Consider the following 55,096-nt stretch of genomic DNA (forward strand, 5'->3'; position numbering starts at 1 on the left):
GGCCTGTTCGAGGCCAGCGGCGGCAATCCCTTCTTCGTGACGGAGCTGCTGGCCGCGCCGCTGGCCGAGGGCCTGCCGGTGTCGGTGCGGGACGCGCTGCTGGCGCGCGTGGCGCGGCTGTCGCCACCGGCGCGCGAGTTGCTCAATGTGGCCAGCGTCTCGCCCGCGCCGCTGGAGACCGCCGTGCTGGCCCACGCCTGCGGCCTGGAGCCCGAGGCCCTGGCCGAAGTCGTCACCAGCGACCTGCTGCAGGCCGGTGGCGATTGCCTGCGCTTTGCGCACGAGCTGACCCGGCTGACCGTGCTGGAAGCCCTGGGGCCCCGCGCCGCGGCCCTGCATGCCGCCGTGTTCGACGCCTTGAGCGAGCGCGGCGCGGCACCGGCACGGCTGGTGCATCACGCCGAGCACGCCGGCCTGGACCATGCCGTGGCCCGGCTGGCGCCGCGCGCCGCCGAACTGGCGGCCGCCTCGGGCGCGCACCGCCAGGCCGCGGCCCTGTTCGGCCTGGCGCTGCGCCGCGCCGCACAACTGCCTGCCGTGCAGGTCGAGCCGCTGGCGCTCGCCCAGGCGATCGAATGCCTGCTGACCGGTCAGGTCGAGGAGGCCGCGCAGGCCGCAGCCCTGGCGCTGAGCCTGGCCGGCGCGCGGCCRCTGGCCCGGGCCGAACACTTGAGCCTGCTGGCGCGCATCGAATGGACGCGCGGCCGCGCCGGCGCCGGCCTGGCCCATGCCGAGGCCGCGATCGCCCTGCTGCACGAGCACGCCCCCGACAGCCCGGCCCTGGCCCACGCGCTGGCCAACCACGCCCAGCTGCATCTGCTGGACGACGACACCGGCGCGGCGCTGGCGGGTGCCGCCCAGGCCCTGGCCTTGTTCGGCCGCCTCGGCGACCCGGCGGGCGCCCTCGGCGCGCGTATCACGCTGGCCTCGGCGCGGCTGGGCGGGCCGGATGAGGGGCTGGGCACGGTCGAGCTGCACGCCGCGCTCGAACAGGCGCTGGCCGATGGTCGGGAGGAACTGGCCGCGCGCGCCTGGACCAACCTCGCCTCGGCCGCGCTGGTCGCATCGCGCTACGACAAGCTGGACCGGCTGTGCACGTCCGGGCTGGCGTATTGCGAGGCGCGCGACCTGGACCTGTTCGCCGTGCCGCTGCGCGTGCGCCAGGCTTGCGGCGACATCGCGCGCGGCGACTGGGCGGCCGGCGAGGCGGGCCTGCGCCAGCTCCAGGCCCGCCCTGACCTGAACGAGCTGCAACGCGAGCAGGTCGGCCATCTGCTTGCGCTGCAGGCGGCCCGCCGAGGGGAACCGGGTGCGCTGGCCTACTGGCAGGAGCTGGCCAGTGGACGGCGGCAGCTGGCGGTGTCACCCTGGTTCATGTCGGTGGATGTGCAGCAGGTGGAAATCTCGACCTTGTCGGGCCCGGCGGGGCGGGCGCGGCAGCTGGCGGAGGAAGCGTTGGCCAGAGCGACCACGCGGCTGGGGCCGTGGCGGCGGGCGCAGGTCCAGGTGTGGCTTGCGCGCCTGGGCCAGCCGCAGGCCGTCGCCGCCGACGCGCCCGCGGCCTGCGCGCTGGAGGCTAGCGGCCGGCATCGCGCCGCCAGCCAGGCCTGGGGCGAGGTGGGCTGCCCCTACCAGCAGGCCCTGGCGCTGCTGTGGGGCGATGCCGACGCCATCGCCGATGGGCTGCAGCGGCTGCAAGGGCTGGGCGCCGGGCTGGCCGCGCAGTACGCGCGACGGCGCCTGCGGCGCGTGGGCGTGAGCGGCGTGGGGCGTGGCCGCTACGGCCATGCCCGGCAGGACCCGCTGGGCCTGACCGGACGCGAACGCGAGATCCTGGAGCTGCTCGTGCAGGGCCACAGCAACCGCGCCATCGCAGCCACGCTGCACCGCTCCGAGCGCACGGTGGAGAACCATGTCGCCGCCGTGTTCCTGAAGCTCGGGGTGAAGACACGCCAGGACGCCATCCAGCGCGCGAAATCTGAGTAGTGCGCGCCCAAATCCGGGTAACGCCGCCGAGGTGCTCACGCGCCTCGCCCTCTAGCCTTGCATTCAGGGCCACCGGCCCGCACAGCCTTTGCAAGGGAGACCTGTCATGAAGATCCGCACGCTGCTCACCGCTCTCGCCCTGTTCGCCAGCGGCGCCGCCTGGGGCCAGGCTGGCCTTGCCACCGCGAGCGGCACCGCCCGGGGCGATTTCCAGATCGGCTGCAGCACCTGCCCGCATTTCCAGCTCGGCCTCACCGGCAACCCGGTGCAAAGCCAGAGCGGCCCGCTGGCCGCCCAGGTGGACTACCTCGGCCAGCCTGTGGGCGACCCCAACACGGCGGGCTACAGCCTGGGCGGCGGCGTGGAGTACCACGCCAGCGCCGCCTTGCAGGGCGCCCTGGCCACACCGCTGCTGGGCGCCTATGCGCGGGCCGACAACGAGCCCGTCGTCATCCTCGCCGACCCGGCGCAGCTCGAGATCGGCATCGACCTCTATGCCGCCAGCGCCGTCGCGCGCACCCAGCAGACCTACCACTACCTCGGCGCCAGCACGACGACCTACCACTTCGACTTCCATGTAGACGGCACGCTCAGCAGCACCCGGGCCAGCGCCTTCGGGTCGGCGGCCATCTACACCGGCCAGGACCCGTCCTTCGAGGTCGGCCTGATCGACTTCGGCTACAGCAGCCACAGCGGCGTCGGGCTGCTCTACAACCCGCAAGCCTTCGGCGGTGATTTCTCGGTCAGCATCACGGTGGACCCCGGCGCGAGCTTCGTCCTCATCAGCCAGCTCAGCGCCAGCGTGCAGATGACCTACGACACGACCGATGTGCTGGCCGACGCCTCGCACACGCTGCGCCTGACGGCCATCACCGGTGGCGACCCCGGCCTGCTGGTGACCGCCGTGCCGGAGCCGGCGACGGCGCTGCTGCTGTCGCTGGGCTTGACCGCGTTGCTCCGCCTGCGACGCAAGGAGGACTAAGGTGCCGCGCCGATGTCCAGGCCGCGCGGCTGCTTGTAGCGGTGGTAGCCCCACATGTATTGCCCCGGTGCGCGCCGGATCACGCTCTCCATGGCCCCGTTGACGAGCGCTGCGGCAGCCTCGTTGCTCGCCTCGGCAGGGATGGCCGGCGCGGGCAGCACGTGCACGACGAAGCCCTCACCGCCGGGCAGGCGCTCACCCCAGATCAGCAGCAGGGACGCGCCCGTCTGCTGCACCAGGCGGGCGGCCAGCGTCATCGTGTAGGCCGGCTTGCCRAARTAAGGCGCCCACACGCCCAGGCCMTCGGGTGGCACCTGGTCGGGCAGCAGGCCGATGACCTCGCCCTTGCGCAGCGCGCGGATCATCTGGCGCACGCCGGCCAGCGACGCCGGCGCCGTGGCCAGCCCGGGCCGCTCGCGTGAGCCGGCCATCACCTCGCGTAGCGAGGCCTGCCGCGCCGGGCGGTACAGCACGGTGATGGGTGACTCGGGCGTCGTGAAGCGCTCGGCGATGGCCTGGGCGCAGATCTCGAAGCAGCCCATGTGGGGCGTCAGCATGACCAGGCCGCGTTTCTCGGCCAGGGCGGCCGTGATCAGCTCGCCGCCCTCCCATTGCAGCTTGTCGCCCAGCGGCTTGCCGCGGGTAGCCACCCAGAGCCAGGGCAGCTCCGCCGCCATGCGCCCGGCGGCCGCAATCGCGGGCCGCGCCTCGCTCCAGGCGACGCCGGCCTGGGCCACATTGGCTTGGAAACGCCGCCGGTAGGTCCCCGAGGCGAAGTAGACAACCCAACCCAGCAGCGCCCCCAAAGCGTGCAATAGCGCCAGGGGCAGCCGGGACAGCAAGCGAAAGACCCAACCCATATTTCCTATACTTCGCAGATCGCCGAGTTACTGAACTACTTGCGGGGCGATTCACAAATCCCGCTAAAGCGTTCGCCGCACCTCCAGGAGCGACGGCGACGCCGCCAATGAAGCAACCGGAGTTTAAAAGTGGCCAACGATTTCCTCTTCACGTCTGAATCCGTCTCGGAAGGACACCCCGACAAGGTGGCCGACCAGATCTCGGACGCCATTCTGGACGCCATCTTCGAGCAGGACCCGCGCAGCCGCGTGGCCGCCGAGACGCTGTGCAACACCGGCCTGGTGGTTCTCGCCGGCGAGATCACGACCAACGCCCACGTCGACTACATCCAGGTCGCGCGCGACACCATCAAGCGCATCGGCTACGACAACACCGAGTACGGCATCGACTACAAGGGCTGCGCCGTCCTGGTCGCCTACGACAAGCAGTCCAACGACATCGCCCAGGGCGTCGATCATGCGTCCGACGATCACCTCAACACCGGTGCCGGCGACCAGGGCCTGATGTTCGGCTACGCCTGTGACGAGACGCCCGAGCTGATGCCCGCGCCGATCTACTACGCCCACCGCCTCGTCGAGCGCCAGGCCCAGCTGCGCAAGGACGGCCGCCTGCCCTTCCTGCGCCCGGACGCCAAGAGCCAGGTCACGATGCGCTATGTGGACGGCAAGCCGCACAGCATCGACACCGTCGTGCTGTCCACCCAGCACGCGCCCGAGTACTCGCTCGGCGACCGCATGACGGACGAGTTCTACGAAGCCATCCGCGAAGAGCTGATCAAGCCCGTGCTGCCCAAGGAATGGATCAGCGCCGACACCAAGTACCTGATCAAYCCGACCGGCCGCTTCGTYATCGGCGGCCCGCAGGGCGACTGCGGCCTGACCGGCCGCAAGATCATCGTCGACACCTACGGCGGCGCCTGCCCGCACGGYGGCGGCGCCTTCTCGGGCAAGGACCCGTCCAAGGTCGACCGCTCGGCCGCCTATGCCGCCCGCTACGTGGCCAAGAACGTCGTCGCCGCSGGCCTGGCRCGCCAGTGCCAGATCCAGGTSGCYTACGCCATCGGCGTRGCCCGSCCSATGAACGTSACSGTCTACACCGAAGGCACCGGCGTCATCCCCGACGACCAGATCGCCAAGCTCGTCAACGAGCACTTCGACCTGCGTCCCAAGGGCATCATCCAGATGCTGGACCTGCTGCGTCCGATCTATTCCAAGACGGCGGCCTATGGTCACTTCGGCCGTGAGGAGCCGGAGTTCACGTGGGAACGTGTCGACAAAGCCGCTGCCCTGCGGGCTGCGGCCGGCCTGTAAGGGCCGCCGCGCGCAAGCGCGGTTCGACACGTGGGCGAAGCTCATATCGCATAGCGATGTGAGCAAAGACCAAAGGACGGTGACATCACCTCACCAACACCGCCCTCCAGGCGGTGTTTTCCTTTGCGCCGCCACATCCGTCAACATGTAGAGTCAACGCACCGGCAGGGTGCGCGATCACAGCCGCCCGCCGCGCCATCAACCTGGAGGCGGTGATGAACATGCAATCCATGCGAATCGGGACCCGGCTGGGCCTGGGCTTCGGCCTCGTGCTGCTGCTGCTGGCGGTGGCCCTGGGCGTGAGCTACCGGCAGATCGGCGCCGTCGGCCCTCACATCGACCTGCTGGTGGAACTGCAGCATCGCCAGGACTTCGCCCAGGACTGGCGTACGGCGACCCAGCTCAACGTCACGCGCACCGACGCCGTCGCGCGCGCCGGAGGCTCGGGCCCCGTGGCGGAGTTCTTCTCGCCGATCATCAAGACGACGAGTGCCAGGATCACCGAACTGCAGGAGAGCCTCACCAAGGCGGTGGACACCGAGCGCGACAAGGCCCTGCTCACGGAGATCGCCGATGCCCGCAAGGCCTACGTCGATATCCGCAACCAGGTCTTCGCCCAGCTCAAGGCCGGCGAAGCCGACGCTGCGCTGCAGACGCTGGAGGGCAAGATGCGGCCGGCCTCAGAGGCCTATGTCGCGGCCATCAGCCGCATGGCCGACTTCCAGGGCGAGCGCGTGCGCCTCGAGACCCAGCAGGTCATGGAGGAGGCGCGCCGCACCCAGATGATCATGCTCGTCATCGCCATCGCCTGCCTCAGCGTAGGCATCGCGGCGGCCTGGCTGATCACGCGCTCCGTTGTCGGCCCGCTGCGCGAGGCCATCCACGAAGCCGAGGAGGTGGGGCATGGCGACCTGTCGCGCGACATCCGCAGCGTGGGCAGCGACGAGACCGCGCAGTTGACTCAGGCGCTGGCGCAGATGCAGCAGGCGCTGCGCCATCTCGTCGGCTCGGTGCGCGAGAACGCCAGCGGCGTGGCGACGGCCAGCACCGAGATCTCGCATGGCAGCAACGACCTGTCGGCACGCACCGAGCAGCAGGCCAGCGCCATTCAAGAGACGGCGGCGTCGATGGAGGAGCTGTCGGCCACCGTGAAGCTCAATGCCGACAACGCCGGCGAGGCCGACAAGCTCGCGCATGACGCCAGCCAGGTGGCGCGCCAGGGCGGTGAAGTCGTCGGCGAGGCGGTGCAGCGCATGAAAGGCATCGAAGAGAGTTCACGCAAGATCGGCGACATCATCGGCACCATCGACGCCATCGCCTTCCAGACCAACATCCTGGCGCTGAACGCCGCGGTCGAGGCCGCACGGGCCGGCGAGCAGGGGCGCGGCTTTGCCGTCGTCGCCAGCGAGGTGCGCATGCTGGCCCAGCGCAGCGCCGACGCGGCSAAGGAGATCAAGGGCCTGATCGGCGACAGCGTCGAGCGCGTCGAGCAGGGCGCCGTGCTGGTGAACAAGGCCGGCGAGACGATGGCGCAAGTCGTGACTGCCATTGGCCGCGTCGCGCAGATCGTGCGCGAGATCAGCTCGGCCAGCCGCGAGCAGAGCACCGGCGTCAGCCAGGTCGGCCAGGCCATCACGCAGATGGACCAGGCCACGCAGCAAAACGCCGCCTTGGTCGAGGAAAGCGCCGCGGCCGCCGAAAGCCTGAAGCAGCAGGCGGACGAGCTGGTGAAGCTGGTATCGACTTTCCGCGTCTAGAACGAAGACGGCACATCGGCTCGGCGCGCCTTACCGGCAGGACATGCGTGTCGGGCGGCCTTCGGCCATTTGCCGGCACTCATGAGAGACCGGTCTGATGTAGGTGCAGGTCACATCCGAACACGCACTGTGCCCCGCGTGAAGCACGGGGCTCGGGGGTGGGAAGGCCAGGACGTGTTGCCACCCCTTGTGGAGCGAGTCTGATCAGAAGATCTTCGCGAATCGCAGGTTGATGCGAGCCTTCTCTTTGGGACCGCTCTCGACCGAGACGTCCTGCCCCAACTGTGCTTGCAGCTGGGTTGTTTGGTCGATGAAGTGTGTCGCCGTCAAGCGAGCGTAGGTTGTCTTCAACTTATCGCTCTGCGCGACACCGTTGATTTCCGTTTCACCTCCCCAGTAGTGCCCAATCCCAGCAGACAGCGCGGTGGCCGGCGACAGGATGTAGCGCAAATGCCCCTGCACTTCGAATCGCGGGTCTTGTTTCAGGGTGGCCTTGGTGGAACCGAACTTGTCGTTCTTGCCGTGCACCAGCACATCGCCGACGGCATCAAGTGCCCACGTCGACCCGAAGTGACCGACGTACGCAAGCTGCAACAAGGCCTTCCAGCGGTTCTCACCCAGGTTGAGCGGCTTGGCATTGTCATGGTTGCCGGTCGGCAGGTAGACGAAAGTGCCGACGCTGAACGCATCCTTCGTCGTCGGGTCAAGAAGGAACTTGACCGGAGCGCCCACGATGAGATCGGCCATGCCACTTGCTTTGCCCAAGACGCTTGCGTCCCCGCTGCCCTTCAGTTCACCGAACGGCAGAATGACGTTCAGGTCGAGCGTTGCGGTGTCATTGAGCTTGATGGGGCGGATGTAGCGGAGCAGGCCAATGTCAGACTTGAGGTTGAAATTGTTCGACACCTTGGTGCCGGTGGCATACAGATCAGAGCGCTCGGCATGCTGGTAGTAGAGCAATCCAATGTTGACGCCAGCCGGGTAGATTTCGTAGTCGCCTGCGGTCACTTCGAGCGCGTGTGCCGGAGCGGCAAGGGCCAAACCCAAAGCACCTGTGAGGCTCGCCGTGCGGAGGCGAAAAGCCTTGCGAAGAATTTGCTGAGCTGATTTCATGAAGTTGCAGGACTGGAGTTGATGGATTGAATGAGCGCGAACTCGGTCCTGGACCTGCGCGCGGGCTTGGAGATGTGGAAGAGTGAAGTGGTCGAGGTGATGGCCTCAAGCGAGCGGGTCACCCTTCATCACCATCGCACCCCATTCGTCCATGGTGATCAGCCCGCCAACGTCGTCGGCTTTGCCCTGATCGCGCTGAGGCAGCACGCCTTGTATGGCATCGATGCGCTTCCAACCCGGGATCGGCTGGTGGCCGGACTTGGCGTCTGGCACGTAGCGGGACCCTTCCACGCGCTGCATGCGCGGGATGTAGCGAGGGCAGTTCGTGATCAGTGCAGTGATCTCGACCCTGATGCCGAATTGCGCGCCAGGCCACAGGCCCACCACGGCTGGATCGTCGGTGAGGTGAGCATTGCCCTGAACTCGAAGACGGCTCGGCGTTTCGAAGCTCATGAACAGCATGCCGATCTTCGACGTGGAGGCGATGTTGCCCATCGAAAAGTACATGCCGTTGCCATCGAAGCAAGGGAACAGCAAGGTCTTGTCGTCGGGCATGTGCACGAAGCCCGGCGCGCCACCTTTGAAGCTGACTGTGGGGGAGCCCTGAGGGTCCACGGACGACAGCCAGAAGAACTCGGCCTGCGCGATGAAGGCGCGATCGGGTGGCGACAAGCTGGCGTGAACAATTACCTGCAACTCGGCGGCGGCTAGCGCTTCGGTGTCAAAGCGCTTCTGCAGTTCAAGGGCCTTTTGCGTGTAGGCGAATTGGGTCATGGCATCGCTCCTCAAGCTTGGCGGGCCAAGCCGACAACGAGTTCCAACTCAGTTTTTGCGACATCGGCTTCGTTCGATTCGAGCCCTTGAACCGCCGCACGCCGCTGCAGCACCACACGCTCGCGTGGTGTGTTGTCCAGCAGCAGGCGGGTCACGTCGGGCCGCGAATAGTGTCCGGACGGGTCAGCTGCCGCCTTCGAGAGGGAGATCATTCCCAGATCGATGTCGGCGACTACCAAGCCCTCTTCGGTTTCGGGCAGGTTGGTCCCCATCGGCGAGCCATCCGGGCCGTAGATGCGCGCGAAGCCGCCGCCTTCGAGCAAGAGCTGCTTTTGGAGGGGGTCGGTGCACAGCATTTCGTGCATGGCCTTGGACACCGTCGCGCAAGGCGCCACCACGAAGCACTGCCCTTCCACCGCATAGACCTGGCTGACGGCGTTGTTGACCTCGGCGCCGAGCGCGTGCGCAGCACCGCGATAGACCGAGAAGCTCGGCCACGCACCGATGTGGATCTGCTCGTTCTGCGCGTACATGGCGTACTTGCTGAGAGGTTGCAGATGCTCCCAGCAGGCCAGCATGCCGACATTGCCGATGGTGGTTTCCATCACGGCGAGGTCACTGCCGTCGCCCTCTCCGAAGACGGTGCGTTCCACATGCGTGGGCTTGAGCTTGCGGCGGGTCTTGACCACCCGACCCTGATCGTCGAACAGGGCCTGCGCGATGTAGAGGCTGCCCCCGGCGCGCTCGCTGTACCCGGTCGACATCCAGATGCCCAGATCGCCCGCGGCTTGGGCCAAGCGCTTGAATTCGGCCGAGCCGACCACCAGCGAGTTGTCGTTGTAGCGCTGCACGTATTGCATGCCCATGGCCGGCGAGTTCAGCCAGATCCACCACGGGTAGCCCGGGATCCACGTCTCCGGAAATGCCACCAGCTTTGCGCCTTGCTCGGCGGCTTCCTTCATCAGCTTGATCGTCTTGTCGATCGTCGCGTCGAGGTCCAGAAACACGGGCGAAGCCTGGACGGCAGCTACGCGGAGCTTGGGGTGGGCTTGACTTGGCATGGTTTCCTCCTCGGATTTGGTCTGCAATTCGATTTCCGATGAAGAAGACTTCTTGATCGGGCATTCCTATGCTCGGTCTCGACAGCGATTGCGTCTTGCCCGCGACTCGCGGTCCTCTTGTCTGGCCTTCACAACAAGGCAGGAAAGAGCGCTTTGTCGGGCGCATGGGCCATCACCTAGGGCACGCGTACGCCCCGCGCCCGGTTTGGCGTCTTGCTTCTAGCTCGCGGAACTATTGACTTTGCCGCGCTTCTAGGTGTTTTCCGGCACACAGCTTGCTTGAGGACAAAGCGGGCTTGGAGGAGCATTGCATCTGATCGAAATCAACCTGCTTCGCTCTCCTAAACCACAACCCATCCTGAATTCCTTGGGATCGCGATGAGTCAAGTTCTGACCACAGATGCCGTAGCACCCGACCAGCGCCTTGCGTATTGGGTCGACATGATCTGCACGACGTACGTGCAGCTTGAATGCGACGCCAAAGAGAGCGACGACTTCAGAGGCTCGATCCTCAGCCATCAACTGCCGGGGCTGGACCTGTCGGTGGTGACTTCGGGCGCGCAGCGCGTGATGCGAACGCCGCATGTCATCTCCAAGGCGTCGGACGACTACTTCATCGTGAGCCTTCAGACCCAAGGCCATGCCGTCATTTCCCAGGACGGGCGCGATGCGGTGATGTCCCCAGGGGATTTTGCGATCTACGACAGCACACGGCCCTATGTGCTGCACTTTGGAGACGACTTCGAGGAGATCGTGCTGAAGCTGCGTGGTGATCTGCTTCGCTCCCTGGTCCACAACACGGAAGGGCTTACGGCGACAACCGTGTCCGGCCGCACCGGAGCCGGACACCTTCTAATCAACATGATTAGCACCTTGCGAGATGAGGTGGACAGCCTGCTGCCGGCTTCTGCGGCTGCCGTAGCCAGCGGCGTGGTGAATGTGCTCGTGGCGGGTTTGCAATCGCTGCCCGCCTGCAGGAAGGCCGAGTTGTCCTCGATGAGCGCTTATCACGTTGCGCGCATCAGGCAATGCATCGACGACCGACTTCATGACCCAGCGCTGAGCATTGAGTTGATCGCCGCAGAGCTTGCCATGTCAGTCGGGCATCTTCACCGGCTGTTCAAGACCGAACCACTGTCTCCTTCCCAGTACCTCTGGAGTCGGAGGCTCGAGGCTTGTAGCAGAGAGTTGCTCGACTCTCGCCGGGCCAAGGTGTCGGTGGCAGAGATCGCCTTCAGGTGGGGCTTCAACGATGCCGCACATTTCAGCAGGGCCTTCCGTGATCGCTTTAATTGCTCGCCGCGCGAATGGCGCCGGCAGGCGCAGGTCACAGGAACGGCCGCGATAGCAACGGCTCCGAGCAGCTTGTCCTAGCCCGCTATCGGTGGATGACCTCCCCAGCCGGGACGCATCCAATTTGCGAACGTTCCTCCTGCCAGCGGCCGTCGGGGGATGAGAACGACCGTTACAGGAAGCCAAAACCATCTGCTGGCCGACCGCTCAGGGTGACACCCGTCATTGGTTGACCCGCTGCACCCACAGCAAGCTCACTCGAGCATTTACCCGCTCAGCCCCCTCAGCGCGTCATCCAGCACCTCGACCCAATGCCGCACCGGCTGGGTCGTGCCGCTCTGCAGATGCTGGATGCAGCCGATATTGGCCGACACGATCTGCTCGGCCTGCAGCGGCGCCAGCGCTGCCAGCTTGCGGTCGCGCAGCTGCTTGGACAGCTCGGGCTGCAGCACCGAATAGGTACCAGCCGAACCGCAGCAGAGATGGCTGTCATGCGGTGCGCAGTCGATGCGAAAACCCAGCTCACGCAGCGCACCTTCCACGCCACCACTGAGCTTCTGCCCATGCTGCAGCGTGCACGGCGGATGGTAGGCCAGCGAGCCCGGCTTGGCCTTGAGGCGGCTCTTCAGCGCAGGCACCAGCTCGGGCAGCAGCTCGCTGAGGTCCTTGGTCATCTCGCTGACGCGCCGGGCCTTGTCGGCATAGGCCGGGTCATGGGCCAACAGGTGCGCATAGTCCTTGACCATGACGCCGCAGCCCGAGGCATTCATGACCAGGGCCTCGACGCGCTCGCCGAGCCCGGAGACCAGGGGCCACCAGGCGTCGATATTGCGGCGCATCTCGTCCAGCGCCGCCTCGTGGTCGCCGAGGTGCTCGCGGATGGCGCCGCAGCAACCGGCGCCATCGGCCACCACGGTCTGAATGCCGGCCGCGTCCAGCACGCGAGCCGTCGCGCTGTTGATGTTAGGCGCCATGGCCGGCTGCACGCAGCCCAGCAGCAATGCGACCTTGCGGTTGAGCTGGCGCATCGGCCAATCGTGCGCCGTGGCCGGCGGCCGGGCTGGCACCTTGTCCTTCAGCGACGCCGGCACCAGCGGCCGGAACATCTGGCCCAGCTTCATCGCCGGCTTGAACAGCGGCGAGGTCAGCCCCTCCTTCAGCAGCCAGCGCACACGCTTCTCGCCGCTGGGACGCTCGACCTTGGCATCCACCACGCGCCGGCCGATGTCGACCAGGCGGCCGTATTCGACGCCCGACGGACAGGTCGTCTCGCAGTTGCGGCAGGTCAGGCAGCGGTCCAGATGCAACTGCGTCTCGCGCGTGGGTTCAGCGCCTTCGAGCACCTGCTTGATCAGGTAGATGCGGCCGCGCGGGCCGTCGAGCTCGTCGCCCAGCAGCTGGTAGGTCGGGCAGGTGGCCGTGCAGAAGCCGCAGTGCACGCAGCGCCGCAGGATGGCCTCGGCCTCGGCGCCATCGTGGGTGCCGGCGAATTCGGGAGCGAGGGTGGTTTGCATGCCGTCAGTTGCTGGCAAGACGCTCGGCGCACCAGGCCTGCGTCACGTAGGGGAAGGCGATCACCGGCTTGCGCAAGGCCGCAAAACGCGGTTGCAACGCGCGCAATTGCCCAAGCACGGCTTCACGCTCGGCCTGCGGCAATGCCGCGATGAAGCTCACCGAAGCAATCCGGTCGATGACGACCTGCTCGAACGAGCCCTCATGACTGTGCGCAAACTCCGTCAGCTGCAGCGGCGCGAACAGCGCCTGGCCCTCGAAGGGGCGCTTCCATTGCCCGGTGTAGTAGCGCGGCGCGTCCCCTTCATAGGGCGTGATGATCTCGGTGATGGCGGCGACCCAATCGTGGGTTTCGTCCCGCACATTCCAGACCAGGCCGAGCTGACCACCAGGCCGGAGCACACGGTGCATCTCGCGCAGGGCCTGGCTGTTGGCAAACCAGTGAAAGGCCTGGGCGCAGACCAGCACGCCGGCCTCGCCGTCTGCCAAGGGCATGGTCTCGGCGGTACCGGCCAGCGTCCTCACGCCGGGCAGGCTCTGCGACAGCTTCTCGCGCATCGCATCGACCGGCTCCACCGCCGTCACGGCTGCACCGGTGCAAGCCAGCAGCTTGGTGAACTTGCCGGTGCCCGCGCCCAGATCGACGACACGCGCGCCCTTGCGTACGCCGAGCGTCGCGTCCAGCCAGGCGGCGAGGGCCTGCGGGTACTCCGGCCGGCCACGCTGATAGCTGTCGGGGGCGTTGGTGTAGCCGCGCTGGGCGGCGTCATGGATGGGCTGGATCATCAAAGCCCGGCGTAGAGCCGCCCCGGGTTGAACACGCCATGCGGGTCGAAGGAGGCCTTGAGCCGCTTGTGGATGGCCGCCAACGGCGCGCTCAGCGGCGCGAACACGCCCACGCCCTTGTCCTGGGCGCGGAACAGCGTCGCATGCCCGCCCACAGCTGCTGCGGCATCACGCACGCCGGCAGGCGGCATGGGCGTGACGACCCAGCGTTGCGCGCCGCCCCATTCGATGAGCTGCTCGCCATGCAACTTGAGCTCGGGCGTCGCACTCGGCAGGGACAGCCGCCAAAGCCGCGCGCCGCCCGCCACCGCACGCTCGGCGCCGATGAAGAACTCGTCGCTGTGGTCACGCAGGCCGGTCCAGAAGGGCTGGGCCATGTCGCCCGGAATGACATCGCCGCCCAACTTGCGTGCCGCGGCCTCAACGGCCGCGTTCGCGCCGGCCAGTCGCACGAGCAAGGCACCGTCCCACCAGGCACTGGCCTCGATGGGCAGGGGCTCACCGCCCCAGCGGTTGATCGCCATCAAGGCAGCGGACTGGTCGAAATCGAAGCGCAATGTTGCCGTGGCGGCCGGCAGGGGCAGCACCTTCAAGGTCACCTCGGTAATCAACCCCAGCACGCCCAGCGACCCCGCCAGCGCGCGGCTGACATCGAAGCCGGCCACGTTCTTCATGACCGTGCCGCCAAAGCTCAGCAGCTCGCCCCGGCCATTGATCATCACGGCGCCCAGCAGATGGTCCCGCACCGAGCCCAGCGCCGCCCGCGTCGGCCCCGACAGCCCGGCCGCCACCATGCCGCCCACGGTGCCGCGGCCACCGAAGCGCGGCGGCTCGAAGGCCAGGCGCTGCTGCTGGCGGGCCAGCATGGCCTCGACATCGGCCAACGGCGTGCCGGCCAGCGCGCTGATGAAGAGCTCGCTGGGCTCGTAGGCGGTGATGCCATTCATCTCCAGGGTGGACAGCAGCTCGCCGTGCGGCGCCTCGCCATAGAAATCCTTGCTGCCATGGCCCTGGATGCGCAGCGGCTCGCGCGCATTACGCAATCGGGTCTGCAGGTCTGCAAAGCTCAAAACCGCTCCAGTTCCGGGAAGGCCAACAGGCCGCGCTTCACATGCATGCGTCCGTATTCGGCGCAGCGGCTCAGGGACGGGATCTGCTTGCCCGGGTTCAGCGTGCCGGCAGGGTCGAAGGCGCGCTTCAACGCCAGCATCTGCTCGCGCTCCTCGGTGCTGAACTGCACGCACATGGAGTTCAGTTTTTCGACGCCGACACCATGCTCGCCGGTCACCGTGCCGCCCAGGGCCACGCTGCGCTCCAGGATCTCGGCACCGAAAGCTTCGCAGCGGTGCAGCTGGTCGGGGTCGTTGGCGTCGAACAGGATCAGCGGGTGCAGATTGCCGTCGCCGGCATGGAAGACGTTGGCGCAGCGCAGGCCGTATTTCTTTTCCATCTGCTGGATGTCGAGCAGGATGGTGGCCAGGTGCTTGCGCGGGATGGTGGAGTCCATGCACATGTAATCGGGGCTGATGCGGCCCGATGCCGGGAAGGCGTTCTTGCGGCCGCTCCAGAACTTGAGCCGTTGGGCCTCGTCGGCGCTGACCTGGCAGCGCGTCGCGCCGCTGGCCTGCAGCACGGCTTCCATCTTCGCGACCTCCTCGGCCACCTCCTCGGGCGTGCCGTCGCTTTCGCACAGCAGGATGGCCTCGGCATCCAGGTCATAGCCGGCATGCACGAAGTCCTCCACGGCAGCCGTCATCGGCTTGTCCATCATCTCCAGGCCCGCCGGGATGATGCCGGCTGCGATGATGGCCGCGACCGCGTCGCCGGCCTTGCGCACGTCGTCGAAGCTGGCCATGATGCAGCGCGCCAGTTGCGGCTTGGGCACCAGCTTGACGGTGACCTCGGTGATGACGGCCAACATGCCTTCGCTGCCGATGACCAGGGCCAGCAGGTCCAGCCCCGCCGCGTCCAGGGCCTCGCTGCCGAACTCGATGGCCTCGCCCTCGGCGGTGAAGCCGCGCAGGCGCAGCACGTTGTGCAGCGTCAAGCCGTACTTCAGGCAGTGCACGCCACCGCTGTTCTCGGCGATGTTGCCACCGATCGTGCAGGCGATCTGGCTGCTGGGGTCGGGCGCGTAATACAGGCCGTGAGTCGCCGCGGCTTCGCTGATGGCGAGGTTGCGCACGCCGCATTGCACGCGCGCCGTGCGTGACAGCGGGTCCAGCGACAGGATGCGGTTGAACTTGGCCAGGGCCAACGTCAGGCCGGCCTCGTGCGGCATCGCGCCGCCCGACAGGCCCGTGCCCGCGCCGCGCGCGACGACCGGCACACCCAGGCGGTGGCAGGCCTTCAGCACGGCGGCCACCTGGGCTTCGGTCTCGGGCAGGGCCACGGCCAGCGGGCGCTGGCGGTAGGCGGTCAGGCCATCGCATTCATAGGGCGTGGTCTGCTCGGCCTGGTGCAGCAGGGCGTAGGCCGGCAGCAGCGGCGCCAGGGCCGCGATGAGTGCGGCACGGCGGGCGGCGAGGTCCAGCGGGGCGTTCATGACGGGCTCACTTTAGCTTTCGAGGACGAGCCAGTAGGCCGGCTTGTGCAGCGGCGTCTCGGGCGGCAGCAGCGGATTCTTCAGCAGCAGCTGGCGGCGGCGGGGCAGGTGGTGGCGGCGCAGCAGGTCGCCGAAATACTGCTGGAAGAGGCGCGCGAGGCTGCCGTCGCTGGCCGCGGCCTCCATGCCGCGCTGCAACTCGGCCGCCAATCGTGGCCGGTCCGGGCGCACGAAGAGGTAGGAAGCCGCCGGATAGCGCAGCAGCACATGCGGCTCGATGACGAGGTCATGGGCCGCCGGCGTGGTCGCCTCGTCGTCGATCTCGAAGACGGCGCGCGGGAAGTAGTCGATGCGGCGCATGCGCAGCATGTCGAACAGCGCCTCGTAGCGGCTGATGCCCTGCACCGGCAGGCCGTTGGCACGCAGGATGGCGGTGTCGGGCCAGTCCTGGCCCTGGCCGGCGACGTAGCGGGAGAGTTCGTTGAGGTCGTGCAGGTCGCGCCAGCGATCCACGTCCTCGGGGCGGACGAAGGCAACGCGGCAACCGATGAGGCCGCGGTCCATGGGAACGCGCACCGGCAGCAGCCGGGCCTCGCGCTCGATGCTGGTCATGGTCCAGCACAGATCGATCCGCCCGCTGCGGTCGGCCAGTTCGCGCACGACGCGCGCTTGCGTCATCGGCACGGGCGACTCCATCAACTCATAGTCGGCACCGCTGCGCGTGATGGCGAGCTTGATGACGGCCTGCATGTAGTGCCACTGCGGCACGCGGCCGGGTTCGTGCTGGGGATAGACCAGCGGCGCGGGCCGCGCGGGCGCCTCGGTGGCGCAGGCAGCCGCGAGCATGACCAGCAGCGGCCGGCGCCTCATCACCCTCCCGTCGCGCCGGTTCGCCTTCGCCTCAAGGCTTGCGGCGCGCGCTGCTGCGTGGCTTGGCCGCCTTCGCGGCGGCGGTCTTCGCGGCCGGCTTGGGCGCGGCGCCGGACGCCAGGCCCTTGGCGACGCCACCCACCACCGCCCCGGGCACGCTGGCCGCGCGCTTCAGCGTTTCGCTGGCGGCGTCGAAGCTCTGCTTGACGAGGTTGCCGGCGAGGTTCTTGGCCGCATCGGTCGCGGTGTCCTTCATGGCCGAGGTGGCCAGCTGCGTGAACTGCTGGCTCAGCGCCGTCCACCACTGCGTCGGGTCGACGACGGCGGCCGGGTTGTCGGCCACGGCCTTGGCCGCGTCGCCGGCCGTCTTCACGGTCTTGGCGGCGACCTTGCTAGCGGTATTGGCCGTCTTGGTCACCGTCTGAGCCGCAGCCTGGGCCACCGGCGCCGCGGCGGCCAGGATTTCGGGTGGGATGCCGGGCCAGGAGGTGCCGTCGCCACCGGTGGGCAGCTTGAGGCTGTCGCGCAAGTCGGCCAGCGGCACGTTCATCGACTTCAGCGTCGACAGCGTCATGCGCTGCACCTCCAGCGCCTGGATGGTGGCGGCCAGCATGCGCGCGTTCTGCTCCAGCCAGAACTGCACCGTGCGCAGCTCCTCGATGCGCTTGGAGAGCTCCTCGGGATTGAGCGTTGGCGCCACCCATTGGCCGATGCCGGGCAGGGCCGAGCCAGCGTTCTTGACGAGGCCCTGCAGGAACTCGAAACCGGGCACGAACTTGGTGAAGCTGTTGTCGCTCATGTCTTGTCTCCTGTAAGGGCACTTCCATCCTACTTGCTGGGCAGCAGGGCTTCGACAATAAAACCCTGCTCGGCCAGCAGCTTGGGCAGTGCCCGCGGGCCGCTCATGTGCAGCGCGCCCACGGCCACCAGCAAGCGCTGGCCGGCGCCATGCAAGGCCGCGATGCGGGTGGCCAGCGGGCCGTTGCGGTCGTCGTTGACTCGCCTGAGCCAAGCGCGTTCGGCCGGGCTGTCGGCGCAGGCGCACCAGCGCGGATAGTTCGCCAACGTCCCCAGGTCACCGCGCGACCAGGCGCTGCTGAGCCGGCGCAGCGGCTCGCGCATCTGGCCGCCGCGCAACTGGCGCAGGGTGCCGTCGACGATGGCGGGCAGCTCGGCCGCCGCAGGCTCCAGCGCCTGCAGCTGCTCCTCGACGCTCTCCAGCGACTGCACCGGCCGGCCCTCGCTCCTGGCGCGCGCCAGCAGCATGACGTCCTGGCCAAAACCGGCATCAAAGCCATCGCGGCGCGCCTCCATCAGCGACAGCATGCTGAGCTGCAACATGACCGGCAGCGCGCTCAGGGCACCAGGCGACAGGCAGGCGGCGCGGGCCTGGGTGTCCAGGCGCTGGGCCAGAGCCGGCGGCAGGGGTGCGGCTTTGGGCATGGCGGCCAGCACGGCACCGACGTCGGCGGGGTCGAGCTCCACGGCCAGCACCTCGGTCTGCGCCCAGGCCGCGCGCAGGGCCGGCCCGGCATAGGCCCAGTCGGCCTTGCCGACATGCAGGCTGCCGAACAGATAGCTGGTGTGGCCGCCACGGCTGACGCGCCACAGCAGGCCACGGTCCGGCGCCTTGGCGGCCCAGGTGGCGGCCTGCTCGGCACTCGGCAGGGCCGGCGCCGGCGGGCAGGCGGCATGGGCACTGCCGACGAGAAAGGCCAAAAGGAGGGCGCGGATCATGGGCGGGGTTCGATACGGAGTTCACCAGGTTTCTGGCTGAAGTGCAGGCGACCGAGCACGTCCATGCCAAGCAGCGGCGCGCCCAGGTCGGGCAGCACAGTCACCATCAACTTGTCGGCGCGCACGCCGCCTTCCAGCGCAACGTCGGCCCGCACAAGAAAGCCGCGCGTGGCGCCGGCCGCGGTATGGGCGCGCACGGCGCCCAGCGGCTTGAGGCCGGCGCGCTCCGCCAACACTTGCGGCAGGGCCGTCGTGGTGGCGCCGGTGTCGACGAGGAAATCCACCTCGATGCCGTCGACCCGGCCGGGCCAGTGGAAGTGGCCGTCGCCCCCGCGCGTCAGCACGATGACCTCGCCGGCAAGCTGGAAGCGGCTGGCCTCGCGCTCGTGCTCCCACAGCTTGAAACCCAGGAAAATGCCCAAGCCGATCAACAGCCAGATCGTCATCAGCTTGAGGGTGTGCGGCAGATCCTGGTGGGACACGGGGGGCGACTGAGGCGAGGGTTTGCGCGGGACCACACGATACCCGGCCCCACCAGAATGCCTTCATGACGCCGCCGCCCGCCCTGCTCATCGCACTGCTGCTCGCCGGTGGCAGCGATGAGCTGGTGTTGAACCGCTTCAACGACCCCTTCGAGGCCGTGTCGGCCGATATCGCCGATTGCCCGGAGCCCCGCGGCCCGCGCATCACGGCCGCCGAGGCCCGCGTGCAAGCTCACCATCGCGCCGAGCGCGGCACCACCTGCTGGCTCAAGGGCGAATGCAGCGAACCCAATGCCTTCCGCTATGACGCGACCATTGCCGGGGCCTTGCGTGCCAAGCTGAACGGCACGGCCGCCCTGCATCCGAGCAGCCTGTGGCTGACCGTGCAGGGCCGGGTCGTTTACCTCGAGGGCTGCGTCGGGCGTGCCGAGCAGGCGACCGAATTGGAGGCCCAGGCACGCGGGTTGCCGGAGGTGCAGCAAGCCCTGGCCCTGGTGCGGGTCGGCCAGGGCGGCGTCGTGCCCTATCGGCGCATGAATTGACCTGCAAGACCCCAGGCGTGACAACGCCGCCCTGCCTTGTCACGATGGCCCCATGCAACTGCTGAAGCGTTTTGCCACCCTCTTCGCGCTGACGGCCCTGCTGGGCCTGATCGGCTGCTCCAGCCTGACGCTGGCCTATGGGCAGCTGCCACTGCTGGCCGGGCTTTGGGCGGACAGCTATCTCGACCTGGACAGCCCGCAGCGCGGTCAGCTCAAGACGCAGCTGCAGGCCTGGCAGGCCTGGCATCGCCGCGAGGAGCTGCCGCAATGGATTGCGCTGGTGGGCCAGGCCCATGCGGCGCTGGACGACGGCGTCACCCAGGACGAACTGCTGGCCCTGGAGCGCGGCGCGCGCGCCAGCGTCGAGCGTTGCCTGCAGCACGCCGCGCCGCTGGCCGCGCCGGTGCTGGCCAGCCTGCGGCCCGAGCAGTGGCAACACCTGGAAAAGAAGATGGCCGAGAAGACGACCGAGTGGCGGGAGAAGCAATCGGGCAAGCGCGGGCCCGACGAGCGCGCCAAGCGCTACACCAGCAACCTCGAACGCTGGCTGGGCGACCTGGACCGCTCGACCCGCAAGCAGGCCGCAGCCGACGCTCGCGGCTGGCATTTCGACCTGCCCGTCATGGCCCAGGCCCGTGCCGCACGCCAGGTGCGGCTGGTGCAGGCCCTGCGCGCCTGGGCGCACCAGGACCTGGCCGCGGGCACCGCCCTGCTGATGCAGGACTCACAGACCCAGCCCACCGAGCAGCCCTATCGCGAGCAGATCGTCGCCAGCCTGCTGAAGCTGCTCAACAGCCTGGATGCCGAGCAGCGGGCCGCCGTCCGCAAGCATTGGGCCGACTGGGCGGCCGAACTGCGCAGCCTGCAGGCGGCCTGAACCCGGGCTTCAACTCCTCAGGGCGGCCACCGGTGCCAGGCGCGCCGCGCGCCGGGCTGGCACCCACACGGCCAGCTGGCCCAGGGCCCACAGCGCCAGTGCGCCAGCGGGCAGATAGCCCCAGGGCAGGCGCGGCAGTTCGTAGCTCTGCATCAGCAGCTGGCTCAGGGCCCAGGCACCGGCCATACCGATGAGGATGCCGGTCGTCGTCAGCAGCAGGTTCTCGAGCTGGAAGTAGCGCAGGATCTGGCCCTGGGTGGCGCCCAGAGCGCGGCGCGTGCCGATCATGCGGGTGCGCTGCTGCACCCAGAAGCTCGCCAGGCCGACGATGCCCATGGCCGTCACCAGCAGCAGCGACACGCAGACACCGCCCATCAGCCAGGCCATGGCGCGGTCCTGGGCGTAGAAGGACGAACGCATCTCGGTCAGGCGCTGGCTCTGCGTGACGACACGGCCCTGGTCGCCTTCTTCGAGCACCGCGGCCGCGGCCTTGATGCGCGAGTCCAGCTGGCCCGGCTCGGCGCGGATCACGTACGAGCCGCCGCCGCGCAGCGGCAGGATCATGGCGGCACCATCACCGTCGCCACGGGCGCGGTGCAGCTGCGTGTGCGTCAGCGTCTGGACGACGCCGATGATGGTCGACGGCGAGCGGCCGAAGATATAGACCTGCTTGCCCAACGCCGGCTGGCCGGGGAAGAGCTTGTCGGCCATCACCTTGTTGATGATGAGCTGCGGGATCTTGGGATCGGAGACGCTGAAGGTCTGGAAGTTGTCGAGCACCTCGTCGGCCGTGAAGTTGCGGCCCTCCAGCAGCTTGAGCCCGAAGGTCGGGATCATCTGTTCATCGGCCGCGTATTGCGCTGCGCTGATGCGCAGGCCCTTGTTGTCGGGCTCAAGCGAGACGCCGCTGTTGTTGCTGTTGTTGCCGTAGACGATCTGGTTGGGCACCGTGGCCGCCTTGATGCCTGGCAGCGCACGCAGCCGCGTGAGGTCCTCGGACACGATGCCGGCGGTGCGCTCGGGCGGCTGGGGCTTGCTGCCGCGCAGGGTCAGCACGCCGATCTCGGTCTCGGCCATGCCGCTGTCGGTGTTCAGCGCCTCGACGCGGGTCTGGATCAGGTGCAGCGCATTGGTGACGATGGCGCAGGTCAGCGCCACCTCCAGCACGATGAGGCCGGCCGCGATGCGGTGGCGGCGCAGCGTCGACAGGATGGGCGCGAGATCGCTCAGGGCCCGGCCAAACGCCCCGAGGGGGTTGCCGGTGGCGCGGGCTGGCGGGACGATGGACAGCGTGGAGGAGTCAGACATCACTGCACCTTCAGTTGGACGGCGGGGGTGACGAGGGCCGCACGCCAGGCCGGCAGCAGGCCGGCGAGCAGGCTGGCCAGCAGGGCCAGGCCCAGCGTCAGGGCCAGCATGCTGGCGTCGAGCTCGGCCAGCTTGGCGTAGTCGTTCGGGCTCTGGCGCACCAGCCACAGCCCGCCCTGGGCGAACAGCAGGCCCAGCAGCGCGCCTGCCAGGCCGAGCAGGCCGGCCTCGACGACGAACTGCTTGAAGATGTCGCCGCGCGTCGCACCGAGTGCGCGGCGCACGCCGATCTCGCCGCTGCGGCGCAGCGTCTTGGCCAGCAACAGGCCCACCATGTTGACGACGCAGACGGCCAGGAAACCAAAGGCCAGCCAGGTCTGCAGGCGCACATCGGCGGGCAGCACCTTCTGCGCGCCCAGCCAGTCCATCACGTTGCGCAGGCGCACATTCGTCGGTCGCTCGTAGCGGCCGGCCTTGCGCTGAGCCTCGGAGTAGGCGACGAGGTAGTCGCGGTAGGCGGCGGCCTCCTCGGGCTTGGCGAACTCGACCCAGTACTGGATCCACGAGCAGCTCGCGTTCAGGTCCAGCGAGGTGCCGCCGTTGGCGCCCTTGGCCCAGCAGTTCATATTGCCCCAGTGGCCCATCTTCAGCAGCATGGCCGTCGAGAACGGCAGGTAGAAGTCCTCGGTCTCGGTGTAGCTGCCCAGGGTCAGGTCCCAGAAATGGGGCTGCACCTTCCAGGGCTTGAGCACGCCGACGATGCGCAGCGGCTGGCCGCGCACGATGACTTCCTTGCCCAGGCTGTTGCCGCCGCCGAACAGCTTCTCGTTGAGCGACGCCGAGATGACGGCGACACGCGCCTCGCCTTCGTCGTCGGCCGCGCTCCAGCCGCCGCCGTATTGCCACGGCGCGTCGAACATCGCGAAGAAGTCAGCCGACGTCATGCGCACGCTCGAGAAGATCGGCTTGGTCTGCGCATCGGGCAGGCCCACGGCGGTGTTGAAGCCGCTGGACATCGCCTGGCGCAGCGCCTTCTTGTCGCGCAGCAGTGCCGTCGCGTCATAGCGGCTCAGGTCGAAGTTGGGCTCTTCACCGGCCTTCCAGCTGACGATGTCCGACGCGTCGAGCTGCACGTTGAATAGGCGAGCGCTCTTGGCGGGAATGGGGTCGCCGGAGAGCACGTGATAGACGGTCAACGTCGTCATGCAGGCGCCGATGCCCAGGGCGAGCGCCATCACCATCAACGCGGAGAGGCCCTTGGCGGCAAGCGTGTTGCGCCAGGCGAGTTCGAGGTAGTGAAGAAACATCAGCGGTTCTCCAGAAGAGCGTTGACGGTGGCCAGTTCGGCGTCACCGAGAGAGCCGGCCGCCTGGTGCAGGGCGAGCAGGGCCAGCACATGGCGGTGGCGGGCCTGGGTCTGCGCGTTCTGCGCGCCGGCCAGGGTCTGGATGGCGAGGAGCAGATCGGTGGTGCTGCGCGTGCCCAGAGTCAGCCCGGTGCGCGTGGCTTCGAGCGCGCGCTCGGCGGCCTCGACGGCGACCTGCGCGGAGCGCAACTGCACCGCGCCCTGGCCCACGGCGAGGTGCTGCGCCCTCACCTCGCGCAGCACGGCGCGGCGGCCGGCTTCGAGCTGCTCGCGGGCGGCATCCCGCTGAAAGCCGGCGCGGTCGGCCGCGGCGGCCACGGCGCCGCCGGCAAACAGCGGCACGGTCAGGCGCAGGCCGACCAGCGTCGGCGTGCGGCTGGCATCGAAGGCCGACACGCCGCTACCTCCACCGACATTGCGGCGCTGCGTCGTGTCCACGCCCACACTCAGCGTCGGCAGATGACCGGCGCGCGCGGCGGAGATGCGCTGCTCGCTGGCCTGCACGTCCAGCTGCAGCGCGCGCAACTCGGGGTTGGCCTGCAGCGCACGCGCGGTCCAGGCTTCGGCGTCGTCCGGCAAGGCTTGTGCATCCAGCGCACGGCGCAACGGCTGCAGGGTGGTGACGGGCACGCCGGTCAATTGGGCCAGCGCCTCGCGGGCATCGGCCAGGTTCAGTTCGGCGGCCAGCGTGTTGCTGCGCGCCAGTTCGCGGTAGGCGCGCGACTGGTCGGCCTCGACCTGCGCCGACAGGCCGGCCTTGAAACGCGTGTCGGCCTCGCTGACCTGGCGGGCGAAGGCCTCTTCGTTGGCGCGCGCCGTGGCCAGCTGGGCCTGGGCCGACAGCAGGCCGAAATAGGCGTCGGCGACGCGGGCCCGCGCGGCCTGCTCGGCGGCGGCCAGGCGCGCGGACTGGGCCGAGGCCTGGCTGCGGCTGGCGTCCCATTCGCGCAGCGCGGCCAGGTCGAAGAGGGGCTGGCTGATGCTGCTGGTCGTCGTGCGCGAGCGCTCGCCACTGCCGTTCTCGCGCTGCTCGCTGCTCTGCAGGTTCCACTGCGGCAGCAGCGCCGCGCGGGCTTCGCGTGAGGCCGCTTCCTGCGCGCCGTTGAAGGCCGCGGCCTGGCGCAGCAGCGGGTCGGCCGCGCGCGCCTGCGCCCAGACCTGCAGCAGGTCGTCGGCTTGCGCGGTGGCGCAAGCGATCAACAGCAGGAACGCGATGGTTTTCAAGCGGCGAGCTCCGCAGCCAGGTCGACAACCTGACCGTCGATGACGTGGACATTGCGCTGCGCACGTGCGGCCAGCTGCGGGTCATGCGTGACCATGACGATGGTGGCGCCGTCGCGGTGCAGTTCTTCGAGCAGCTCCATGACGCTGCGCGCCATCGCGCTGTCGAGGTTGCCGGTGGGTTCGTCCGCCAGCAGCAGGCGCGGCTCGCCGGCCAGGGCCCGGGCGATGGCCACGCGCTGCTGCTGGCCGCCCGACAGCTCGGCCGGGTAGTGGCGGCCGCGGGCCGACAGGCCGACGCGGGCCAGTGCATCGGCAGCGCGCTTCTTGCGCTCGGCGCCGCCGAAGCCGCGGTAGCGCAGTGGCACCTCGATGTTGTCGAGCACGCTCAGGTCGGGGATCAGGTTGAAGGCCTGAAAGATGAAGCCGATCTTCTGGTTGCGGATGCGCGAACGCTCGGCGTCGCCCATGCGGCTGACGTCGATGCCGTCGAGCTTGTAGCTGCCGCCGCTGAAGGCTTCCAGCAGGCCAGCGATGGTCAGGAAGGTCGTCTTGCCTGAGCCCGACGGCCCGGTCACTGCGACGAACTCGCCCTCGTTGACGGTCAGGTTGAAGTCGCGCAGGGCATAGGTCTCGACCATTTCGGTGCGGTAGACCTTCTGCAGTTTTTCCATTTGGAGCATGGGGGTTGTCCTGTTCACTTGGAGTGGGCGTGGTGGTCTAAGTGGCACTTGCTTGGTGGCAAGGTGCCGGGAGTCCCGCCCGGCGGCGGGGTAACTTTCTTCTGCGGCGCCAGAAGAAAGTCACCAAAGAAGAGGCGCTGAACCGCACACGATCGCGACGACGCCATAAGCGTCGCGCGAAAACTCTCTGCATCGTTTCGGGCAGACGCGACCCGCTGCGCTCTCGCTGCTGTCCCTATGACGAGCACSATYCAYCGCCCCTTCAYGCCGSTTAACGCCGGCTGCACGCCGRGCTCACCAGGGAATACCGCGTCGCTCGGGCGACGCTGCATTTGGTTTTCTCGTGAGCCCGGCGTGCAGCCGCGCGTTAGGCGGGCTGAAACGGCGATGGGTGACGCTGCTGATAAGGACAGCAGCGAGAGCGCAGCGGGTCGCGTCTGCCCAATCACCGAGTGGCTGTTGCACGGCACAGCTCGTGCACGTGGTGCTGGTGTGCGGTTCAGGGCCTCTTCTTTGGTGACTTTCTTCTGGCCCCGCAGAAGAAAGTTACCCGGCTGCCGGGACGGACTCCCGGCAATGCAGCGATCAGCAGCACTCGTCGCAGCACCAACCTGATCAAACATCACGACCAACCCTCAATCCGCAATCAGGACGCGCTCCGCGCCCTTGAAGTTGTCCGACCCGGAGATGACGACGCGGTCCCCGGCCGAGAGGCCCGAGATCACCTCGACCCGTTCCAGCGAACGCGCACCCAGCTTGACGGCGACCTTCTCGGCCACGCCGCCCCGCACCACGTAGGCAAAGCTGCCGCCGCTCTCGTCGACGAAGCTGCCGCGGGCCACGCCCAGCACCTTGTCGCGCTTGTCCAGCAGCACGCGCACCGACAGGCGCTGGTTCTGGCGCAGCTGCTCGGGCTGCTGGCCAGCAAAGCGCAGCCGTGCGCTGACCTCGCCGTTGACGACCTCGGGCGAGACCGAGCTGACCTGGCCGGCCCAGCGCTGCCCGTTGCCGGTGATCTCGCCAGGCATGCCGGGCTGCAGTTCGCGGGCAAAGCTCTCGGCCACCTGCATCTGCACTTCCAGGGCCGACAGGTCGATGACGGACAGCAGCTTGGTGTCGCGGGCGACATTGGTGCGGTCGGGAATGAAGAGCTGGCCGACCTGGCCATCCACCGGTGACCGCACCTGCAGCTCGCTCACCTGGCGCTCCAGGTCGGCGACGAGCAGTTGCTGGCGCGCCAGCGCACTCTGCTTGGCCTGCACGTCGAGCTTGAGGCTGTCGGTCTTGAGGCCGCGCAGATCGCGGGCCTGATCGTGCGCGAGCTTGGCCTTGGCCAGAGCGTCCTGGGCACGCTCGACCTGCATGCGCGCCGTGGCGCCGGCCTCGAAGGCCTGGGTCTGGCGGGCCAGGTCGTTCTGGGCGGTCTGCTGGTCGATGCGGGCGTTCTCGAAGGCGCTCTGCAGCGCGGCCGTCTGTTGGCGGGCCTCGACCTCGGCGCGGGCCAGGTCGGCGCGCAAGGCATCGACATTGCTGCGCTCCTGCGCGAGGCGGTTGGTCAGCTCGGGTGAGTCGACGCGGGCCAGCACCTGGTTGCGCTTGACCGGGTCACCGGCCTGCACGGCGAGCGTGACGGTGCCGGCGCCGGGCGCGAACAGCGTCGGGCTCTGCGCGGCGACGACACGGCCTTCGCCGGCGACGTCGCGCGTCAGCGGTGCCACGTCGACGGTGGCCACGGACAGCCGGGCGATGCTGACGGCCGAGTCGGCGGACAGCATCTGCTTGATTCGGCCGCCGCTCACCAGCACGAGCACGGCCACGACGACCGCGCCGCCGGCCAGCAGCAGCGGCCAGCGCCGGGACTTTTGAGCGAGGGGGCGGTCCTGTTCCGAAGTGTCGCGAAAGCGGGTGTTCATGCCCTGTCTTCCGCAAGGGATGTGCCAGCACGCGCCGCGTGAAAAATCAACGACTTGCAACCGTGACATGTGTCCGCGGACAGGTGGCGGACAGTCCGTACAAGGTCCGCAACGGGCAGCAGCGTTTGCTTACGAAAGCGCACAACTGGTGGCGAGACGACACGACTGGCCGGCTCCAACAATCGCGCCGCTTCGGAGACTGAAATGACTCTCGCCCGACTTTGCCTGCTGGCCGCGCTGACCAGCCTGAGCTGGCCAGCGCTGGCTAACGATCTGCCGCCGTCGGCCATGACGGCGTCGGAGGCGCGCCGCTTCCTCGGCCAGGCCAGCTTCGGGCCGACGGACGCCAGCGTCACCGATGTGATGGCCCGCGGCCGCGCCGCCTGGCTGACGGGTCAGTTCAACCTCGCCAACTCCGACTTCAGCGGCGTGCCGTATGTCGACCCCGACTCGAGCAAGGGCTGCCCCACGGGCGCGCCGGCCACCTGCAAACGCGACAACTACACGCTGTTCCCGGTGCAGGTGCAGTTCTTCGCCAACGCCGTCAACCAGCCCGACCAACTGCGCCAGCGCACGGCCCTGGCGCTGTCGGAGATCCTGGTCGTGTCGGGCAATGTCATCAAGCTGCCCAATGCGATGGCCGACTACCAGCGCATCTTTTTGCGCAACGCCTTCGGCAACTTCCGCGACGTGCTCAAGGAGGTGACGCTGTCCCCGGCCATGGGGCGCTTCCTGAACATGGCCAACAACGACAAGCCCAGCCCGACCAAGGGTATCGAGCCCAACGAGAACTACGCCCGCGAGGTGCTGCAGCTGTTCTCCATCGGCCTGTCCCAGCTCAACCTCGACGGCAGCCTGCAGCTCGATGCCAAGGGCCAGCCCATCCCCAGCTACGACCAGGACACGGTCGAGGGCTTCGCCCACGCCTTCACCGGCTGGACGTATGCGCCGCGGCCGGGCGCGACGAAGAACAAGTTCGGCAACCCGAGCTATTACGACGCGCCCATGGTCGCCTTCGACGACCACCACGACAAGGGCACGAAGAAGCTGCTGAACGGGACCATGCTGCCCGGTGGCCAGACGGTGCAGGCCGACCTCGACGCAGCCGTCGACAACATCTTCAACCACCCCAATGTCGGCCCCTTCATCGGCCGCCAGTTGATCCAGCAGCTCGTCACGGCCAACCCCAGCCCGGCCTATGTGCAGCGCGTGGCCACGGCCTTCAACGGCGGGGCCCTCGTCAACGGCCAGCGCAGCAAGCGCGGCGACATGAAGGCCGTGCTGACGGCCATCCTGACCGACGCCGAGGCCGCCTCCCCACAGGCGCCCGCCAACTTCGGCAAGCTGCGCGAACCCATCCTGCAGCTGACCCACCTGCTGCGCAGCATGGGCGGCGTCAGCGATGGCGTCTGGCTGCGCAGCCAGGCCGCGAGCCTGGGCCAGACGGTCTACAGCCCGGCCAGCGTCTTCAACTTCTTCCCGCCCGACTACGACCTCCCCGACAACCCCAGCCTGGACGGCCCAGCCTTTGGCGTCTTCAACGCCAGCGCCGCCTTCAAGTTGAGCGGCGTGCTGCAGACGGCGCTGAACGGCAAGGGCGTGGCGGCCGACGCTTCCGTCCCCGGCGCCACCGGCACCAAGATCGACCTGACCCGCTGGCAGGCTCTGGCCGCAACGCCGACCAGCCTCGTCGCCGAGATCAACCGCGTGCTCTTCGCCGGCCGCGCCAGCACGGCGCTGCAGACCGCTCTGCTGAAGGCCGCGCAGATCGCGCCGGCCACCAAGCCGCTGGATCGCGCAAAAGCCGCGTTGTTCCTCGCCGCGATGTCCCCCGAATACCTGGTGGAGAACTGAAATGCTGTCCCGTCGCCATCTGCTCTCCCACGCCGCCGCCTTCGCCGGCGCTTCCGCCCTGCCCTCGCTGGCCGCGCCGCTGGCCGGCAGCGACTACCGCGCCCTCGTCTGCGTCTTCCTCTACGGCGGCAACGACGGCAACAACATGGTCGTGCCGATGGACACCGCCGGCTACGCGGCCTACGCCCGGGCACGCGGCACGGCCGGCGCCGGTGGGCTGACGCTGCCGCAATCGGCCCTCGCACCGCTGAACGGCGGCGGCGTCGGCCTGCACCCGGCGCTGACGCCGCTGGCCGACATCTGGAATCAGGGCCACCTGGCCGTGCAGGCCAATGTCGGGCCTCTGGTCAGGCCCATGACCAAGGCCGAGTTCAACGGTTCAGGAGCCCAGCGGCCGAGCAATCTCTTCTCGCACGACGACCAGCAGGACCAGTGGCAGCGCGGCCAGTCCTTCAGCGGCAATGCGGCCACGTCGGTCACCGGCTGGGGCGGCCGGATCGCCGATTTGCAGGCCGCCAATGGCGTCGTCCCCATGGCCCTGTCGGTCAGCGGCAACAACGTCTTCATGAACGGCGCGACCCACGCCGGCCTGACGGTCGGCAGCGGCACCAGCTTCGCGATCAAGGGCTTTGGCAACAACCCCGGCGCCAGCCCGCTCTACCAGCTCTATCAAGGCCTGCTGCAGCAGCCCTATGCCAACGCCGAGGAACGCGCCGCGGCCAGCGTGCTCAACCAGGCCCTCAAGGCCAGCAATGTCCTGAACACGGCGCTGTCGGGCACCGGCAGCATTGCCGGCCTCTTCAGCGGCCTGGGCAGCAACATCGCCCAGCAGCTGCTGACGGTGGCCAAGATGATTGAGGGCCGCTCGGGTCTGGGCGTCACGCGCCAGCTCTTCTTCGTCAGCATGGGCGGCTTCGACACCCACAACGACCAGCTCAACCAGCAGCAGGCCCTGTTCTCGGACCTCGGCCCCGCGCTGAAGGCCTTCTACGACGCGATGCAGCAGCTCGGCGTTGCCAACGCGGTGACCACCTTCACCGCCAGCGATTTCGCGCGCACCTTGCAACCCGCTTCGGGCGGCGGCACCGACCACGCCTGGGGCAACCACCAGTTCGTGCTCGGCGGCGCCGTCAAGGGCGGGCTCTACGGCCGCATGCCCCAGCTCGTGCTCGCCGGGCCGGACGACATGTCCGACGAGGGCCGCTGGCTGCCGACCACGTCGGTCGACCAGATGAGCGCGACGCTGGCCAGTTGGTTCGGTGTCGGCGCGGCCGACCTGGGCGCGGTTTTCCCCCACCTGGCCAACTTCAACGTGAAGAACCTGGGCTACTTCGGCTGATGACAAAACTGGCAGGGGCCGCTGGTACAACCGTCCCATGCCCGACACCTACTCCATCCAGTGCCGCTGCGGCCACCTCCGCGGCCTGCTGCAGCCCACACGCCCGTCCAATCGCTGTGTCTGCTATTGCTCCGACTGCCAGGCCTTTGCCCGATACCTGGGCGCGCAAGACGCGCTGGACAACCAGGGCGGCAGCGACATCGTGCAGGTCCCGGCCTCTCACGTCGTGTTCACGCAGGGCCAGGACCGGCTGACCTGCATCCGCCTGACCGACAAAGGCATGCTGCGCTGGTACGCGAGCTGCTGCCGCACGCCGATCGGCAACACTCTCGCAGACCGGAAGGCCGATTTCGTCGGCCTGATCCATACGGGCCTCGGTCAGGACAAGGCCGCGCTCGCGGCGTCGTTCGGACCGGTCACGATGCGTGTGGGCGTCGACGGCGCCCTGGGCGACAGCAAGCCGAAAGCGGCGGGCATGTTCAGCGGCATCGCCAAGACCCTTGCCATGATCATCATGGGCCGTCTGCGCGGGACCTACCGCGCCAGCCCCTTCTTCGATCCGCAGACCGGCACCCCCGTTGCGAAGCCCCGGGTGCTGTCCACCAAGGAACTTGCGGCGGCCAAGCGCGTCGGCTGAACGCAGCTACTTCGCCTGAAGCTCTTCGCAGGGCTGGATCATCAGGCCGTAGTTGGCCTCCTTGGCATACAGGAAGCGCCCGCTGCTGACTTCGAACAGCAGCTCGGTTGACACGATGCGGCCCCACCAGGCGCGCAGGAAAAGCAGATCCTCGTTCAGCCACTGCACCTCGACGTTCTGGGCCAGCTCGGCGAAGTCCAGCCGCCAGGCGCGCTTGGGGCCCTGCAGCGTGTAGATCTCGATGGTGTTGACGCGGGGCACGCCCTCCTTCGTCGAGTCGATGGTCACCAGACGATGGAAGGCCGCCGTGTCGTGGGGTGAGCGCGGCTTGTACTCGGGATCGCTGTCGTCCAGCTCGCGCTCCGGCCGGGCGACCAGGCGCTTGACCGACACATGACCCGCCAGCGRCACCAGACGCGGCGCGGAATACTCGACGCTGACGGCGTCGCAACGGGGGGCAGCCTGAGCATTGCAGGCAAGGATCAGCAGGGCGAGAGCGGTGTGGCGCATGGGGCGAGACGCTGGAGGTGGCGGGAGGCTGCCAGCCTCCACGCCCCGCGCCGCGGCGGGATGACTTCGTTCGTGGGGGGCGGGCGGCTTTCAGGCGCCGACCGCGACAAGGAAGCAGTAGGCCAGCACCGCGCCCCACAGGCACAGCCCGAACAACGAGGAAGCGCTTCGCATCATGTCGTTCTCCCATCCGTTAGAACGCGGCTGCCGGCGCCTCAGGCACGCAGCAGCTTGTCCGCATAACGCCAAGTTTGCGGGGCTTGGGGAAACACTGTTGCCAGTGCGGTTTCCGACAGGCCGAGATGGCGCTGCAGCAACGGCGTCAGCACCTGGCGGAAGTCAGTGCGCACGGCCAGGTCACGTCCGTCGGCCAGGGCGCTTGCGTCCAGGCCCGGCCATTCGCCCAGCATCTGCCCGCCGGCGACCGGGCCGCCGAGCAGCCAGATGACATTGCCGCGGCCATGGTCGGTGCCGCCGTTGCCGTTCTGGCGCAACGTGCGGCCGAACTCGCTGACGACGACGATGACGGTGTCCCTGTAGGTGTCGCCCAGGCCCACGCTCAGCGCATCCAGGCCCTCGCCCAGGCTGGCCAGGCGGTTGGCGAGCTGGCCGCGGGCGGCACCCTGGTTGACATGGGTGTCCCAGCCGCCCACCGCCGTGAAGGCAAGCTGGGTGTGGGCGTCCTTGCGGATCAAGGTACCCAGGCGCCGCGCATCAGCGGCGAAGCTGCGCGCGGACGGCGCACCGGCGTCGGCGCTCGGATCCATGGACTTTCCCTCGCCCGCCGCCATGCTGCGGCTCATCTCGCCGCGGCCCTGGGTCGTATCACGCAGCGTGCCGCTGAGCTGGGCGTCGTTGGCATAGAGCTTGGCGAGGCCTGCCTGCATCTGCGGGTCGTCGATGGCGCGGCGCTGCATCGCATTGGGCCCCAGGCCGAGGCTGGCGACGCTGGCCGTGCCGGCAAAGATGCGCGGCGGCGTGCTGCCCTGGCTGATCGCGCGCGTTGGCGCCGGCTCACCCGGCAGGGCCGTCAGCAGCCGGTTCATCCAGCCATCGGGCGTGGACTTGCGACCCGGCGTACCGGACTCGAGGTAGTCCTGGGCGTCGAAATGCGAGCGCGTCGGGTCGGGCGAGCCGCTGGCATGCACGAAGGCGAGCTGGCCGCCGTCCCAGTGGCGCTTCAGCGGGCTCAAGGATGGATGCAGGCCGAACAGCGAATCGAGCTTGATGAGGCCATCCTCCGCGCCCGGTGCCGCGAGCGCAATCTGCGGGCGGCTGGTGGCGTACTCGCGCTCGCCATAGGGCGCGACGACCGACAGGCCGTCCACCGCGCCGCGCAGCATGACGACGACGAGCTTCTTCTGGGTGCCCCCCTGGGCCTGCACGAGGGACACCGGCAGGCCACCTAGGGTGAAGGCACCGAAGTGCAGCAATTGACGACGCAGCATGGCGGTCACCTCTTCATGAAATCAGGGCTGGCGAGCAGCAGGGCAACCTGCTGGCCGGCGGGCTCGGCGGCCAACGTGCGGCGCGTAGGTTCACTGACCGACGCACCCAGGGTGCTGGTCAGCTTCTCGGCGCTGATGCCACTGCGCTGGCCCAGCGTCGTCGCCAGTTGCACGCGCTGCGTCAGCGCCTCGGGGTTGCGCCAGGCGGCCGCAGTGTTCTTGTAGCCATCGGGCGTTTGTGCGCCGTAAAGAGGCTGGCCCGCCTGCGCCAGCGCGGCGAGCAGATTGCGCGGGTCGGCCGGCTGCAGGTCCAGCGCGCGCAGGCTGGACAGCAGGTATTGGTAGGGCGTCTTGAACTTGGCCTGGTAGGCCTCGCGGCTCCAGAACTCATCGGCGCGGATCAAGGTGCGCGCGAACTCGCGCAGGTCGCCGCCCGTGGCCTTGAAGTTGTCGGTGAGCTTTTGCACCAGGCTGGCCGGCGGGTCGTCGGCCACAAAGGCCTGAGCGAACTTGGTGGCCAGATGGCGGGCCGTGGCGGGATGGGTGGCCAGCACGTCCAGCGCGTGCTCGCCCTCGGCCTGGCCGGCGCCCTTGACGCTATGGCCCAGCCAGGTCTTGCTGCCGTTGTCATGCTTGCGCGGCTCGAAGGCGAACAGGTCGCCCGTGCCGCCGACCAGCGCCTTGCGCGTGTCCAGGCCCCAGCCGGTCAACATGCGCGCCAGCTCGGTCACGTCACGCTGGGCGTAGCCACCGTCCACGCCCAGCGTGTGCAGTTCCATCAGCTCGCGGGCGTAGTTCTCGTTGAGGCCGCTGGGCACCCGGGCCTTCAGCTCCGGCCGCTCGGCCAGGAAGCGGCGCGCGCGCTGCGGCGGCGCGTAGCCGGCGACGACGCTCTGGGCGTTGTCGAGGTAGATCAGCATGGCCGGGTGCTTGGCGGTGGCGCCCAGCATGTCGCGAAAGCGCCCGAGCACATGGGGCCGGATGGCGCGCTGCTCGTAATCGGCCACGAGCACGCCGACCGCGTTCTTGCCCGCAAAGACGTTGAAGTGGTTGAACCAGAACTCGGTCAGCACCTCTTCGAGCTGGGCCGGGCTCAGCAGCGCACGCGACAGACGGGCCGTCGCGGCCTGGCCGACGAGGGGGCGGATCTTGTCGCGCACTGCATTGATCGCATCGGCATCGGTCTTCATGCCCTGGGCCTGCTCACGCCGGGCCTCGCGAGCGGCCTTCACCGCCTCGCGGTAGCGACCCAGCAGCTCGGCCTGGCCGAGTTGGAGCACCTCCAGGCTGGCCAGGCGGGCGCTCAGGCCTTCAGGCTGCGGCAGGCGGCGCGGTTCCAGTTGCTCGCTGAGGAAGCGCTCCAGCCATTTGTCGGCGCCTTGCGCGGCGATGGCGGCGGCGTCAGCCGGGCGCGGGCCGTAGCCCAGGCGGTTTAGCGCGTGCAGGGCGCGCTCATCGGCGCTCAGGGCCGGAGCTGCAACCGCAACAGCCGCCTGGCTGCGGCGCGCTGCCAGCATGACGCCGCCGGCCAGGGCGGCGGCACTGCTCAGCACAAAGCGGCGGTTTTTCATGGGGACCTCTCCGGTTTCTTGAACCAGAGAATCGCCCGATTCACGCAAGCTCGTATGGCCGATGCGCAAAGATTTGTAGCGAGGAGCCCCTCTCGCCCGAGGCTGGCCGGCTAGGGGACGATCCGGCGCTCGGCCCGCAAATTCATTGGYCGCGAAGCCAATGCTCAAGGCTGCGCAGCGTGGCGGCTAGGTCAAGAGGCTTGTTCCAGTAGCCGTCAAAGCCATGGCGGCGCGCCAGCTGGGAAGCGACGAACTCGGACTCGGCCGTCACCAGCAGGGCCGGCACACCGTCGGGCAGGCCGGCAGCGCGCAGCTGGGTCAGCAATTCGTCGCCACCAATATCGGGCAGGCGCAGATCGCACAACAGCAAATCGACGCGATCCTGCGCCACCAGGCGTCGGGCATCCGCGCCGCTGCGCGCCACCAGCAGGCTACAGCCGGGGCGCAGCTCCAGGATGCCTTGCATCAGCATCACGTTGACGGGATCGTCCTCGACGTAGAGAACCTGGCTTGTCGTCATTCCCGCCCCTTCAAAAGCAGATGGCAGGCTGCAAGCGCCTGGATCGGGCAACACGGCATCGGCAGGGGACAGGCATAGGAACATGACTCGGGATTTTGCGCTGATTATCAAATCTATTAATACGAATGATCAATGCACCCGCCCCTGAACGGGTGGCGTCGCGCTGGATTTGCCAAATATTGCAAGGCGGCCGCGGCGAAAATCGCCTAGGCGCGACGACGCAGTTCGGCCAGCGCCCGCGACAGCGGCAGCCAGCCGTCGGGCAAGGGCCTGCCTGGCGCCCCGTCCGCCGCCGCCATCTCCAGCGCGCGGGCCTGGGCGGCCAGGGCGGGATGGCCCAGCAGCTCCAGCACGGCCTTCAGGCCATGAGCGACGCGGCGCAGTGCGGGCGCATCGCCGCTGGCGACGGCCGCATTGCCCTGCGCGAGATCATCCGCAAAGCGGTCCAGGCAGCCGGCGCGAAAACTCTCGTACAGGGCCCGATCGCCGCCGAAATGCTGCAGCACCGGGTCAACGCCCGTGGCCAAGGCCGCGACCGGTGCGGTGGCCAGGGCGCGCCCCCGCAGCAGCTCGCTGACCGTGTCCAGCAACTCGGTCAGCGGCACGGGTTTGCGCAACGTGCGCACGACGCCGCGGGCGGCCAGCGCCGCATGATGGTCGGGGTGAACGCCAGCGCTGAAAATCACCCACGGTGGCGCACCGGCAGCCTGGGCCAGGCCCTCTGCGAGCAGGGTTTCGGCGGAGCCGTCGGGCAGCATCAGGTCGCTGACGACGAGCTGCCAGCCGCCGCCAGCCAGCGCGTCGCGGGCATCGGCCAGGCGGCGTACGACGCTCAGCTCGACCGCCGGCGCCGCCGGGTCATGGTCCGGCAGCTCCTCGAGAGCCAATTCGACGAAGCGGGCAATCGAGACGTCATCCTCGATCAGCAGCAAGCGCGCGGGCATAGGTATGCGCGCGCTCAGGTCGGCTGGGCCGCTGCGGCCTCGGCCAGCAGCGGTGGCAGCTCGGTGACCAGGGCCGTCTTGTGCACCAGCGGCACGCCCTCCAGCGCAAAGGCATACGGCGCACGCTGCGCCTCGTCCAGCGCGGTCACAACGATGAGGCGGCTGCGCGCGAACTGTGGGTGCGAGCGCAGGCTGGTGATCAGCGCCGCGCCGTCGATGCCCGGCAGCAGGATGTCGATGAGCAGCACGTCCGGTTCCAGGCGGCCGGCCATGGCCAGGCCGGCGATGCCGTCGGAGGCGACGTGCAGCTCGGCCTCGGGCAGTTCGCGCTTGACGACCAGGCTGATGAGGTTCTGGAAGTGCACCGAATCCTCGATGAGCAGCAAGGTCAAGGGGCGTTCGTTCGCTCGGGCGCCAGTGCCTGGCAGCGCTGTCGTCGCACGGCCGGCGCGGGCGGCGAGCCAGGCCTCCAGCGAACTGCGCAGGATGCGGCGGTGGCCGCCTGGCGTTTTCCAGGCCTGCAATTCGCCACGGTCGACCATCAGCTGCACGGAGCGCACAGCCATGCCCAGCTGTTGGGCGGCTTCGGTGGTCGAACAGGTGTCGGGCGTGGAGGGGGTACGGTTCACTTGCGATATTTTGCCGAATTTGCCGGCAATCGCCGAGCTGGAATATTTGATAAAAATGATCGCATCGGAGAATGCGGCACCGATACGGAGCTAGCCATGTTGTTCACCGCCGCCTTCGCCCCATCCACACCCCCGCTGGCGCTGCCCCATCCTGCCCTCGACGAGGGCCATGACCTTGACCGCAGCGCCCATCGCGTGCGGCTCGGGCATCTGGCGGAGGCCCTGGCCGTGCATGTGGGCATGGACACCGACAGCGCCCGCCAACTGCGCCTGGCCGCACCCCTGCACGACATCGGCGAGCTCGACGCCAGGCCTGCCAGCGCCGTACCGCCCTGGCCGTTGACGGCCGAGCAAGAGCGCCACCGCCGGCGCACCCAGCCGCACCGTGGCGCGGCCCTGCTCAGCGGCTCGAGCCTGCCCCTTTTCGCCTTGGCGGCCGAAATCGCCCTGTACCACCGCGAGCGCTGGGACGGCAGCGGTTATCCCGAAGGCCTCAGTGGCGAGACCATTCCGCTGTCTGGGCGTATCGTTGCCGTCGTGGACTATTTCGACGCACTGACCCTGCCCCGCAGCTACCGCCCGGCCCGCGCGGACGACCGCGCGCTGGCGATGCTGGCCGAGCAGGCCGGCAGCGCCTTCGACCCGGCCATCGTCGCCGCCTTTCTGGCCCATGCCCCCGAGCTGATCGCGCTGCGCGACCGCGTCAACGCGACGCGCGCCGGAGAGAGGGCATGACGCGGCTGGCTGCCGCGCTGCTCGGCCTTCTCGGCTTTTTGGCCACCGTCGCCGCCGCACCGGTTTCAGCGGCCCCCAACAACACAACCCCTTCGCAGCGCGTGCAGGACAGCGGCGAGTTGCGGGTGTGCATCTGGCCCGACTACTACGGCATCTCGCTGCGCAACCCGCGCACCGGCCAGCTGTCGGGCATCGACATCGACCTGTCGGCCGCCTTCGCCGCCGACCTCAAGGTCAAGCCCGTCTATGTCGACTCCTCTTTCGCGACCCTCATCGACGACCTGCTGCGCGACCGCTGCGACGTTGCGATGTTCGCCGTCGGCATGACGCCACAACGCGCTCAAGCACTGCGCTTCAGCCGGCCCTATCTGGAAAGCGACATCTATGCGGTGACAACGCGCAGCAGCCGCGTCGTGAAGAGCTGGCAAGACCTGGACCGCCCCGGCGTGCGCATCGCCGTGCAGGCCGGCACCTTCATGGAACCCGTCATGGCGGGTGCCCTCAAACAGGCTAACCTCGTCGTCGTGCGGCCACCCGACACCCGCGAGCGCGAACTCGAGGCCGGCCGCGTGGACGCCTTCATGACCGATTACCCCTACAGCCGCCGCCTGCTGGACAACGCCGACTGGGCCCGCCTCGTCGCGCCGCCCACGCCCTTCTTCGTGCTGCCCTATGCCTATGCCGTCAAGCCCGGCGACGCCGCCTGGCTGACGGCTGTGGATGAATTCGTTGGGCGTATCCAGCGCGACGGCCGGCTGCAGGCCGCCGCCAAGCGCCACGGCTTGAGCGCCATCGTGCGCGAGAGATGAGGCCCCTCGTCCAGTCTCGCCTCGCTGGACGCGGGCAATCCTGGCCGGTCCCCCTTGGGGACGGCGATGCTTGCCGGATTGGCCGACAAGCACATCGCCCAATGGGCCGGCTTGGGAGCGGCCCGGCGCTCGGCCCGCAATGCTGCCCCACACGTCGCGGTCGCTACAAACACGAAAGGGACGGCTGACATGCCCCACCGGAGTCGCTGGCGCCCAAGCATCATCACAGCCAGCGCCGGCGTCCTGCTCGCGGCCACGCTGCTCGCCGGCGCGGGCTACAGCATCTGGCGCGAGAAGCGCGAGCAGACGACCGAGGCCGCCGCCCGCCAGGCGCTGCTCGCGCGCGTGCTCGAGGACCACGCCAGCCGCAGTCTGGACGCCGCCCAGCTGGCCCTGGCCGGCCTGGCCGACGTGGCCGAGCGCGGTGCCCCACCCGAGGTGCTGCAGGCCCTGCTCGGCCAGACCCAGGCCAGCCTGGGTTTCCTGCGCGGCGTCGCCCTGCTCGACGAGGCCGGCCACGTGCTGGCCRCCGCCGACCCCGCCGACCGCGGTGCGCAGATCGCCACGGCCAGGCTTGGCCCGCTGCCGGCCCTGGGCCAGGACTCGCTCGGCGGCTTCGTCGCCGCGCGCAGCCTGGCCAGCCTCGCCGGAGTCGCACCAGGCAGCACGGCCGCCGTCGTGCCGCCGGGGGTGGGCTTCATCCCGCTGCTGCGCGGCATCAGGACCCCCGGCGGGCGGCCGGCCCTGCTCGCCGCCCTGCTCAACCCCGACGCACTGGCCAACTTCCAGGAACTGACGCTGAACGACGCTCGCGCCGCGGCGGCACTCGTCGACCTGGACGGTCGGCTGCTCGCCGTGACCGCCGGTGCCGACCACCTGGCAGGTGAACGCCTGGCCTCGCTGCAACTGCCCACCGGCCCGCTGGCGCGCGTGCGCACCGGCAGCGAATACGGCCGCTGGGACGGCCCGGGCCTGCGCGATGCCGACCAGCTCGGTGCCTTTCGCGCGCTGCGCACCCGCCCCCTCGTCGTCGTCGTTGAACTACCCCAGGACGAGTTGCGCACCCAGTGGCTGTCCACCGCCTGGGACCTCGGCCTGCCCGCCATCGGCATCGCCGCCGCGTTGCTCGTGCTGTCGGCCGTGGGCGCGGCGGCCCTGCGCGCGCGCGAGCGCTCCATGCTGGATCTCGACGAGGCCCAGCGGCAGGTCGCCGAGCGTGAGCGCGAGCTCAGCGCCATCTTCGGCAGCGTGCAGGACCTGCTGTTCCGCACCAACGCAGCCGGCCAGGTGACCTTTATCAACGAAGGCTATGCCCGCCTCAGCGGCCATCCCGTCGCCCAGGTGCTGGGCCGGCCGCTGCAGGAGCTGTTCGGCGGCTCGCCGGCCGTGGCCACGCTGTTCGCGGCCGGCGACGTTCACGAAGCCCGGCCGCACGAACTGCGCGCCGACTGGATCGCGGCCGACGGCAAGGCGCGCAGCTTCGAGATCCACCTGGTGCCGCTGCGCCGCCAGGCCGGTGTCCTCGAATGGGTGGGCAGCGCGGCCGACGTCAGCGGCCTGATGCGCGCCCAGGCCGAACTGCGCGCCCAGCTCGGCCTGGCGCGCTCGCTGCTGTCCAGCAGCCCGCTGCCCACGTCGGTGCTGGACAGCGACAACCGCTACCTCGACGTCAACCGCGCCTGGGAGCAGTTCACCGGCCGGCGCCGCAGCGAGGTGCTGGGCCGCAAGGCCGCCAGCTATCTGCGCCCCGAGGAGGCCGCCCTGCACGACAGCCGCGACGCCGAGCTGCTGGCGCGCGGCGGCGAAATGAACTACGAGGCCGTCTGGCAAGGCGGCGATGGCCGCCGGCGCGACCTCTACATCAGCAAGTCCACCTTTCCCGACGCCCACGGCCGACCCATGGGCATCGTCGTCTGCTTCATGGACATCAGCGAATTCCGCGAGGCCGAGCGCGCCACGCGCGCCGCCCGCGACGCCGCCCTGCACGCTTCGCGGGCCAAGTCCGACTTCATCGCCAACGTCAGCCACGAGCTGCGCACACCGCTGCAGTCCATCCTCGGCTTCTCCGAGATCGGCGCGCGGCGCGCGCGTGCCGAGCCCCGCCTGGCCGAGCTCTTCGGCGACGTGCACCACGCCGGCCAGCGCATGCTCAGCCTCGTCAACGACCTGCTCGACCTCAGCAAGATCGAGCGCGGCGCAGAACCGCTGCATCCCGAGCGCCTGGACCTGAGGCCACTGGCCGTCGAGGTCGGCCGCGAACTCGAGCCCCTGCTGGCCGCACGTCAGCTCAGCCTGGCCATGGCCCTGGGCGACGAGGACCTCGTCGTGCTGGTCGACCCGCGACGCCTGCAGCAACTGCTGCGCAACCTGCTCGCCAATGCCATCCGCTTCTCGCCCGTGGGCGGCCACATCGAGGTGACCGCCTGGCAGGACGATGCGGCCGACGAAGTGCGCGTCGACGTCGCCGACCGCGGCCCCGGCATTCCGCCGGACGAGCTGGAGAGCATCTTCGAGGCCTTCGTGCAGTCCAGCGCGACGAAGAACGCCGCCGGCGGCACGGGCCTGGGCCTGGCGATCTGCCGGCGCATCGCCGAGGCTCACGATGGCCGCGTCTGGGCGGCCAATCGCGCCGGTGGGGGCGCCGTCATCAGTCTGGCACTTCCCGCCACGCGCTTTGGCGACACCACGCCGGCGGCGCTTTGACGGCAACATCGAAGGGAACCTCATGGCTGACAGCGACAAGACGAGCGACAAGCTGTTCGCGGGCTCGATCCCGAGGCTCTACGACACCTTGATGGTCCCGCTGATCTTCGACGGCTATGCCGCCGACACGGCGGCGCTGGTCGCGGCCGGCTCGCCGCGCACCGTGCTCGAAACGGCCGCCGGCAGCGGTGCGGTCACCCGCGCGCTGGCGCCGAGACTCGGCGCCGCCGCGCGCTACGTGGTGACCGACCTGAACCAGCCCATGCTCGACTACGCCGCCAGCCAGCAAGGCGCCGACAGCCGCATCGAATGGCGGCAGGCGGATGCACTGGCCCTGCCCTTCGACGACGGCGCCTTCGACGTCGTCTGCTGCCAGTTCGGTGCGATGTTCTTTCCTGATCGCGCCGCCGGCTACGCGGAGGCACGGCGCGTGCTCAAGCCCGCTGGGCGCTTTGTCTTCACCGTCTGGGACCGCATCGAGGAGAACGCCTTTGCCGACGAGGTCACCCACGCCGTCGCCACGGTGTTCGCGCACGACCCGCCGCGCTTTCTCGCCCGCACACCGCACGGCTATCACGACGTTGCGCTGATCCGTGGAGACCTGAGTCGCGCGGGCTTCACCGAGATCACGATCGACACGCGCGCGAAGCTGAGTCACGCATCCTCGGCTCGCGCCGCCGCCACGGCCTATTGCCAGGGAACACCGCTGCGCAACGAGATCGAGGCACGCGACGCCGGCCTGCTCCAGCTCGCCATCGACCGTGCCACCGAGGCGATCGCCAGCCGCCACGGCGAAGGCGTGGTGGCGGGCAAGATCCAGGCCCATGTGATCGTGGCGGCGGGGTAGTGGTTGCCGCACAGTGCCGCAGGTGACAGCCCCTCACCGCGCCGGCCGCGCAGAATCGCCGCACCGCTTGGAGCCGTCATGACCGCACGCGCCACCTTCACCCGCATGGACGAAAGCAGTCGCGAAGACTGGGGTCTCATCGTGCCCGAGGCGATGAAGATGGCCCGCAGCCTGCCTGACCGCGTGCTCGAGCATCTGCGCCTGCTGGACGGCGACTTCGGCGGCTTCCCGGTCGACCGGCTGACGCACTGCCTGCAGACCGCCACCCTGGCCCATCGCGACGGGCGCGACGAGGAGTACGTTTGCTGCGCGCTGCTGCACGACATCGGCGACACGCTGGGCTCGTTCAACCACCCCGACATCGCCGCCGCCATCCTCAAACCCTTCGTGACGGAAGAGAACCTGTGGATGGTGCAGCAGCACGGCATCTTCCAGGGCCACAACTTCTTCCACCATATCGGCCTGGACCGCGACATGCGCGAGCAGTTCCGCGGCCACCCGCATTTCGGGCGCACGGCCGAGTTCGTCGAGCGCTACGACAACCCGGCTTTCGACCCGCACGCCCAGGCGCTGCCGCTGGCGTTCTTCGAGCCCATGCTCAGAAGGCTGATGGCCCAGCCGCGCCAGTCGGTCTACAAGGCGGCGATGAAGGCTTAGGCCTTTTGGTTGGCTTTCACAGCCGCCTTGATCAAGGCTTTCAGCGCCGCCTTGTCGATCTTGTCGCCTTCCTTGAAGTCGATGGCGCGACGCACATTGCCTTCCAGGCTGGAGTTGAAGAGACCTTTCGGGTCGGCCAACGAAGCGCCCTTGGGAAAGGTCATCTTCACGGCGCTCTTGTAGGCCTCGCCGGTGCAGACGATGCCGTCATGCGACCAGACCGGATTGCTCCATTTCCACTCCTCGACGATGTCGGGGTCGGCCTCGTGGATCAGCGCCCGCAGCGCGGCCAGCATCTCACTGCGCCAGCCGCCCAGGCTCTCGATGCGTTCGTCGATCAATGCCGCGGCCGGCGGCGTGGATTTCGATGTGCTCATGGACCGCAAGCTTAGCCAGCTTCTCTGAAGGTGATGCCGGCATGCTTCTCGTCATAGAAGGCCATGCGGCCCTTCAGTGCGGCGTGCTCGTCATAGGGCGCCTCGTAGGACCAGATCGCGTCCTTGAGGCTGCGACCGTTCTGGGTGACGCTGTAGTAGGTGGCATCGCCCTTGAAGGGGCAGTGGGTCTGGGTGTCGCTGCGTTCCAGCTTGTCGACCTTGACGCTGTCGCGCGGGAAGTACAAGCGCGGCGGCGCGCCGGTCTCGTCGACACGGATGACGTCATCCGATTCGGCGACGACCTGGCCGTCGATGCTGGCCGTGACCCGGTGGGTGACACGGGTCTCGGCAACCGTGTGTTCGGGATGGTCCCGATGCCCAGGGGATTTGCTCATGGCATTCCTTTCATGCGTCAACGGCGATGCCAGGGATGCGGCAATCGCCGTTCCTAGCGCCGCAACATCAGCAAGCCCAGCAGCAGGAAGATGGCGTACAGCGCCCTCTGGAACATCAGGGTCGGCAGGCGCTCGCGCAGGCGCGCGCCGAGCGCCATGCCGGCAAACGCCGCGCCCAACGCCACGCCGCTGGCCCAGGGGTCGGGCGGCGCTGCCGCATCCAGGCCGCCCAGCCGTGCAGCCAGGGCGAGGGAGGCCAGCATGAAACTGATGCCCAGAGCCTGGATCAAGGCGCCCCGCCGCAACTGCAAGGATTGCAGAAAAGGCACCATGGGCAGCACGAAGACGCCGGTGGCCGCGCTGACCGCACCGCCGAGCAAACCGGCCAGCGCACCTAGCCAGCCGGCATGCCGGCCCAGGTCCGGCAGCCGCGGCCGGCACAGACCAAACACGCCATAGGCCACCAGCACTGCGCCCAGCGCCAGCCGCGCGCCGCCATGGCCCGTGCCGAGGCTGGGCACCGGGGCGAACAACGTGCCCAGCACCAGGCCGGTCCACAGCGGCCAGAGCCGCCGCCACAGCCCGGCCGCGTGCGAGCCCAGGCACTGGGCGACATTGGTCAACAGCGCCGGCAGCAGCATCAGCGCGGCGGCCGGTGCCGCCGGCAGGTGCAGGCTCAGCAACGCCATCGCCAGCGTGGGCAGGCCCATGCCCGACACGCCCTTGACGAGGCCGGCGAGCAGAAAAGTCAATGCCACCCAGCCCAGCAGGCCGGCGGAAAGCCAGTCGATGTCATCCATGCCGGCATGGTCCGGGCGGCGGTGGCCTGCGTCCATCGCGCAATGCCGCGCCTATCCTCAGGCATTGCCGAAGGATGAGCCATGACCGCACGCAACCCCCACTACCGCATCGACCCCTTCGACCTGCGCCTGTTCGCTGCCGTGGCTGAAGGCCGCACCATCACGGCCGGTGCACGGGCCGTGCACCTGTCCCTGGCGGCCGCGAGCACACGGCTGCAGGCGCTGGAGCGGGTCGTGGGCGCCGTGCTGATGCAGCGCGCCAAGACCGGCGTCACGCTGACCGACGCCGGCCGCACGCTGCTGCGCCATGCAGGTCGGCTGCAGCGCGAGATGGAGGCCTTGCACGCCGGCATGGCCGCGCATGCCCACGGCGTGCGCAGCACGGTGCGGCTGCTGTGCAATACCGCGGCGATCAGCGAGCATCTGCCGCCGCTGCTCGGCCCCTTTCTCGCAGCCCACGCGGACATCGACGTGGAGCTGCGCGAACTGGACAGCCAGGACGTGCTGTTCGCCATGCGCCAGGAGCGCGCGGACCTCGGCATCGTGGCCGACTACGTCAATACCGAAGGATTGGCGACGCGCCCCTTTCGTCGGGACGAGCTCGTCGCCGTGCTGCCCGCCGCATGGGTGAAGGGCCGGGCACGGGCCATCGCCTTCACCGAGTTGCTGGCCCAACCTTTCGTCGGGCTGCCGGCAGAGGCGGGCCTGAGCCGCTTCCTGCAGGCCCGCGCGCTGCAGCATGGCCGTGGCCTGCACCACCGCGTGCAGGTGCAGGGCTTCGACGCCATGCTGCGCCTCGTCGCCGATGGCGTCGGTGTGGCTGTCGTGCCGGCGCTGACCGCGGCGCGGCTGGCTGGTCCACGTGTCCGTGTCCGCCGGCTGAGTGATGCCTGGGCCGTGCGCCAGTTACTGCTGTGCTTCGGCGAACTCACGCCCGGCGCCGCCGCGCTGCTCGATGCCCTAGTCGTGCAATGAGGACAGGAACTGCTTGAGCTCCGGCGTCTGCGGCGCCCCGAAGAGCGCGGCCGGCGGGCCGATCTCGTGCACGCGGCCCTGGTGCATGAAGATGACGCGGTCCGCCACCTTGCGGGCGAAGCTCATCTCGTGCGTGACCATCAGCAGCGTCATGCCTTCGTCGGCCAGGGTCTCGACGACGCGCAGCACCTCGCCCACCAGCTCCGGGTCCAGCGCCGAGGTGATCTCGTCGCACAGCAAAACCGCCGGCTCCATCGCCAGCGCGCGGGCGATGGCCACGCGCTGCTGCTGGCCGCCGGAGAGCTGGTCGGGCATGGCGTCGAACTTTTCGGCCAGGCCGACACGGCTGAGCAGCTTCGACGCCTGCTCGGCCGCCTCGTGCGCGCTGCGCTTCTTCACCAGCGTCGGCGCCAGCATCACGTTGCGGCCCACGCTCAGGTGCGGGAACAGGTTGAAGCCCTGGAAGATCATGCCCACCTGCTGGCGCAGCGCGCGCATGGCCATCGCGCTCTCGTAGAGCAGCGGCTTGCCATTGACGGTCAGCGAGCCGTCCTGGAACTGCTCCAGCCCGTTGATGCAGCGCAGCAGCGTGCTCTTGCCGGAGCCGCTCTTGCCGATGATGGCAATGACCTCGCCGCGCAAGACGTCGAGGTCGATGCCCTTGAGCACCTCGTTGGCGCCATAGGACTTGCGCAGCGCTGTGATGCGCACGATGGGGGCGCCAGGCACGACGGGCGCGGCCTGCAGGTCTTCAAGTTGGGCGGCCATGGGCTTTGCCTTCCAGATGTTGTGCCAAGAGGCTGACGGGGAAGCACAGCGCGAAGTACAGCAGCGCTACGCAGCCGAAGACGAGGAAGGGCTTGAAGCTGGCGTTGGCGATCATGCTGCCGGCCTTGGTCAGCTCGATGAAGCCGATGACCGATGCCAGCGCCGTGCCCTTGATGACCTGCACCAGGAAGCCCACCGTCGGCGCGATGGCCAGGCGACCGGCCTGCGGCAGGATGACGTGGCGCAGCTGCTCGCCAAAGCTCAGCGCCAGGCTACGTGCCGCCTCCCACTGGCCGCGCGGCACGGCGTCCACGCAGCCGCGCCAGATCTCGACGAGGTAGGCGCTGGTGTAGAGCGTCAGCGCCAGTGCCGCGGCCGTCCAGGCCGACACTTCCAGGCCCAGCAGGGCCAGGCCGAAGTAGGCGAGGAAAAGCTGCATCAGCAGCGGCGTGCCCTGGAACAGCTGGACGTACAGCGCGATGGCGCGCCGGGTGCGGGCGCCCATGCCGATGCGCAGCGTCAGCAGCAGGCCGCCGACCAGGCCGCCGCCGATGAAGGCGATGACCGACAGGGCCACCGTCCAGCGCAGCGCCAGCAGGAGGTTGCGCACGATGTCCCACAGGGTGAACTCGATCATGCCGACCGCCTTCCGAAGATGAAGCGCGGGCCGGCCCAGCTCAGCAGCTTGCGCGCTGCGATGGCCAGGGCCAGATAGGCCAGCGTCGCGATGATGAAAGCCTCGAAGGCGCGGAAGTTGCGGCTCTGGATGAGGTTGGCTGCATAACTCAGCTCCTCGGTGGAGATCTGCCCGCAGACGGCCGAGCCCAGCATGACGATGATGATCTGGCTCGTCAGCGCCGGCCACACGCGCTGCAAGGCCGGCGGCAGCACGACGCGCGTGAACACCTGCACGGGGCTGAGCGCCAGGCTCTGCGCCGCCTCCCACTGCCCACGCGGCGTGGCCTGGATGCCGGCGCGCAGGATCTCGGTGCCATAGGCGCCGAGGTTGAGCGTCATCGCGATCAGCGAGGCGGCCTCGGGCGACAGTTTCACGCCCGCGGCGGGCAGGCCGAAGAAGATGAAGAAGAGCTGCACGATGAAGGGCGTGTTGCGCAGCAGCTCGACGTAGGCACCGAGCAGGCGGCGCAGCCACACCGGGCCGCTGGCGCGCGACCAGGCGCCCAGCGTGGCGATGAGCAGGCCCAGCGGCGTCGCGATGAGGGTGAGCCCCAGCGTCCATGCCAGGCCCTTCAGCAGCAGTGGCCATTCAGCGAGGACGGCCAGAAAGTCGAATGTGATCATGTACCCGTGCTCCCATGCGAATACCGGAACACAGCCACTGAGGCACAGAGACACAGAGAAGAAGACAAAGGAATCTGCATTCCTCCGTGCCTCTGTGCCTCTGTGGCTGTGTTCAGCAGGTCCGTCCGACGGCGCGACTTCACTTCAACGGCTCACAAGGGCAGGTCGCCGGTGCCGCGGCCCAGCCACTTCTTGGACAGCGCCTCCAGCTCGCCGGCCGCCTTGGCCGCCGCGATGATGTCGTTGACCTTGGCCAGCAGCGCATCCTCGCCCTTGGCCACACCGACGAAGCACGGGCTGTCCTTGAGCAGCAGCTTGTATTCGGTGTTCAGCCCCGGGTTGCGCTGCATCAGATTGCCGGCCACGGCGGCGCTGGTGGCCAGCAGCTGGGTCTGGCCGGCGGCAAAGGCGGCGATGGTGGCGTTGTTGTCCTCGAAGCGCTTGTATTCCAGCGTGGCGGGTGCCACCTTGGCCAACTCCTGGTCCTCCATCGCACCGCGTGTGACGGCCACGCTTTTCCCGCCCAGGTCGGCCCACGTCTTGATCGGCAGGCTCTTGGCCGCGAACACGGCCTGGTAGAAGGGCGCGTAGGCGGCGCTGAAGTTGATGACCTTCTCGCGCTCGGGGTTCTTGCCCAGCGTCGAGATGACCAGGTCGGCCTTCTTGGTCTGCAGATAGGCAATGCGGTTGGCGCTGGTCACCGGCACCAGCTCCACCTTGACGCCCAGCTTGGCCGCGATGAGCTGGGCCACCGCCACGTCCAGGCCCTGCGGCGCCATGTCGGGGCCGACGAAGCCGTAGGGCGGGTAGTCCGTCGGGATGGCGATCTTGATCGCCTTGCTCTTCGTGATGGTGTCCAGCGCGGTCTGGGCCTGGGCAGCGGCGGCCAACAGGCTCAGGCCGGCGATCAGCGTCAGGCGGCGGGAAAGCGTCAAGGTCATAGCAGGGCTCCTAGGTAGGCGGGTTCGGCGGTGGAGGAAGTCGTGGAAGGCAGCGGCGCGAGGGCTTCGCGCAGCTGCTGCAGCGGGTCGTCGTCGGCGGGCAGGCGCAGCGCGGCCTGCACGCTGGACAGGTGCTCGGCCATCAGCGCCTCGGCGCGGGCGCTGTCGCCAGCGGCCAGGGCTTCGACGATGGCGACGTGGTCCTGGCAGGACAGCGCCGCGTCGTGCGACGACTGGTAGCGCATCGCAATCAGCGTCGTGCGCGCCGTGACGTCACGCAGCGTGTCGGCCAGCAGGCTGTTGCCCAGGCATTCGGCCAGGCAGACATGGAAGTCACCGAGCAGGAAGCTGCGCGTGCCGACGTCGTCGCCGCGCAGCGCCGCCTGTTCCTGCTGCAGATGCTGGTTGAGCCGCGCGATCGCGTCGGCAGGCAGTTGCGGCTGGCCGCGGATCAGGCCCAGTTCGATGACGCGGCGCGCTTCGAAGGCCTCGCGCACCTCGTCCGGCGTCGGCGCGATCAGATACCAGCCGCGCCGCGCGCTGACGGTGACGATGCCGCGCGCCGCCAACCGCGTCAACGCCTCGCGCACGATGGTGCGGCTGCAGTCGAACAGCATCGCCAGTTGTTGCTCACCCAGCCGCGCGCCAGGCGCGAGCTTCTGCGCAAGCACCGCTTCGATGATGCGCTGGCTGATGTCGGTGGCCGAGATGCCCATGGCGGGGGCTTTGCAGCTTCCATGCCAGCGCTCATCTGGCTTGTATGCAAGTCATGCGCACAAAACTGGGCCGACTGGGCGCCCTGTCGCACCGGCGCGGTGCGGAACAGCCCCAATGCGGATCGGGTCGTTCCGCATCGGCTAGCTTCATTCCTTTTGGAAGGCTTGCCATGGACCTGCAACTGAAGAACCGCCTCGCCCTCGTGTCGGGCAGCACGGCCGGCATCGGCCATGCCATCGCACAGTCCCTGGCCGCCGAGGGCGCGCGCGTCATCGTCAATGGCCGCATGCAGCCCGCGGTCGACGCCGCCGTCACGTCGATCAAGGCCACCACCGGCCAGGAGGTGCTCGGCTTCGCGGGCGACCTCAGCCAGCCCGACATCGCCGAGGCGTTGGTGCGCGCGCACCCCGGCATCGAGATCCTGGTCAACAACCTGGGCATCTTCGAAGCCAAGCCTTTCGAGGACATCCCCGACGCCGACTGGCAGCGCTTCTTCGACGTCAACGTGCTCAGCGGCGTGCGCCTGGCGCGGCTGGTGCTGCCGGCGATGAAGGCGGCCAACTGGGGCCGCATCATCTTCATCTCCAGCGAAAGCGCCGTGCAGATCCCGGCGGAGATGATTCACTACGGCATGACCAAGACGGCCCAGCTCGCCGTCTCGCGTGGCCTGGCCGAGTCCCTTGCCGGCACCGGCATCACTGTCAACAGCGTGCTGCCCGGCCCGACGCGCTCGCGCGGCGTCAATGAATTCGTCGAACAAGTCTCCCACGGCAAATCCTTTGCCGAGTTCGAGACCGAGTTCTTCGAGAAGGTCAGGCCGACCTCGCTGATCAAGCGTTTCGGGACGCCCGAGGAAGTGGCGTCCCTGGTGGCCTATGTCGCCAGCCCCCTGGCCTCGGCCACGACGGGGGCGGCGCTGCGGGTGGATGGGGGGACGACGAAGAGTGCGTTTTAGGGAGGCCAGTCCGGCGCTATAGGCTGCTTCAAGCTGGAAGGGGACATGGGACATGCAGGAAACGGAGGCGCATTGAGCGCGGCGCCGAAACCCAACGCCTGAAACGAGCGTGCATGTAGAGCTGCCATCTCGCACCTACTTCGCCTCACGTGGGGCCGCCTGCAACAGCTCCATCAGCTCCTTCTTCCAAAACTTTGCCTGGAAGACCGTGCCGTGGCCCGCAGTCTGGTCGGACGCGGGTATCAGCAGGGCACGGCCGTTCTTCACGCGCTTGATGTCGCGCTCCATCACGCCCAGTTCGGGTGGATTGCGCTCGTCATCGGCTGAATTGATGGCCAACAACGTGGCCGTGATGCGCTCAAGCCCGGCGGCCGGGTTGTAGTCACGTGACGACTCCCATTGGTAGAGCACGTCGTTGGCGTCGGCACTGTAGGCGGCGGCCAAGCGGCTATTGACGAGCTCATCCGCCTTGGCCCGCACCGGTGCGATCTTGTTGAGTGCCTGGTTGCCGCCACTGGTAGCCAGGCCATAGAAAACCGAGGCGAACTGCGCGCTGCGTGGTTGTTTGGTGTAGCCGCCGTTGAGCCAATCGGGGTCGTTGCGGATGGAGTCGATGATGAGGCGCCTGAGCATCCAGTTGCGGCCGGACATCTCCACCGGCAACGAGGCCATGGGTACTGCGGCGTCCATCATGTCGGGGTACTTCTGGGCCAGGAGCCACGTCTCCATACCGCCCATCGAGAAACCCAGCACCAGCCGCAGGTGGCGTATGCCCAAATGCTCGGTCAGCAACCGATGCTGGGCCTCGACCAGATCGTCGTAGTTGTACTTGGGGAAAGCCATCCGAAGCCCATCGGACGGCTTGCTCGATTTGCCGTGCCCGATGGCGTCGGGCAGCACGATGAAGTAGCGGCTGGCATCCAGCGGCTGACCCGCACCGAACAGCTCACCGGCAAAGGCGGCAGCCAGCATGCTGGTGCCCGACTGCGTGGTGCCATGCAGCACCAGGACCGGCTCGCCCGTCGGCGCGCCGACGGTCGTGTAGTGAATGCGAAGCTCGGAAAGCACCTCGCCCGTATGGAAGCGAAAGTCCCGCACCACCCAGTCGCCCTCCTTGACTGCGGGAGCGTCCGCGGCGTCGGCGGACAGAACGGTGAATGCGGTCAGGGCGAGCGTGGCAACACTGATCACCCACTTCAAGCCGACATCGGGAATCATGTTGGGCTCCTCTTGGCATGCGGCACTTGCACCTTGGATTGGGCCCGACTGCGTCCCGGCCAAGGATGCCCCAGCCCTTACTTTGGCCTGCCAGTGGAGCGTGTCTGAAGCGGCAACACGAGCTGGAAAACCCTCCTTGCCGGGCAACCGTGGCGAGGCGCTATCTCAATCGACTCGCATGAAGTCTTCAGCGGCGACCCGTCGCACGAAGTGCGCGGCTTTCGAGATCGTCACGTCTCGCCCGTCGCCGAACTGCCGCGCCGAAATCCCGGGATTGGCGTGCCGGTCGAATGCCCGCCATAGGCGGCGGATCAAACCAGTCAACGCAACACATTCGCTGAGTCTCTCAGCGGGCGTTTGGAAGCCGAGCGTTTTGCGCGGCCTCTCGTTCAATTGTCTGGCGATCGAGTTGAGCTGTAGTTGGGTTAGCCAGAGATGTCGATGCCCTTTGGCAGGTATTCTTTCCATCAACACCCCTGCTGCGCACAAAGACACTTGAGCCCCATGCTCGACTACCAGCTCGTTTGCGAAGTTCGCTACGAACTTGACCCCCATCGACTGGACGAGTTCGCGGACTACGCCCGCACCTGGGTCCGCCTCATCCGCCGCCATGGCGGCGTCCACCACGGCTTCTTCATGCCACGCGAGGCGCCGGCTGGGTCAGCCATGAGCTTCGCGAGCCTGGGCGCCACCGGCCACGCAAACGAAGCCGTCGCCCTGTTCGCCTTCCCTGACGACGACGCCTACCGCCGCTACCGTGAAAGCGTGGCGGCCGACCCTGAAGGGATAGAGGCCAATACGCGGTTCGCGGACCCGCCCTTCAGGAGCTATCGACGATGCTTCCTTGAGCCGGCGAGCGAGTAGGTCTGCCAATCGAAAATGGCCGGGCAGGTCTCAAACCTTGAATCGAGAGAAGAGTCGGCTTCAAGGACCTGCGTGGACACGGCGCAAGCGCCACAACGCGACGCCGAATACGACCAGACCAACTGCCAGCGCTGGCACCAGGGTTACGACGAGGTTGCCGTCCGGCGTGGCCCACGACACAGCACCCGCGGTGACCAAGGCCGCGACAGTCCCGAGCACGATGGCCGGCCATCTGGCTTTCCGACGCTCGCCCTGATTTGCGCTGTTCATGGCTGAGCGAGCGCCTTGGCCAGAATCGGCAGGCTGACGTCCATCCGATAGTCGACCGCCGTATGGTCGTCGCTGAATTCCTCATACACATGCGGCACGTCCATGGCGACAAGCCGCTTGTGCATTCGCCTGGCGCCGTAGACCAGGTTGTATTGGTCGACGTCGCCGCAGTCGATGTACAGGGCCTTGAGCGCGACCAGTCCGCGCCCATGCTCTTCGACAAGGCTCAACGGGTCCCAGGCCATCCAGTTCGCCCAGCGCTCGGGGATCAGCTCGCAGGTGTCGAGCGTCACCGGCAGGCGAACGCCATACGGCACCGAAGGATCCGGGTCGAAGCTCGCGGCCTGAGCCAGCATCATGAGGATGTGCACGTCGCTGTCCTTGACCTTCCTGGCCTGCCAGAAGGCGTCGACCCACGCGCCGATGTCCGGCTGCTTGGCGAGCGCGCGGAGCACCGGAACGAATTCGTGTCGATAGAGAAGCTCGAAGCCCATGTCGCCGGAATGCACGGCTGCCGCACTCCAGAAGTCCGGATGCAGCAGCGCATGGACCATCGCGCCGTAGCCTCCGCTGGACTTGCCGAAGATGCCGCGGCGGCCCAGCCCGCCGCAGCCAAAGCGGGCTTCGACGAACGGCACTGCCTCCGCCCGCAGGAAATCGTCCCAGCGCCCTACCGCGGCCGAGTTCACGTATTGATTGCCGCCGAGGCGCGTGAAGCAGTCCGGGAAGGCCACGACGACGGGCGGCATGGCGCCGGTCGCAATCAAGCGGTCGAGCCGCTCAGGCAGGTTCTCGCCAAAATTCTTCCAGTTGGTGTGCGCCGGCCCGCCCGCGGTGAACCCCACGATATCGACCAGCAGCGGCAGGCCGCGGCCGTCATGCCCCGCCGGAACGTAGACGTCGATGGCGCGCAGCGTGGGGTCGCCGAGCAGATTGCCAGCGAGCACCTGGCTGTCAATTGCCAGGCGATGAACCGCACCGGCGGCCATGTTCGAGGTTGTGCGCATCTTGATCGTCCTACCCAAAGCCGAATTGTTCGCCCGCTGCTGACGTTAGCTGCTCGCCGCCCGAGGATAGTCGCGCGTCGGCAGTCGGCCCACCCCAAAGCCGACACCGGCCAGTGCCCCGCAGCGCGGAATCAATCCGTGTTCTTCGCCAGGCGAGCTGCGAGCTTCATGAGCGTGGGCACACGCTTCCTGCCGTGCATGGCACGCAGTCGCGCCTTGGCTGCGCCAATGTCGATGCCCGCGCACGTCACAAACAGCGGCTGCGTTTCCTCTTCTCGCATGACCTCGAACTGCGCCGACAGGCCCGGCAAGCGCCGCTTCGAAACACCCACGATAGGCACCTTGCCGCCCAGCGCGTGATACAGGTGCTGGCCAAGGCCCGGTGTTTCGTCAGCATCCAGATGGACAAAGCCGTCAACCAGGATGAGCTCCGGTTCCAGGCTGTGCTCGCGCAGCAGTTGCATCACACAGGGCAGCTCTCGCAGGTCGAGTTCTCCTCGCACGGCCTTCTCGACATGGGTGATGCACGAGATGTAAGTCTGCGTCGCTTCCGCGGCATCCCAGGCGTCGAAAGCCACAGCGGCAGCATTCGCCTGCGCGCCATCGAAATGAACAGCCACTACGAGTTTCATGCAGGAGTATGAGCCGCTCTGCGAGTGCCGCCGGCTGAAGCCTCCTGCGTTCGCCCTACGATGCACGGCGTCAGCGTGGCGACGCTGGTAAACGCACGGCCGCAGCCGTCCCTGTGAGGGGTGCAGGCTTCGACACCTGCCACTGACACCTTGCCTTCTTTTATCCCATGCCGCTTCTTCTCATCATCGACATGCAGGTCGGCATGACCTGGCCCCAGTCCGGCGTGCGCAACAACCCGCAGGCCGAGGTGCAGATCGCCCGCCTGCTGGACGCCTGGCGCCGCGCCGGCGCACCCATCGTGCACGTTCGCCACATCTCCCGCACACTCGGATCGCCGTTCTGGCCGGGCCAGCCCGGCGCGGAGTTCCAGCCTGCCCTGGCGCCGCGCGACGACGAGCACGTCGTCGAGAAGAACGTGCCCGATGCCTTCACCCACAGTGGCCTGGAGCGCTGGCTGCATGCGCGCGGCCACCGCTCGCTGGTCATCGTCGGCGTCAGCACCAACAACTCGGTCGAGGCCACCGCACGCAGCGCCGGCAACCTGGGTTTTCAGACCCATGTGGTGGCCGACGCCTGCTTCGCTTTCGACCTGACCGACCTGCGCGGCGTGCACCATGCGGCCGAGGAGGTGCACCAGATGGCGCTGGCCAATCTGCAAAGCGATTACGCCACCGTCATCGACACCGAGGCGGCCGCCGCGCTGCTGGCCCGCTGAACCATGCGCCTCCTGCTTGTCGAAGACGACCTCATGATCGGCGAGAGCCTGCGCGAGGCTTTGCGCCGCCAGGGCTTCGCAGCTGATTGGGTGCGAGATGGCCAGGCCGCCGATGCGGTCTTGTCCAGCGGCGAACGCTTTGACGCCGTGCTGCTGGACCTGGGCCTGCCCAAGCGAGGCGGCATCGACGTGCTGCGCTCGATGCGGGCGCGCGAGGACGCGACGCCGGTCATCGTGCTGACCGCCCGCGACGCGCTGACCGACAAGGTGGCCGGCCTGGACGCCGGTGCCGACGACTACCTCGTCAAACCCTTCGAGCTGGACGAACTGCTCGCCCGATTGCGCGCCGTCACGCGTCGCCATGGCGGCCGCACCGACACGGGCTTGCAGGTCGCCGATCTGCGCCTGGACCCCGCCACCCGCGAGGTCACGCGCGCCGGCAAACCCATCCTGCTGTCGGCCCGCGAGTTCGCGCTGCTGGAGGCGCTGCTGGAGCGGCCCGGCGCCATCGTGTCGCGCGCCCAGCTCGAGGACCGCCTCTACGGCTGGGGCGAGGAGCTGGAGAGCAACGCCATCAGCGTCTACATGCACCAGCTGCGCAAGAAGCTCGGCGCCGACCTGCTGCATACCGTGCGCGGGCTGGGCTACTACGCCGGCCCTGAAAAAGGTGGCGCGCCATGAAGTGGCTGGGCACGCTGCGCGGCCGCCTCTTCGCGCTGTTGGCGGCACTTGGCGCGGTGACGGCCCTGGCCGTAGCCGGCGCCACCTATGTCAGCGTGCGCGCCGAGGCCGACGAGTTGTTCGATTACCAGTTGCGCCAGACGGCGCTGTCGCTGCGCGACCAGGGCCGCATCGCCGGCGACGAGGCCGCGGCGTTGGCCGACCCCAGCCTGGACTACCTCGTGCAGATCTGGTCCGTGCAGGGGCTGGAGATCTATTCCAGCCGGCCGCAGGGCATGACCGAGGCGCTGCCGGCG

55 protein-coding genes and 1 pseudogene (1 of these 56 cut by a window edge) are annotated in these 55,096 nt (G+C 68.5%); 21 read left to right on the forward strand and 35 right to left on the reverse strand.

The genetic code is table 11. The features are described 5' to 3' along the window. On the forward strand, positions 1-1,986 hold a 1,986-nt coding region (locus ACXJKM_RS04040; protein WP_457350419.1), incomplete at its 5' end, for a LuxR C-terminal-related transcriptional regulator. A gap of 106 nt (positions 1,987-2,092) precedes the next feature. After that, positions 2,093-2,968, forward strand: coding sequence for a PEP-CTERM sorting domain-containing protein (locus ACXJKM_RS04045; protein ID WP_457350421.1), 876 nt, complete (start codon positions 2,093-2,095; stop codon positions 2,966-2,968). Here ACXJKM_RS04045 and ACXJKM_RS04050 read toward each other — a convergent pair. Beyond that, on the reverse strand, positions 2,965-3,828 hold the full coding sequence (locus ACXJKM_RS04050; protein ID WP_457350423.1) for a lysophospholipid acyltransferase family protein: 864 nt from the start codon (positions 3,826-3,828) through the stop codon (positions 2,965-2,967). The two genes, ACXJKM_RS04045 and ACXJKM_RS04050, sit on opposite strands and share 4 nt — an antisense overlap. Positions 3,829-3,957: 129 nt before the next feature. Here ACXJKM_RS04050 and metK point away from each other — a divergent pair, with 129 nt between their 5' ends. Both metK and ACXJKM_RS04060 read left to right on the forward strand, forming a co-directional pair. Further along, positions 3,958-5,139, forward strand: a complete 1,182-nt coding sequence (gene metK, locus ACXJKM_RS04055) for a methionine adenosyltransferase (protein WP_457350425.1) — start codon at positions 3,958-3,960, stop codon at positions 5,137-5,139. A gap of 215 nt (positions 5,140-5,354) precedes the next feature. Beyond that, positions 5,355-6,896: a methyl-accepting chemotaxis protein gene (locus ACXJKM_RS04060; protein ID WP_457350427.1), complete on the forward strand. Its 1,542-nt coding sequence runs from the start codon at positions 5,355-5,357 to the stop codon at positions 6,894-6,896. Between the two features lie 204 nt (positions 6,897-7,100). On the opposite strand, the gene ACXJKM_RS04065 is transcribed toward ACXJKM_RS04060, so the two are convergent. From ACXJKM_RS04065 to ACXJKM_RS04075, 3 genes are all read right to left on the reverse strand, one after another. Beyond that, complete coding sequence (locus tag ACXJKM_RS04065; RefSeq protein WP_457350429.1) at positions 7,101-8,009, reverse strand: transporter; 909 nt, start codon at positions 8,007-8,009, stop codon at positions 7,101-7,103. A gap of 105 nt (positions 8,010-8,114) precedes the next feature. Further along, on the reverse strand, positions 8,115-8,783 hold the full coding sequence (locus ACXJKM_RS04070) for a pyridoxamine 5'-phosphate oxidase family protein (protein ID WP_457350431.1): 669 nt from the start codon (positions 8,781-8,783) through the stop codon (positions 8,115-8,117). Positions 8,784-8,794: 11 nt separating this feature from the next. Further along, positions 8,795-9,844 (reverse strand): carbon-nitrogen hydrolase family protein, encoded by a 1,050-nt coding sequence (locus ACXJKM_RS04075; protein ID WP_457350910.1) that lies wholly within the window; start codon positions 9,842-9,844, stop codon positions 8,795-8,797. Positions 9,845-10,222: 378 nt separating this feature from the next. Between ACXJKM_RS04075 and ACXJKM_RS04080 the strand changes: the two genes are divergently transcribed. Beyond that, entirely contained in the window at positions 10,223-11,218 is a 996-nt protein-coding gene (locus ACXJKM_RS04080; RefSeq protein ID WP_457350433.1) for an AraC-like ligand-binding domain-containing protein, read from the forward strand. 185 nt (positions 11,219-11,403) lie between these two features. On the opposite strand, the gene glcF is transcribed toward ACXJKM_RS04080, so the two are convergent. From glcF to ACXJKM_RS04120, 8 genes are read right to left on the reverse strand one after another with little or no spacing between them, the layout of a single operon-like run. Next, positions 11,404-12,651: a glycolate oxidase subunit GlcF gene (glcF, locus tag ACXJKM_RS04085; RefSeq protein WP_457350435.1), complete on the reverse strand. Its 1,248-nt coding sequence runs from the start codon at positions 12,649-12,651 to the stop codon at positions 11,404-11,406. A 4-nt stretch (positions 12,652-12,655) separates the two neighbouring features. Further along, complete coding sequence (locus tag ACXJKM_RS04090) at positions 12,656-13,432, reverse strand: methyltransferase domain-containing protein (protein ID WP_457350912.1); 777 nt, start codon at positions 13,430-13,432, stop codon at positions 12,656-12,658. 2 nt (positions 13,433-13,434) lie between these two features. After that, positions 13,435-14,505 carry a glycolate oxidase subunit GlcE gene (gene glcE / locus ACXJKM_RS04095; protein WP_457350437.1) on the reverse strand — a complete coding sequence of 357 codons (1,071 nt, stop codon included), beginning with the start codon at positions 14,503-14,505 and terminating at the stop codon, positions 13,435-13,437. Further along, positions 14,502-15,980: an FAD-linked oxidase C-terminal domain-containing protein gene (locus ACXJKM_RS04100; protein ID WP_457350439.1), complete on the reverse strand. Its 1,479-nt coding sequence runs from the start codon at positions 15,978-15,980 to the stop codon at positions 14,502-14,504. Before ACXJKM_RS04100 ends, glcE begins: the two co-directional genes overlap by 4 nt. A 12-nt stretch (positions 15,981-15,992) precedes the next feature. Continuing rightward, positions 15,993-16,850, reverse strand: a complete 858-nt coding sequence (locus tag ACXJKM_RS04105) for a substrate-binding periplasmic protein (RefSeq protein ID WP_457350441.1) — start codon at positions 16,848-16,850, stop codon at positions 15,993-15,995. A gap of 31 nt (positions 16,851-16,881) precedes the next feature. Beyond that, the gene (locus ACXJKM_RS04110) at positions 16,882-17,649 is read right to left on the reverse strand and encodes a PhaM family polyhydroxyalkanoate granule multifunctional regulatory protein (protein ID WP_056205372.1); all 768 of its coding nucleotides are present in this window, start codon (positions 17,647-17,649) and stop codon (positions 16,882-16,884) included. A gap of 29 nt (positions 17,650-17,678) precedes the next feature. Then, positions 17,679-18,587 (reverse strand): TraB/GumN family protein, encoded by a 909-nt coding sequence (locus tag ACXJKM_RS04115; RefSeq protein ID WP_457350443.1) that lies wholly within the window; start codon positions 18,585-18,587, stop codon positions 17,679-17,681. After that, entirely contained in the window at positions 18,584-19,069 is a 486-nt protein-coding gene (locus tag ACXJKM_RS04120) for a retropepsin-like aspartic protease family protein (RefSeq protein WP_457350445.1), read from the reverse strand. Before ACXJKM_RS04120 ends, ACXJKM_RS04115 begins: the two co-directional genes overlap by 4 nt. Positions 19,070-19,134: 65 nt before the next feature. On the opposite strand from ACXJKM_RS04120, the gene ACXJKM_RS04125 reads away from it, so the two are divergent. Together ACXJKM_RS04125 and ACXJKM_RS04130 are read left to right on the forward strand one after the other, a co-directional pair. After that, the gene (locus ACXJKM_RS04125; RefSeq protein ID WP_457350447.1) at positions 19,135-19,611 is read left to right on the forward strand and encodes a BON domain-containing protein; all 477 of its coding nucleotides are present in this window, start codon (positions 19,135-19,137) and stop codon (positions 19,609-19,611) included. Positions 19,612-19,663: 52 nt separating this feature from the next. Further along, positions 19,664-20,488 carry a DUF6279 family lipoprotein gene (locus tag ACXJKM_RS04130; RefSeq protein ID WP_457350449.1) on the forward strand — a complete coding sequence of 275 codons (825 nt, stop codon included), beginning with the start codon at positions 19,664-19,666 and terminating at the stop codon, positions 20,486-20,488. Between the two features lie 9 nt (positions 20,489-20,497). Here the strand turns inward: ACXJKM_RS04130 and ACXJKM_RS04135 are convergent, their stop codons facing one another. The 5 genes from ACXJKM_RS04135 to ACXJKM_RS04155 all read right to left on the reverse strand — a co-directional run bounded on the left by ACXJKM_RS04135 (position 20,498) and on the right by ACXJKM_RS04155 (position 26,979). Continuing rightward, positions 20,498-21,796, reverse strand: coding sequence for an ABC transporter permease (locus ACXJKM_RS04135; protein ID WP_082533075.1), 1,299 nt, complete (start codon positions 21,794-21,796; stop codon positions 20,498-20,500). Next, positions 21,796-23,103 (reverse strand): ABC transporter permease, encoded by a 1,308-nt coding sequence (locus ACXJKM_RS04140; RefSeq protein WP_056205381.1) that lies wholly within the window; start codon positions 23,101-23,103, stop codon positions 21,796-21,798. The genes ACXJKM_RS04135 and ACXJKM_RS04140 overlap by 1 nt, the downstream gene beginning before the upstream one ends. After that, entirely contained in the window at positions 23,103-24,386 is a 1,284-nt protein-coding gene (locus tag ACXJKM_RS04145; RefSeq protein ID WP_457350451.1) for a TolC family outer membrane protein, read from the reverse strand. The genes ACXJKM_RS04140 and ACXJKM_RS04145 overlap by 1 nt, the downstream gene beginning before the upstream one ends. Continuing rightward, on the reverse strand, positions 24,383-25,066 hold the full coding sequence (locus ACXJKM_RS04150; RefSeq protein ID WP_056205385.1) for an ABC transporter ATP-binding protein: 684 nt from the start codon (positions 25,064-25,066) through the stop codon (positions 24,383-24,385). Before ACXJKM_RS04150 ends, ACXJKM_RS04145 begins: the two co-directional genes overlap by 4 nt. A 635-nt stretch (positions 25,067-25,701) precedes the next feature. Further along, positions 25,702-26,979, reverse strand: a complete 1,278-nt coding sequence (locus ACXJKM_RS04155; protein ID WP_457350454.1) for an efflux RND transporter periplasmic adaptor subunit — start codon at positions 26,977-26,979, stop codon at positions 25,702-25,704. A gap of 204 nt (positions 26,980-27,183) precedes the next feature. On the opposite strand from ACXJKM_RS04155, the gene ACXJKM_RS04160 reads away from it, so the two are divergent. Genes ACXJKM_RS04160 through ACXJKM_RS04170 form a run of 3 tightly spaced genes read left to right on the forward strand, consistent with a single transcriptional unit; the run spans position 27,184 to position 30,809 of the window. After that, the gene (locus ACXJKM_RS04160) at positions 27,184-28,833 is read left to right on the forward strand and encodes a DUF1800 domain-containing protein (protein ID WP_457350456.1); all 1,650 of its coding nucleotides are present in this window, start codon (positions 27,184-27,186) and stop codon (positions 28,831-28,833) included. A gap of 1 nt (position 28,834) precedes the next feature. Continuing rightward, entirely contained in the window at positions 28,835-30,172 is a 1,338-nt protein-coding gene (locus ACXJKM_RS04165; RefSeq protein ID WP_457350457.1) for a DUF1501 domain-containing protein, read from the forward strand. Between the two features lie 37 nt (positions 30,173-30,209). Further along, the gene (locus ACXJKM_RS04170) at positions 30,210-30,809 is read left to right on the forward strand and encodes a DUF6151 family protein (RefSeq protein ID WP_457350459.1); all 600 of its coding nucleotides are present in this window, start codon (positions 30,210-30,212) and stop codon (positions 30,807-30,809) included. Positions 30,810-30,815: 6 nt separating this feature from the next. On the opposite strand, the gene ACXJKM_RS04175 is transcribed toward ACXJKM_RS04170, so the two are convergent. The 6 genes from ACXJKM_RS04175 to ACXJKM_RS04200 form a co-directional block, all read right to left on the reverse strand. Beyond that, on the reverse strand, positions 30,816-31,319 hold the full coding sequence (locus ACXJKM_RS04175; RefSeq protein WP_457350461.1) for a hypothetical protein: 504 nt from the start codon (positions 31,317-31,319) through the stop codon (positions 30,816-30,818). A 215-nt stretch (positions 31,320-31,534) separates the two neighbouring features. Continuing rightward, entirely contained in the window at positions 31,535-32,767 is a 1,233-nt protein-coding gene (locus ACXJKM_RS04180) for a DUF1501 domain-containing protein (RefSeq protein WP_457350463.1), read from the reverse strand. Between the two features lie 5 nt (positions 32,768-32,772). Beyond that, positions 32,773-34,338 (reverse strand): DUF1800 domain-containing protein, encoded by a 1,566-nt coding sequence (locus ACXJKM_RS04185; protein WP_457350465.1) that lies wholly within the window; start codon positions 34,336-34,338, stop codon positions 32,773-32,775. A 142-nt stretch (positions 34,339-34,480) separates the two neighbouring features. Continuing rightward, the gene (locus ACXJKM_RS04190) at positions 34,481-34,858 is read right to left on the reverse strand and encodes a response regulator (RefSeq protein ID WP_457350467.1); all 378 of its coding nucleotides are present in this window, start codon (positions 34,856-34,858) and stop codon (positions 34,481-34,483) included. Positions 34,859-35,064: 206 nt separating this feature from the next. Continuing rightward, entirely contained in the window at positions 35,065-35,802 is a 738-nt protein-coding gene (locus ACXJKM_RS04195; protein ID WP_056205403.1) for an Hpt domain-containing protein, read from the reverse strand. Positions 35,803-35,816: 14 nt separating this feature from the next. Next, positions 35,817-36,368: a response regulator gene (locus ACXJKM_RS04200; protein WP_235532135.1), complete on the reverse strand. Its 552-nt coding sequence runs from the start codon at positions 36,366-36,368 to the stop codon at positions 35,817-35,819. 159 nt (positions 36,369-36,527) lie between these two features. Here ACXJKM_RS04200 and ACXJKM_RS04205 point away from each other — a divergent pair, with 159 nt between their 5' ends. The 5 genes from ACXJKM_RS04205 (at position 36,528) to ACXJKM_RS04225 (ending at position 42,182) form a co-directional block, all read left to right on the forward strand. Continuing rightward, complete coding sequence (locus tag ACXJKM_RS04205; RefSeq protein WP_457350469.1) at positions 36,528-37,166, forward strand: HD-GYP domain-containing protein; 639 nt, start codon at positions 36,528-36,530, stop codon at positions 37,164-37,166. Further along, entirely contained in the window at positions 37,163-37,975 is an 813-nt protein-coding gene (locus ACXJKM_RS04210) for an ABC transporter substrate-binding protein (protein ID WP_457350471.1), read from the forward strand. Before ACXJKM_RS04205 ends, ACXJKM_RS04210 begins: the two co-directional genes overlap by 4 nt. Before the next feature lie 189 nt (positions 37,976-38,164). Continuing rightward, the gene (locus ACXJKM_RS04215) at positions 38,165-40,678 is read left to right on the forward strand and encodes an ATP-binding protein (RefSeq protein WP_457350473.1); all 2,514 of its coding nucleotides are present in this window, start codon (positions 38,165-38,167) and stop codon (positions 40,676-40,678) included. Between the two features lie 22 nt (positions 40,679-40,700). Next, positions 40,701-41,525, forward strand: a complete 825-nt coding sequence (locus ACXJKM_RS04220; protein WP_457350475.1) for a class I SAM-dependent methyltransferase — start codon at positions 40,701-40,703, stop codon at positions 41,523-41,525. A 78-nt stretch (positions 41,526-41,603) separates the two neighbouring features. Further along, positions 41,604-42,182 carry an HD domain-containing protein gene (locus ACXJKM_RS04225; RefSeq protein WP_056205413.1) on the forward strand — a complete coding sequence of 193 codons (579 nt, stop codon included), beginning with the start codon at positions 41,604-41,606 and terminating at the stop codon, positions 42,180-42,182. Here ACXJKM_RS04225 and ACXJKM_RS04230 read toward each other — a convergent pair. Genes ACXJKM_RS04230 through ACXJKM_RS04240 form a run of 3 tightly spaced genes read right to left on the reverse strand, consistent with a single transcriptional unit; the run spans position 42,179 to position 43,754 of the window. After that, on the reverse strand, positions 42,179-42,559 hold the full coding sequence (locus ACXJKM_RS04230; RefSeq protein ID WP_056205414.1) for a DUF1801 domain-containing protein: 381 nt from the start codon (positions 42,557-42,559) through the stop codon (positions 42,179-42,181). The two genes, ACXJKM_RS04225 and ACXJKM_RS04230, sit on opposite strands and share 4 nt — an antisense overlap. An 11-nt stretch (positions 42,560-42,570) precedes the next feature. Next, complete coding sequence (locus ACXJKM_RS04235) at positions 42,571-42,954, reverse strand: DUF427 domain-containing protein (RefSeq protein ID WP_457350477.1); 384 nt, start codon at positions 42,952-42,954, stop codon at positions 42,571-42,573. A gap of 53 nt (positions 42,955-43,007) precedes the next feature. Then, entirely contained in the window at positions 43,008-43,754 is a 747-nt protein-coding gene (locus ACXJKM_RS04240; RefSeq protein WP_457350479.1) for a sulfite exporter TauE/SafE family protein, read from the reverse strand. Positions 43,755-43,835: 81 nt separating this feature from the next. Here ACXJKM_RS04240 and ACXJKM_RS04245 point away from each other — a divergent pair, with 81 nt between their 5' ends. Next, positions 43,836-44,729 (forward strand): LysR family transcriptional regulator, encoded by an 894-nt coding sequence (locus tag ACXJKM_RS04245; protein WP_457350481.1) that lies wholly within the window; start codon positions 43,836-43,838, stop codon positions 44,727-44,729. On the opposite strand, the gene ACXJKM_RS04250 is transcribed toward ACXJKM_RS04245, so the two are convergent. The 5 genes from ACXJKM_RS04250 to ACXJKM_RS04270 form a co-directional block, all read right to left on the reverse strand. Continuing rightward, positions 44,715-45,497, reverse strand: coding sequence for an amino acid ABC transporter ATP-binding protein (locus tag ACXJKM_RS04250; RefSeq protein ID WP_056205419.1), 783 nt, complete (start codon positions 45,495-45,497; stop codon positions 44,715-44,717). The genes ACXJKM_RS04245 and ACXJKM_RS04250 overlap by 15 nt on opposite strands. Beyond that, positions 45,481-46,134, reverse strand: coding sequence for an amino acid ABC transporter permease (locus tag ACXJKM_RS04255; protein ID WP_056205420.1), 654 nt, complete (start codon positions 46,132-46,134; stop codon positions 45,481-45,483). Before ACXJKM_RS04255 ends, ACXJKM_RS04250 begins: the two co-directional genes overlap by 17 nt. Beyond that, the gene (locus tag ACXJKM_RS04260; protein WP_457350483.1) at positions 46,131-46,799 is read right to left on the reverse strand and encodes an amino acid ABC transporter permease; all 669 of its coding nucleotides are present in this window, start codon (positions 46,797-46,799) and stop codon (positions 46,131-46,133) included. Before ACXJKM_RS04260 ends, ACXJKM_RS04255 begins: the two co-directional genes overlap by 4 nt. A 152-nt stretch (positions 46,800-46,951) precedes the next feature. Next, entirely contained in the window at positions 46,952-47,740 is a 789-nt protein-coding gene (locus tag ACXJKM_RS04265) for a transporter substrate-binding domain-containing protein (RefSeq protein ID WP_056205423.1), read from the reverse strand. Beyond that, complete coding sequence (locus ACXJKM_RS04270) at positions 47,737-48,456, reverse strand: GntR family transcriptional regulator (protein ID WP_457320378.1); 720 nt, start codon at positions 48,454-48,456, stop codon at positions 47,737-47,739. The genes ACXJKM_RS04265 and ACXJKM_RS04270 overlap by 4 nt, the downstream gene beginning before the upstream one ends. A gap of 170 nt (positions 48,457-48,626) precedes the next feature. Here ACXJKM_RS04270 and ACXJKM_RS04275 point away from each other — a divergent pair, with 170 nt between their 5' ends. After that, positions 48,627-49,412 (forward strand): SDR family NAD(P)-dependent oxidoreductase, encoded by a 786-nt coding sequence (locus ACXJKM_RS04275; RefSeq protein ID WP_457350485.1) that lies wholly within the window; start codon positions 48,627-48,629, stop codon positions 49,410-49,412. Between the two features lie 135 nt (positions 49,413-49,547). On the opposite strand, the gene ACXJKM_RS04280 is transcribed toward ACXJKM_RS04275, so the two are convergent. After that, positions 49,548-50,630, reverse strand: coding sequence for an alpha/beta fold hydrolase (locus tag ACXJKM_RS04280; RefSeq protein ID WP_457350487.1), 1,083 nt, complete (start codon positions 50,628-50,630; stop codon positions 49,548-49,550). Between the two features lie 315 nt (positions 50,631-50,945). Continuing rightward, positions 50,946-51,094 (reverse strand): annotated as a pseudogene (locus ACXJKM_RS04285) (IS30 family transposase); the annotation flags it as partial. A 40-nt stretch (positions 51,095-51,134) separates the two neighbouring features. Here ACXJKM_RS04285 and ACXJKM_RS04290 point away from each other — a divergent pair. Beyond that, positions 51,135-51,494, forward strand: coding sequence for an NIPSNAP family protein (locus tag ACXJKM_RS04290; RefSeq protein ID WP_457350489.1), 360 nt, complete (start codon positions 51,135-51,137; stop codon positions 51,492-51,494). A gap of 266 nt (positions 51,495-51,760) precedes the next feature. Here ACXJKM_RS04290 and ACXJKM_RS04295 read toward each other — a convergent pair whose 3' ends face one another. Both ACXJKM_RS04295 and ACXJKM_RS04300 read right to left on the reverse strand, forming a co-directional pair. After that, positions 51,761-52,771, reverse strand: coding sequence for an alpha/beta hydrolase (locus ACXJKM_RS04295; protein WP_457350491.1), 1,011 nt, complete (start codon positions 52,769-52,771; stop codon positions 51,761-51,763). A gap of 131 nt (positions 52,772-52,902) precedes the next feature. After that, positions 52,903-53,403: an endonuclease V gene (locus ACXJKM_RS04300; protein WP_457350493.1), complete on the reverse strand. Its 501-nt coding sequence runs from the start codon at positions 53,401-53,403 to the stop codon at positions 52,903-52,905. Positions 53,404-53,570: 167 nt separating this feature from the next. Here ACXJKM_RS04300 and ACXJKM_RS04305 point away from each other — a divergent pair, with 167 nt between their 5' ends. The 3 genes in view from ACXJKM_RS04305 to ACXJKM_RS04315 are tightly spaced (at most 3 nt apart) and all read left to right on the forward strand, a layout consistent with a single transcriptional unit that may run on beyond the window. Beyond that, the gene (locus tag ACXJKM_RS04305) at positions 53,571-54,119 is read left to right on the forward strand and encodes a cysteine hydrolase family protein (RefSeq protein ID WP_457350495.1); all 549 of its coding nucleotides are present in this window, start codon (positions 53,571-53,573) and stop codon (positions 54,117-54,119) included. Between the two features lie 3 nt (positions 54,120-54,122). Next, positions 54,123-54,800 carry a response regulator gene (locus ACXJKM_RS04310; protein ID WP_056205437.1) on the forward strand — a complete coding sequence of 226 codons (678 nt, stop codon included), beginning with the start codon at positions 54,123-54,125 and terminating at the stop codon, positions 54,798-54,800. After that, positions 54,797-55,096, forward strand: the start of a protein-coding gene (locus ACXJKM_RS04315) for an ATP-binding protein (RefSeq protein ID WP_457350497.1). It continues 1,017 nt past the right edge of the window; the window shows 300 of its 1,317 coding nt (coding positions 1-300); it begins with the start codon at positions 54,797-54,799; its stop codon lies off the right edge, out of view. Before ACXJKM_RS04310 ends, ACXJKM_RS04315 begins: the two co-directional genes overlap by 4 nt.

Source organism: Roseateles sp. P5_D6 (assembly GCF_054049415.1).

Coding starts and splice junctions, on each gene's coding strand:
- ACXJKM_RS04045 (WP_457350421.1), top strand. CDS start 2,093: ATGAAGATCCGCACGCTGCTCACCGCTCTCGCCCTGTTCGCCAGCGGC.
- ACXJKM_RS04065 (WP_457350429.1), bottom strand. CDS start 8,009: ATGAAATCAGCTCAGCAAATTCTTCGCAAGGCTTTTCGCCTCCGCACG.
- ACXJKM_RS04070 (WP_457350431.1), bottom strand. CDS start 8,783: ATGACCCAATTCGCCTACACGCAAAAGGCCCTTGAACTGCAGAAGCGC.
- ACXJKM_RS04075 (WP_457350910.1), bottom strand. CDS start 9,844: ATGCCAAGTCAAGCCCACCCCAAGCTCCGCGTAGCTGCCGTCCAGGCT.
- ACXJKM_RS04080 (WP_457350433.1), top strand. CDS start 10,223: ATGAGTCAAGTTCTGACCACAGATGCCGTAGCACCCGACCAGCGCCTT.
- glcF (WP_457350435.1), bottom strand. CDS start 12,651: ATGCAAACCACCCTCGCTCCCGAATTCGCCGGCACCCACGATGGCGCC.
- ACXJKM_RS04100 (WP_457350439.1), bottom strand. CDS start 15,980: ATGAACGCCCCGCTGGACCTCGCCGCCCGCCGTGCCGCACTCATCGCG.
- ACXJKM_RS04105 (WP_457350441.1), bottom strand. CDS start 16,850: ATGAGGCGCCGGCCGCTGCTGGTCATGCTCGCGGCTGCCTGCGCCACC.
- ACXJKM_RS04110 (WP_056205372.1), bottom strand. CDS start 17,649: ATGAGCGACAACAGCTTCACCAAGTTCGTGCCCGGTTTCGAGTTCCTG.
- ACXJKM_RS04115 (WP_457350443.1), bottom strand. CDS start 18,587: ATGATCCGCGCCCTCCTTTTGGCCTTTCTCGTCGGCAGTGCCCATGCC.
- ACXJKM_RS04125 (WP_457350447.1), top strand. CDS start 19,135: ATGACGCCGCCGCCCGCCCTGCTCATCGCACTGCTGCTCGCCGGTGGC.
- ACXJKM_RS04130 (WP_457350449.1), top strand. CDS start 19,664: ATGCAACTGCTGAAGCGTTTTGCCACCCTCTTCGCGCTGACGGCCCTG.
- ACXJKM_RS04135 (WP_082533075.1), bottom strand. CDS start 21,796: ATGTCTGACTCCTCCACGCTGTCCATCGTCCCGCCAGCCCGCGCCACC.
- ACXJKM_RS04140 (WP_056205381.1), bottom strand. CDS start 23,103: ATGTTTCTTCACTACCTCGAACTCGCCTGGCGCAACACGCTTGCCGCC.
- ACXJKM_RS04150 (WP_056205385.1), bottom strand. CDS start 25,066: ATGCTCCAAATGGAAAAACTGCAGAAGGTCTACCGCACCGAAATGGTC.
- ACXJKM_RS04155 (WP_457350454.1), bottom strand. CDS start 26,979: ATGAACACCCGCTTTCGCGACACTTCGGAACAGGACCGCCCCCTCGCT.
- ACXJKM_RS04160 (WP_457350456.1), top strand. CDS start 27,184: ATGACTCTCGCCCGACTTTGCCTGCTGGCCGCGCTGACCAGCCTGAGC.
- ACXJKM_RS04165 (WP_457350457.1), top strand. CDS start 28,835: ATGCTGTCCCGTCGCCATCTGCTCTCCCACGCCGCCGCCTTCGCCGGC.
- ACXJKM_RS04170 (WP_457350459.1), top strand. CDS start 30,210: ATGCCCGACACCTACTCCATCCAGTGCCGCTGCGGCCACCTCCGCGGC.
- ACXJKM_RS04180 (WP_457350463.1), bottom strand. CDS start 32,767: ATGCTGCGTCGTCAATTGCTGCACTTCGGTGCCTTCACCCTAGGTGGC.
- ACXJKM_RS04185 (WP_457350465.1), bottom strand. CDS start 34,338: ATGAAAAACCGCCGCTTTGTGCTGAGCAGTGCCGCCGCCCTGGCCGGC.
- ACXJKM_RS04195 (WP_056205403.1), bottom strand. CDS start 35,802: ATGCCCGCGCGCTTGCTGCTGATCGAGGATGACGTCTCGATTGCCCGC.
- ACXJKM_RS04200 (WP_235532135.1), bottom strand. CDS start 36,368: ATGGCTGTGCGCTCCGTGCAGCTGATGGTCGACCGTGGCGAATTGCAG.
- ACXJKM_RS04205 (WP_457350469.1), top strand. CDS start 36,528: ATGTTGTTCACCGCCGCCTTCGCCCCATCCACACCCCCGCTGGCGCTG.
- ACXJKM_RS04210 (WP_457350471.1), top strand. CDS start 37,163: ATGACGCGGCTGGCTGCCGCGCTGCTCGGCCTTCTCGGCTTTTTGGCC.
- ACXJKM_RS04220 (WP_457350475.1), top strand. CDS start 40,701: ATGGCTGACAGCGACAAGACGAGCGACAAGCTGTTCGCGGGCTCGATC.
- ACXJKM_RS04225 (WP_056205413.1), top strand. CDS start 41,604: ATGACCGCACGCGCCACCTTCACCCGCATGGACGAAAGCAGTCGCGAA.
- ACXJKM_RS04230 (WP_056205414.1), bottom strand. CDS start 42,559: ATGAGCACATCGAAATCCACGCCGCCGGCCGCGGCATTGATCGACGAA.
- ACXJKM_RS04235 (WP_457350477.1), bottom strand. CDS start 42,954: ATGAGCAAATCCCCTGGGCATCGGGACCATCCCGAACACACGGTTGCC.
- ACXJKM_RS04240 (WP_457350479.1), bottom strand. CDS start 43,754: ATGGATGACATCGACTGGCTTTCCGCCGGCCTGCTGGGCTGGGTGGCA.
- ACXJKM_RS04245 (WP_457350481.1), top strand. CDS start 43,836: ATGACCGCACGCAACCCCCACTACCGCATCGACCCCTTCGACCTGCGC.
- ACXJKM_RS04250 (WP_056205419.1), bottom strand. CDS start 45,497: ATGGCCGCCCAACTTGAAGACCTGCAGGCCGCGCCCGTCGTGCCTGGC.
- ACXJKM_RS04255 (WP_056205420.1), bottom strand. CDS start 46,134: ATGATCGAGTTCACCCTGTGGGACATCGTGCGCAACCTCCTGCTGGCG.
- ACXJKM_RS04260 (WP_457350483.1), bottom strand. CDS start 46,799: ATGATCACATTCGACTTTCTGGCCGTCCTCGCTGAATGGCCACTGCTG.
- ACXJKM_RS04265 (WP_056205423.1), bottom strand. CDS start 47,740: ATGACCTTGACGCTTTCCCGCCGCCTGACGCTGATCGCCGGCCTGAGC.
- ACXJKM_RS04270 (WP_457320378.1), bottom strand. CDS start 48,456: ATGGGCATCTCGGCCACCGACATCAGCCAGCGCATCATCGAAGCGGTG.
- ACXJKM_RS04275 (WP_457350485.1), top strand. CDS start 48,627: ATGGACCTGCAACTGAAGAACCGCCTCGCCCTCGTGTCGGGCAGCACG.
- ACXJKM_RS04280 (WP_457350487.1), bottom strand. CDS start 50,630: ATGATTCCCGATGTCGGCTTGAAGTGGGTGATCAGTGTTGCCACGCTC.
- ACXJKM_RS04290 (WP_457350489.1), top strand. CDS start 51,135: ATGCTCGACTACCAGCTCGTTTGCGAAGTTCGCTACGAACTTGACCCC.
- ACXJKM_RS04295 (WP_457350491.1), bottom strand. CDS start 52,771: ATGCGCACAACCTCGAACATGGCCGCCGGTGCGGTTCATCGCCTGGCA.
- ACXJKM_RS04300 (WP_457350493.1), bottom strand. CDS start 53,403: ATGAAACTCGTAGTGGCTGTTCATTTCGATGGCGCGCAGGCGAATGCT.
- ACXJKM_RS04305 (WP_457350495.1), top strand. CDS start 53,571: ATGCCGCTTCTTCTCATCATCGACATGCAGGTCGGCATGACCTGGCCC.
- ACXJKM_RS04310 (WP_056205437.1), top strand. CDS start 54,123: ATGCGCCTCCTGCTTGTCGAAGACGACCTCATGATCGGCGAGAGCCTG.